This window comes from Halomonas sp. AOP13-D3-9 (genome assembly GCF_052379125.1).
Taxonomy (GTDB): Bacteria; Pseudomonadota; Gammaproteobacteria; order Pseudomonadales; family Halomonadaceae; genus Vreelandella.
In genome coordinates this window covers 171,594-226,972 of sequence record NZ_JBQSYH010000001.1, presented here as the reverse complement: position 1 = coordinate 226,972, position 55,379 = coordinate 171,594, and the positions used below count along the sequence as shown (strand labels likewise).

At 55.9% G+C, this 55,379-nt stretch carries 57 protein-coding genes (2 of these 57 cut by a window edge); 26 read left to right on the top strand and 31 right to left on the bottom strand.

Annotation, left to right across the window (positions count from 1 at the left end):
• Positions 1-652, bottom strand: the 5' portion of a protein-coding gene (locus tag ACT3UM_RS01065) for an SDR family NAD(P)-dependent oxidoreductase (protein WP_498895318.1). Its footprint begins 83 nt before the window's first position; the window shows 652 of its 735 coding nt (coding positions 1-652); its start codon is at positions 650-652; its stop codon lies off the left edge, out of view.
• Between the two features lie 82 nt (positions 653-734).
• Between ACT3UM_RS01065 and ACT3UM_RS01060 the strand changes: the two genes are divergently transcribed.
• Positions 735-1,676 (top strand): LysR family transcriptional regulator, encoded by a 942-nt coding sequence (locus tag ACT3UM_RS01060; RefSeq protein ID WP_498895316.1) that lies wholly within the window; start codon positions 735-737, stop codon positions 1,674-1,676.
• A gap of 338 nt (positions 1,677-2,014) precedes the next feature.
• Here the strand turns inward: ACT3UM_RS01060 and ACT3UM_RS01055 are convergent, their stop codons facing one another.
• The gene (locus tag ACT3UM_RS01055) at positions 2,015-3,448 is read right to left on the bottom strand and encodes an aminotransferase-like domain-containing protein (protein WP_498895314.1); all 1,434 of its coding nucleotides are present in this window, start codon (positions 3,446-3,448) and stop codon (positions 2,015-2,017) included.
• Positions 3,449-3,615: 167 nt separating this feature from the next.
• Here ACT3UM_RS01055 and ACT3UM_RS01050 point away from each other — a divergent pair, with 167 nt between their 5' ends.
• Positions 3,616-3,828 carry a YjiS-like domain-containing protein gene (locus ACT3UM_RS01050; protein WP_498895312.1) on the top strand — a complete coding sequence of 71 codons (213 nt, stop codon included), beginning with the start codon at positions 3,616-3,618 and terminating at the stop codon, positions 3,826-3,828.
• Positions 3,815-4,687, top strand: coding sequence for a PhzF family phenazine biosynthesis protein (locus ACT3UM_RS01045; protein ID WP_498895310.1), 873 nt, complete (start codon positions 3,815-3,817; stop codon positions 4,685-4,687). The genes ACT3UM_RS01050 and ACT3UM_RS01045 overlap by 14 nt, the downstream gene beginning before the upstream one ends.
• A gap of 85 nt (positions 4,688-4,772) precedes the next feature.
• Here the strand turns inward: ACT3UM_RS01045 and ACT3UM_RS01040 are convergent, their stop codons facing one another.
• From ACT3UM_RS01040 to ACT3UM_RS01025, 4 genes are all read right to left on the bottom strand, one after another.
• Positions 4,773-5,171, bottom strand: coding sequence for an Hsp20/alpha crystallin family protein (locus ACT3UM_RS01040; protein WP_498895308.1), 399 nt, complete (start codon positions 5,169-5,171; stop codon positions 4,773-4,775).
• Between the two features lie 37 nt (positions 5,172-5,208).
• On the bottom strand, positions 5,209-5,670 hold the full coding sequence (locus ACT3UM_RS01035; RefSeq protein ID WP_498895306.1) for an Hsp20/alpha crystallin family protein: 462 nt from the start codon (positions 5,668-5,670) through the stop codon (positions 5,209-5,211).
• A gap of 201 nt (positions 5,671-5,871) precedes the next feature.
• Positions 5,872-6,147 carry a PAAR domain-containing protein gene (locus ACT3UM_RS01030; protein ID WP_498895304.1) on the bottom strand — a complete coding sequence of 92 codons (276 nt, stop codon included), beginning with the start codon at positions 6,145-6,147 and terminating at the stop codon, positions 5,872-5,874.
• A gap of 122 nt (positions 6,148-6,269) precedes the next feature.
• Positions 6,270-7,322 carry a class I fructose-bisphosphate aldolase gene (locus tag ACT3UM_RS01025; RefSeq protein WP_498895302.1) on the bottom strand — a complete coding sequence of 351 codons (1,053 nt, stop codon included), beginning with the start codon at positions 7,320-7,322 and terminating at the stop codon, positions 6,270-6,272.
• A 238-nt stretch (positions 7,323-7,560) separates the two neighbouring features.
• Here ACT3UM_RS01025 and ACT3UM_RS01020 point away from each other — a divergent pair, with 238 nt between their 5' ends.
• From ACT3UM_RS01020 to ACT3UM_RS01005, 4 genes are read left to right on the top strand one after another with little or no spacing between them, the layout of a single operon-like run.
• Complete coding sequence (locus ACT3UM_RS01020) at positions 7,561-8,619, top strand: FecCD family ABC transporter permease (RefSeq protein ID WP_498895300.1); 1,059 nt, start codon at positions 7,561-7,563, stop codon at positions 8,617-8,619.
• Positions 8,616-9,413 (top strand): ABC transporter ATP-binding protein, encoded by a 798-nt coding sequence (locus ACT3UM_RS01015; RefSeq protein WP_498895298.1) that lies wholly within the window; start codon positions 8,616-8,618, stop codon positions 9,411-9,413. The genes ACT3UM_RS01020 and ACT3UM_RS01015 overlap by 4 nt, the downstream gene beginning before the upstream one ends.
• Positions 9,414-9,422: 9 nt before the next feature.
• The gene (locus ACT3UM_RS01010; protein ID WP_498895296.1) at positions 9,423-10,553 is read left to right on the top strand and encodes an ABC transporter substrate-binding protein; all 1,131 of its coding nucleotides are present in this window, start codon (positions 9,423-9,425) and stop codon (positions 10,551-10,553) included.
• 47 nt (positions 10,554-10,600) lie between these two features.
• Positions 10,601-12,721, top strand: coding sequence for a TonB-dependent siderophore receptor (locus ACT3UM_RS01005; RefSeq protein WP_498895294.1), 2,121 nt, complete (start codon positions 10,601-10,603; stop codon positions 12,719-12,721).
• 93 nt (positions 12,722-12,814) lie between these two features.
• On the opposite strand, the gene ACT3UM_RS01000 is transcribed toward ACT3UM_RS01005, so the two are convergent.
• A complete protein-coding gene (locus ACT3UM_RS01000) occupies positions 12,815-13,465 on the bottom strand; it encodes a LysE family translocator (protein ID WP_498895292.1) in 651 nt (216 codons plus the stop codon).
• A gap of 87 nt (positions 13,466-13,552) precedes the next feature.
• Here ACT3UM_RS01000 and ACT3UM_RS00995 point away from each other — a divergent pair, with 87 nt between their 5' ends.
• Positions 13,553-14,548 (top strand): LysR family transcriptional regulator, encoded by a 996-nt coding sequence (locus ACT3UM_RS00995; protein WP_498895290.1) that lies wholly within the window; start codon positions 13,553-13,555, stop codon positions 14,546-14,548.
• A 140-nt stretch (positions 14,549-14,688) separates the two neighbouring features.
• Here the strand turns inward: ACT3UM_RS00995 and ACT3UM_RS00990 are convergent, their stop codons facing one another.
• Positions 14,689-15,663, bottom strand: a complete 975-nt coding sequence (locus tag ACT3UM_RS00990; RefSeq protein ID WP_498895288.1) for a LysR family transcriptional regulator — start codon at positions 15,661-15,663, stop codon at positions 14,689-14,691.
• Between the two features lie 160 nt (positions 15,664-15,823).
• Here ACT3UM_RS00990 and ACT3UM_RS00985 point away from each other — a divergent pair, with 160 nt between their 5' ends.
• The 8 genes from ACT3UM_RS00985 to ACT3UM_RS00950 all read left to right on the top strand — a co-directional run bounded on the left by ACT3UM_RS00985 (position 15,824) and on the right by ACT3UM_RS00950 (position 22,674).
• Complete coding sequence (locus ACT3UM_RS00985; RefSeq protein WP_498895286.1) at positions 15,824-16,651, top strand: transporter substrate-binding domain-containing protein; 828 nt, start codon at positions 15,824-15,826, stop codon at positions 16,649-16,651.
• Positions 16,652-16,700: 49 nt separating this feature from the next.
• Entirely contained in the window at positions 16,701-17,357 is a 657-nt protein-coding gene (locus ACT3UM_RS00980; protein WP_498895284.1) for an amino acid ABC transporter permease, read from the top strand.
• Between the two features lie 13 nt (positions 17,358-17,370).
• Complete coding sequence (locus ACT3UM_RS00975; RefSeq protein ID WP_498895282.1) at positions 17,371-18,066, top strand: amino acid ABC transporter permease; 696 nt, start codon at positions 17,371-17,373, stop codon at positions 18,064-18,066.
• On the top strand, positions 18,053-18,871 hold the full coding sequence (locus ACT3UM_RS00970; RefSeq protein ID WP_498895280.1) for an amino acid ABC transporter ATP-binding protein: 819 nt from the start codon (positions 18,053-18,055) through the stop codon (positions 18,869-18,871). The genes ACT3UM_RS00975 and ACT3UM_RS00970 overlap by 14 nt, the downstream gene beginning before the upstream one ends.
• Positions 18,872-18,926: 55 nt before the next feature.
• Positions 18,927-19,646 (top strand): DUF1989 domain-containing protein, encoded by a 720-nt coding sequence (locus tag ACT3UM_RS00965; protein ID WP_498895278.1) that lies wholly within the window; start codon positions 18,927-18,929, stop codon positions 19,644-19,646.
• Positions 19,647-19,667: 21 nt separating this feature from the next.
• The gene (locus ACT3UM_RS00960) at positions 19,668-20,957 is read left to right on the top strand and encodes a M20 family metallo-hydrolase (RefSeq protein ID WP_498895276.1); all 1,290 of its coding nucleotides are present in this window, start codon (positions 19,668-19,670) and stop codon (positions 20,955-20,957) included.
• Positions 20,958-20,967: 10 nt separating this feature from the next.
• Positions 20,968-21,954, top strand: coding sequence for an agmatinase (gene speB, locus ACT3UM_RS00955; RefSeq protein ID WP_498895274.1), 987 nt, complete (start codon positions 20,968-20,970; stop codon positions 21,952-21,954).
• Between the two features lie 93 nt (positions 21,955-22,047).
• Positions 22,048-22,674 carry a LysE family translocator gene (locus tag ACT3UM_RS00950; protein WP_498895272.1) on the top strand — a complete coding sequence of 209 codons (627 nt, stop codon included), beginning with the start codon at positions 22,048-22,050 and terminating at the stop codon, positions 22,672-22,674.
• Here the strand turns inward: ACT3UM_RS00950 and ACT3UM_RS00945 are convergent.
• Positions 22,657-23,619 carry a nucleoside recognition domain-containing protein gene (locus ACT3UM_RS00945; RefSeq protein ID WP_498895270.1) on the bottom strand — a complete coding sequence of 321 codons (963 nt, stop codon included), beginning with the start codon at positions 23,617-23,619 and terminating at the stop codon, positions 22,657-22,659. The two genes, ACT3UM_RS00950 and ACT3UM_RS00945, sit on opposite strands and share 18 nt — an antisense overlap.
• Before the next feature lie 125 nt (positions 23,620-23,744).
• Between ACT3UM_RS00945 and ACT3UM_RS00940 the strand changes: the two genes are divergently transcribed.
• On the top strand, positions 23,745-24,215 hold the full coding sequence (locus tag ACT3UM_RS00940) for an Lrp/AsnC family transcriptional regulator (protein WP_498895268.1): 471 nt from the start codon (positions 23,745-23,747) through the stop codon (positions 24,213-24,215).
• A gap of 6 nt (positions 24,216-24,221) precedes the next feature.
• On the opposite strand, the gene ACT3UM_RS00935 is transcribed toward ACT3UM_RS00940, so the two are convergent.
• The 4 genes from ACT3UM_RS00935 to aptA all read right to left on the bottom strand — a co-directional run bounded on the left by ACT3UM_RS00935 (position 24,222) and on the right by aptA (position 28,320).
• Entirely contained in the window at positions 24,222-24,677 is a 456-nt protein-coding gene (locus ACT3UM_RS00935; protein ID WP_498895266.1) for a nucleotide triphosphate diphosphatase NUDT15, read from the bottom strand.
• A 40-nt stretch (positions 24,678-24,717) separates the two neighbouring features.
• Positions 24,718-25,338: a TetR/AcrR family transcriptional regulator gene (locus ACT3UM_RS00930; protein ID WP_498895264.1), complete on the bottom strand. Its 621-nt coding sequence runs from the start codon at positions 25,336-25,338 to the stop codon at positions 24,718-24,720.
• 92 nt (positions 25,339-25,430) lie between these two features.
• Positions 25,431-26,927, bottom strand: coding sequence for a CoA-acylating methylmalonate-semialdehyde dehydrogenase (locus tag ACT3UM_RS00925; protein ID WP_498895262.1), 1,497 nt, complete (start codon positions 26,925-26,927; stop codon positions 25,431-25,433).
• Between the two features lie 19 nt (positions 26,928-26,946).
• On the bottom strand, positions 26,947-28,320 hold the full coding sequence (gene aptA, locus ACT3UM_RS00920; RefSeq protein ID WP_498895260.1) for an omega-aminotransferase AptA: 1,374 nt from the start codon (positions 28,318-28,320) through the stop codon (positions 26,947-26,949).
• A 324-nt stretch (positions 28,321-28,644) separates the two neighbouring features.
• Here aptA and ACT3UM_RS00915 point away from each other — a divergent pair, with 324 nt between their 5' ends.
• The 5 genes from ACT3UM_RS00915 to ACT3UM_RS00895 are packed head-to-tail and all read left to right on the top strand — an operon-like array spanning position 28,645 to position 33,964.
• Positions 28,645-28,887 (top strand): hypothetical protein, encoded by a 243-nt coding sequence (locus ACT3UM_RS00915; protein ID WP_498895258.1) that lies wholly within the window; start codon positions 28,645-28,647, stop codon positions 28,885-28,887.
• Between the two features lie 15 nt (positions 28,888-28,902).
• Positions 28,903-30,426, top strand: coding sequence for a sodium:solute symporter family protein (locus ACT3UM_RS00910; protein ID WP_498895256.1), 1,524 nt, complete (start codon positions 28,903-28,905; stop codon positions 30,424-30,426).
• A gap of 11 nt (positions 30,427-30,437) precedes the next feature.
• The gene (locus tag ACT3UM_RS00905) at positions 30,438-31,268 is read left to right on the top strand and encodes a FadR/GntR family transcriptional regulator (RefSeq protein ID WP_498895254.1); all 831 of its coding nucleotides are present in this window, start codon (positions 30,438-30,440) and stop codon (positions 31,266-31,268) included.
• 18 nt (positions 31,269-31,286) lie between these two features.
• Positions 31,287-32,561 (top strand): Zn-dependent hydrolase, encoded by a 1,275-nt coding sequence (locus ACT3UM_RS00900; protein ID WP_498895252.1) that lies wholly within the window; start codon positions 31,287-31,289, stop codon positions 32,559-32,561.
• 2 nt (positions 32,562-32,563) lie between these two features.
• Positions 32,564-33,964 (top strand): amidase, encoded by a 1,401-nt coding sequence (locus tag ACT3UM_RS00895; protein ID WP_498895250.1) that lies wholly within the window; start codon positions 32,564-32,566, stop codon positions 33,962-33,964.
• 13 nt (positions 33,965-33,977) lie between these two features.
• Here the strand turns inward: ACT3UM_RS00895 and ACT3UM_RS00890 are convergent, their stop codons facing one another.
• The 11 genes from ACT3UM_RS00890 to frdA form a co-directional block, all read right to left on the bottom strand.
• Entirely contained in the window at positions 33,978-35,372 is a 1,395-nt protein-coding gene (locus tag ACT3UM_RS00890; protein ID WP_498895248.1) for an AMP-binding protein, read from the bottom strand.
• A 481-nt stretch (positions 35,373-35,853) separates the two neighbouring features.
• Complete coding sequence (locus ACT3UM_RS00885; RefSeq protein WP_498895246.1) at positions 35,854-36,162, bottom strand: hypothetical protein; 309 nt, start codon at positions 36,160-36,162, stop codon at positions 35,854-35,856.
• A gap of 116 nt (positions 36,163-36,278) precedes the next feature.
• Positions 36,279-36,878 (bottom strand): hypothetical protein, encoded by a 600-nt coding sequence (locus ACT3UM_RS00880; RefSeq protein WP_498895244.1) that lies wholly within the window; start codon positions 36,876-36,878, stop codon positions 36,279-36,281.
• A 49-nt stretch (positions 36,879-36,927) separates the two neighbouring features.
• Complete coding sequence (locus ACT3UM_RS00875) at positions 36,928-37,758, bottom strand: polymorphic toxin type 44 domain-containing protein (protein ID WP_498895242.1); 831 nt, start codon at positions 37,756-37,758, stop codon at positions 36,928-36,930.
• A 1-nt stretch (position 37,759) separates the two neighbouring features.
• On the bottom strand, positions 37,760-38,245 hold the full coding sequence (locus ACT3UM_RS00870) for a PAAR domain-containing protein (protein WP_498895240.1): 486 nt from the start codon (positions 38,243-38,245) through the stop codon (positions 37,760-37,762).
• 214 nt (positions 38,246-38,459) lie between these two features.
• Positions 38,460-39,401 (bottom strand): o-succinylbenzoate synthase, encoded by a 942-nt coding sequence (menC, locus tag ACT3UM_RS00865; protein ID WP_498895238.1) that lies wholly within the window; start codon positions 39,399-39,401, stop codon positions 38,460-38,462.
• Positions 39,401-40,261, bottom strand: a complete 861-nt coding sequence (gene menB, locus ACT3UM_RS00860; protein WP_498895236.1) for a 1,4-dihydroxy-2-naphthoyl-CoA synthase — start codon at positions 40,259-40,261, stop codon at positions 39,401-39,403. Before menB ends, menC begins: the two co-directional genes overlap by 1 nt.
• A gap of 50 nt (positions 40,262-40,311) precedes the next feature.
• Positions 40,312-40,698 (bottom strand): fumarate reductase subunit FrdD, encoded by a 387-nt coding sequence (frdD, locus tag ACT3UM_RS00855; RefSeq protein ID WP_498895234.1) that lies wholly within the window; start codon positions 40,696-40,698, stop codon positions 40,312-40,314.
• A complete protein-coding gene (locus tag ACT3UM_RS00850; RefSeq protein WP_498895232.1) occupies positions 40,695-41,096 on the bottom strand; it encodes a fumarate reductase subunit C in 402 nt (133 codons plus the stop codon). The genes frdD and ACT3UM_RS00850 overlap by 4 nt, the downstream gene beginning before the upstream one ends.
• A gap of 10 nt (positions 41,097-41,106) precedes the next feature.
• Positions 41,107-41,889, bottom strand: a complete 783-nt coding sequence (locus ACT3UM_RS00845; protein ID WP_498895230.1) for a succinate dehydrogenase/fumarate reductase iron-sulfur subunit — start codon at positions 41,887-41,889, stop codon at positions 41,107-41,109.
• A complete protein-coding gene (frdA, locus tag ACT3UM_RS00840; RefSeq protein ID WP_498895228.1) occupies positions 41,886-43,673 on the bottom strand; it encodes a fumarate reductase (quinol) flavoprotein subunit in 1,788 nt (595 codons plus the stop codon). Before frdA ends, ACT3UM_RS00845 begins: the two co-directional genes overlap by 4 nt.
• 284 nt (positions 43,674-43,957) lie before the next feature.
• Between frdA and ACT3UM_RS00835 the strand changes: the two genes are divergently transcribed.
• Positions 43,958-45,427 carry an anion permease gene (locus ACT3UM_RS00835; RefSeq protein ID WP_498895226.1) on the top strand — a complete coding sequence of 490 codons (1,470 nt, stop codon included), beginning with the start codon at positions 43,958-43,960 and terminating at the stop codon, positions 45,425-45,427.
• 6 nt (positions 45,428-45,433) lie between these two features.
• On the opposite strand, the gene menH is transcribed toward ACT3UM_RS00835, so the two are convergent.
• From menH to ACT3UM_RS00815, 4 genes are read right to left on the bottom strand one after another with little or no spacing between them, the layout of a single operon-like run.
• Positions 45,434-46,183: a 2-succinyl-6-hydroxy-2,4-cyclohexadiene-1-carboxylate synthase gene (gene menH, locus ACT3UM_RS00830; protein WP_498895224.1), complete on the bottom strand. Its 750-nt coding sequence runs from the start codon at positions 46,181-46,183 to the stop codon at positions 45,434-45,436.
• Positions 46,173-47,924 carry a 2-succinyl-5-enolpyruvyl-6-hydroxy-3-cyclohexene-1-carboxylic-acid synthase gene (gene menD, locus ACT3UM_RS00825; protein ID WP_498895222.1) on the bottom strand — a complete coding sequence of 584 codons (1,752 nt, stop codon included), beginning with the start codon at positions 47,922-47,924 and terminating at the stop codon, positions 46,173-46,175. The genes menH and menD overlap by 11 nt, the downstream gene beginning before the upstream one ends.
• A 5-nt stretch (positions 47,925-47,929) precedes the next feature.
• Complete coding sequence (locus tag ACT3UM_RS00820; RefSeq protein ID WP_498895220.1) at positions 47,930-49,252, bottom strand: isochorismate synthase; 1,323 nt, start codon at positions 49,250-49,252, stop codon at positions 47,930-47,932.
• Between the two features lie 28 nt (positions 49,253-49,280).
• Positions 49,281-49,784, bottom strand: coding sequence for a DoxX family protein (locus ACT3UM_RS00815; protein ID WP_498895218.1), 504 nt, complete (start codon positions 49,782-49,784; stop codon positions 49,281-49,283).
• Positions 49,785-49,926: 142 nt separating this feature from the next.
• Here ACT3UM_RS00815 and menA point away from each other — a divergent pair, with 142 nt between their 5' ends.
• Complete coding sequence (menA, locus tag ACT3UM_RS00810; protein ID WP_498895216.1) at positions 49,927-50,853, top strand: 1,4-dihydroxy-2-naphthoate octaprenyltransferase; 927 nt, start codon at positions 49,927-49,929, stop codon at positions 50,851-50,853.
• A 19-nt stretch (positions 50,854-50,872) separates the two neighbouring features.
• Here menA and hmuQ read toward each other — a convergent pair whose 3' ends face one another.
• Complete coding sequence (hmuQ, locus tag ACT3UM_RS00805) at positions 50,873-51,175, bottom strand: heme-degrading protein HmuQ (protein WP_022521683.1); 303 nt, start codon at positions 51,173-51,175, stop codon at positions 50,873-50,875.
• A 99-nt stretch (positions 51,176-51,274) separates the two neighbouring features.
• On the opposite strand from hmuQ, the gene ACT3UM_RS00800 reads away from it, so the two are divergent.
• Both ACT3UM_RS00800 and ACT3UM_RS00795 read left to right on the top strand, forming a co-directional pair.
• Complete coding sequence (locus ACT3UM_RS00800; RefSeq protein WP_498895214.1) at positions 51,275-52,870, top strand: cryptochrome/deoxyribodipyrimidine photo-lyase family protein; 1,596 nt, start codon at positions 51,275-51,277, stop codon at positions 52,868-52,870.
• 582 nt (positions 52,871-53,452) lie between these two features.
• Positions 53,453-53,734 carry a hypothetical protein gene (locus ACT3UM_RS00795; protein ID WP_498895212.1) on the top strand — a complete coding sequence of 94 codons (282 nt, stop codon included), beginning with the start codon at positions 53,453-53,455 and terminating at the stop codon, positions 53,732-53,734.
• A 205-nt stretch (positions 53,735-53,939) separates the two neighbouring features.
• Here ACT3UM_RS00795 and gabT read toward each other — a convergent pair whose 3' ends face one another.
• Both gabT and ACT3UM_RS00785 read right to left on the bottom strand, forming a co-directional pair.
• Positions 53,940-55,211 carry a 4-aminobutyrate--2-oxoglutarate transaminase gene (gabT, locus tag ACT3UM_RS00790; RefSeq protein WP_498895210.1) on the bottom strand — a complete coding sequence of 424 codons (1,272 nt, stop codon included), beginning with the start codon at positions 55,209-55,211 and terminating at the stop codon, positions 53,940-53,942.
• 11 nt (positions 55,212-55,222) lie between these two features.
• Positions 55,223-55,379, bottom strand: the final stretch of a protein-coding gene (locus tag ACT3UM_RS00785) for an NAD-dependent succinate-semialdehyde dehydrogenase (RefSeq protein WP_498895208.1). It continues 1,295 nt past the right edge of the window; the window shows 157 of its 1,452 coding nt (coding positions 1,296-1,452); its start codon lies beyond the right edge, outside the window — the gene reads right to left on this strand; the stop codon is at positions 55,223-55,225.

Genomic DNA, 55,379 nt, shown 5'->3' with positions numbered 1-55,379 from the left:
CGGCTTCAGCAGGCAGGCGATGGCCCGTATGGCCGGTCAGGTCTGTCGCCGTCAGCCCGGGGCAGATGGACTGAACGGAGATACCGCTATCACGCAGCTCCGCCGCAAGTTGTACCGTCAGCATGTTCAGAGCCGTCTTTGAACTGTTGTAACCAATCAGTTTCACATCATAGGCCTCCCAGGAAGGGTCGCCGTTGAGCGTCAGCGAGCCGAGACTGCTCGAAAGATTGACGATGCGGCCGGCCCCGGAGCGGCGCAGCAGCGGCAGCATCGCCTGGGTGACGGCCAGCACACCGAAGACGTTCGTCTCAAACACCTGTCGCACCGCGTCGAGCGAGGCCTTGCTGGGCGGTCCATCGCCGGCGACTCCGGTACCCGCATTGTTCACGAGGATATCGAGACGACCGTGCTCCTCTGTGATCCGGTCTGCCGCGGCTGTGATGCTCTGCGCATCCGTGACGTCCAGCGGTACCCAGGAGGCCGCGATACCCTCCTCAGCGAGCGCGCGAGCAGCCGCCTGACCGCGCTCGGCGTTCCGCGCGCCCATCAGCACGATGGCGCCCGCCTGACCAATCTGACGCGAAATCTCGTAGCCAATGCCCTTATTGGCGCCAGTCACGAGAGCAATCCGGGTTTCCGTTGGGGCGTTCATGATCTTCCTCCTGTCGTTACCGTGTCGAACACGGGTGTCAGAATAGTGATCATACGGGTAATATAAAATGCTATAAATTTGCATGAACTATGCCGTTGAAATGGATAATCCAATGCGCTCAGACCTCATCCGGGACTATGAAGCCTTTCTATGCGTAGCAGAGGCTGGCAGCTTCATCGGCGGAGCCCGTGCCATGGGCGTGAGTGCTTCGGCGATGAGCGCGATGATCCGGCGGCTGGAAACACGCGTCGGTGTTCAGCTACTGCACCGAACCACGCGCAAGGTGTCGCTGACGGATCGAGGTAAGGCGCTTCAGTCCAAGCTCCAGGGCGCCTTCGACCAGATCGACGCTGCTACACAAGATCTTCTGGAACATCGTGAAGCGCCCTCGGGCACCGTGCGCATCGTGATATCGCACGAGGCCTACGACGATGTCATCGCGCCCTGTCTCGCGGAGCTGCACGCGGCTTTCCCGCAGATCCTGCTCGACATCCACCTCGAAGATATCTGTGTCGATATCGTCAGCGAGCGCTACGATATAGGCTTCCGGATGGGGGAATACCTCCACCCCGACACGGTCGCCGTACCGGTCGGGCCACGCCTGCGCCAATTGGCCGTGGCTTCACCTAGCTATGCCGCGTCGCATGGGTTGCCCTCACATCCGCACGAGCTGACGCATCACGCCTGCCTCAATTGGCGCAAGCAGCGAGATGGCGAACCTTATGCCTGGGAGTTCGAAAAGGACGGTGAACCCCTGTCGATTACCGTGCAGGGGCCGATGATCTTCAACGACCGTAGCGCGGCCGTCCGTGCGGCGATTGACGGGATAGGGATCGTCATGTGGCTCGAGCATCGGCTACGGCCAATGATTGACGACGGACAACTGGTGCCAGTTCTGGAGGAGTGGTCTCCCTACATCCAGGGGATCTTCGCCTATTACTACCGAAACCGGCACATGAGCCCCGCCACCCGCGCGGTGATCGAATTTCTGCGGCGGAGGGCTATAGGCGAAACATGGACGTAAAGCCTCAATCTATCGTTAGCCATGAGGAGTCGTCACCACTACGGAATTAGCAGCGTCCCGGCCTGCACGCTGGCGACGCCTACCGAGAAACTCACTGTCGCGACGGCCAACCAACCTAGTGAACGTAACAACATTATCACCTCCCTCTTACGGTTCGCTGAACGCGCCTTATATCTGCGCTTCTCAACTTAAAAATTGTGGCCAGAGTGGGCTCAATTGATACTCTGATTTTAAGCAGACCGCTATACCTCAAGACGTTGTTTGCACAGTCGTTCCTCTTTTGGCGGCTCGCCCTCAATGGCGTCAGTTCAGAGAGATTCAAAAGCGGTTAGTAAACCTCAGCACTCATGCTCCTGCGCCGCTTCCACCATCTCGGTGGCAAACTCCCCCACTGTCCGCACGGCCGCTTCAATGGTAGGCGTGAGCGTAAAAGCGTAGTTCAAGCGCAGGCACTGGCGAAACTTGCCCGAGGCGGAAAACAGCGACCCCGGCGCTACGTGGATAGCGTGCTGCGCCAAGCGCTGGTTAAGGCGTACGCAGTCCACCGCGGCGGGTAGCTCAACCCACAGCAAAAAACTGCCTTGGGGGTAGCTGATACCTGCACCCTTGGGGAAGTAGCGCTGCACCCAGTTGATCATGATATCGCGCTGGCGCTGATATTGGCGGGTGGCGTAACGGACGTGACGTTCGTAGTGGCCTTTGGCGACGAACTCCGCCACTGCCAGCTGCGGCAGCGTGGCCGAGGCGCCGGTGGAGACGTACTTCATATGCAGTGCCTGATCACGGTAACGACCCGGCGCCAGCCAGCCCACCCGCAGCCCTGGCCCGACCGTTTTGGAAAAGCCGCTGCACAGCATCACACGCCCATCGTCATCAAAGGATTTTACGGTGCGCGGTCTAGGTAGAGTAAACGACAAATCGCCGTAGATATCGTCTTCAATAATCGCCACGTCGAAGCGTTGAGCAAGCTGAAACAGCGCCCGCTTGCGTGCTTCAGGCATGGTGTAACCCAGCGGGTTGTTGTAAGTGGGCGTGACCTGTATCGCGCGAATCGGCCACTGCTCCAACGCCAGTTCAAGGGCTTCCAGGCTGATGCCGGTTTGTGGATCGGTGGGGATTTCCAGGGCTTTTAAGCCGTTGGCCTTGAGGATCTGCATGGTGCCGTAAAAGCTGGGCGAATCGACAGCCACCACATCACCCGGCTGGGTGAGCGTGCGCAGCGCAATCGAAAGAGCCTCCTGACACCCGGTGGTCACCATAATATCGTCTGGGTGTAGCAAGCAGCCGGAGGCAATCGCCAGACGCGCCACCTGTTGGCGAAGTTCAGGGCTCCCGCTCAACTTGTCGTAGTTGAATCCGTGCAGGTCATTGCTGCGATGCAGGCCAGCAAGGATTTTAGACAGCGGTCGCAGCGTCTCATATTCAAAATTCGGTATACCGCGCCCCAGAAGCAGCCGTACGTCATCTCGCTGAGTGGCGACGAGCTCCAGCACTTGATCCCATTGAGAAATATCCAGCGGGCGCTGTGCGGGTCGTGAGACCGATGGCAACACCGATGGTACGCGGCTAGGCAGCACGAAGTAGCCTGATTTAGGCCGCGACTCGATCAACGCCACATCTATCAGTTGCCGGTAGGCTTCCTGCGCGGTTGAAATACTAACGTCCAGCTCCTGGCACACCGCACGGATAGAGGGCAGGCGATCGCCCACACGGTAAATACCGTGCTCAATACGCTCGCGCAAAATGCTGGCGACTTCCTCGTAGCGTGTCATGACACCCTCCTGCCTATAGCCCGATAACAATACAGATGCCCTGTCTAGCAACCATACAGAGGTATAACACGCCCTTCTGTATCCTGAAAATAATAAATCCTATATCTGTATTCAAACAGTAGCACTGAGTAATCTGGTTAGGCACCTAGCACTCAAGGAGAGCCGCCATGCCACGCTTCAACCTTACTCAGCTTCGTTATCAGCTAAGATCTCAACTGCGTCAGTACCGTCACTATCGTCGTAGTCGCCGTCAGTTACTGGCGCTTGATGACAGACTACTTGACGATATCGGCATTGACCGTACACAGGCGCTCAAAGAGGGTCATAAAGCGTTTTGGAAGCATACACCACTAGATGAGAGGCCTTATGAAAACCGCTGAGTATTACCTACTCGACGTCTTTACCGACCAGCCGTTTACCGGCAACCCATTGGCGGTGTTTCTGGATGCCGATGGGTTGGCAGCCAGTACCATGCAGGCCTTGGCCAATGAGCTTAACCTGGCCGAAACGGTGTTTTTAAGTTCTGCCACTGAACCGAATCACTACCCGATGCGGATCTTTACGCCGACTCGTGAACTCCCTTTTGCGGGGCACCCCACGGTAGGCACCGCGCATTTGCTAAGGGAACTGGATTTAGTGAACCGCGGGCAAGGCGTTGTGTTACAGCCCCCCGTCGGCGAGCTGGCGGTGAGCTATGAACAAGATAGAGCAACCTTTACTACCGCCCAGCCCGCCACGGTCACAGACAGTACAATTGATCACCCCACCGCCGTTGAGCTACTGGGATTGGACATCCACCAGGTGATTGGTGATCCCGTGATTGCCTCTTCCGGGCTGCCCTATCATTTAATTGAGCTAACGGATGTGGCAACACTAGAGAGCGTCCATATCTCTACGACGACCTGGGCGAATGCCGTTATGTCCAGCAGTGCAGAGCAGATATATCTGTATGTGATGGAGCAGACAAACGAAGCAGAAACCGTCGTTAAAAGCCGCATGTTCTGTATGCACGCCAGTATCTGCGAAGACCCCGCTACCGGTAGCGCCGCCGCAGCGTTGACGGGCTACCTGGCGTCACTGCAGCCAGACGCCTTGCACTGCAAGATTCATCAGGGTGTTGAAATGGGGCGGCCCAGCGTTATCTATACCGCCGCCAATGGCGAGATCAAGCCCGGCCTTGTGACGGTGGGCGGTAACGCAAAAGTGGTGGGAAAAGGCGAGTTTTACCTGGAAAGATAGCTAATCGACTCGCAAAAAAAGAGTGCCCGCCATTTAGCGGACACTCGGCTTTTCAATCAGTTTTTACTCGGAGGCCAGGCCTCACTCAGGCCGCCTGCACTTCGATACGGCGTGTGCGGTGGCTATCTTTCTTGGGCAGCGTTAGCGTCAGTACGCCGTTAACGATAGTGGCGGTAATAGCCTCACTGTCCACTTCGTGACTGAGGTTAAAACGCCGCGCAAAACGCTGGCCGCGAACCTCGGCGTGCAGCGCGCTCAGCCCTTCGGGCATATTTAGCGCTATCTCACCTTCCAAGCTCAGCACGTTGTTGTCGAGCTCTATTTTCAGCGTTTCATTAGTCACGCCGGGCATATCCGCCACCAGTTTGAGCGCGTTAGACTCCTCAATAATATCCACCGCTGGCAGCAGGGTTTCTTGAGAATGTTGCTCCTCACCACGCTGTAAAAGCGGGGAGTGGTTGGATGAACGAACAACGTTATTCATGATTTATCCCTCCTTTTACAAGGTTAAAAAACATGATTTACGCCGCCTGAACATCAATACGCCGCGGCTTGAGCTCTTCCCGTTTAGGCAGCACGATCTCAAACACCCCATGGGCATGGCGGGCCTCTGCCCGCTCGGCATCTAAACCGTCGGGGAGCGCAATCGCCCTTACGAACTCACCGCTGGCGCGCTCACGGCGAAATATCGGGCGCGAGCTGCCATCCTCATTGCTTCCCGTTACAGCATCACGCTTGCCACGCAGCGTCAGCACATTATCTTGAACATCAATAGTGAGATCCGAAGGTGCCAGCCCTGCCGCAAACACGTAGACACGCACAGCGTCATCGCTACGCGCCACGTTGATCATGGGGAAACTACCTCGCGGCACCGCGCGAATATCCATCGCATTGCCGTCGGGGAAGAAGCCGTCCAGCAGTTGACTAAACCAGTCAAACTGTCGATGCGAACCGGTTTCAAAACGCTTGAGATCATCGAACATATCGAACACCTCCTACGTTAAGCAGACTGTGAGAATTGCGATAAGAGGCAGCCTCTTATCCACTCCACCGAAGCAGCCTCTACAGTTTGCAAAATAGGAGCGGTCAATCAATTTTCAAGGGTCTGGATGGCAATTTTTTGGGCTATTGAATCGCCGTTAACGCCACAGAAATAGTGACTGAAGAAATAGTGACAGAAATCACTACTTACCGATAATGACTGTTCCCGACCCACTGATTACGGTATTACCGTGGGCTCCCACACTGCCAAGAATAGCGGCAGGTTTGCCATTGACGAGCACCGTGGGCGACACTTCATTAGTAATCGGACTGCCACAAGCCGACTTATCGTCTAACCTTGCGGCAGACAGCCCATCATAAAAAACATCAGGCGAGCCACTTACCAACGGGTTTGTGCCGTGCCCTGGTTTAGGGCACGCAGTAGGGTCAGTAACACGTGCTGCTGGCTTTCCACTCATCGTACAGCTCCTTAAGCGTATGCCGTTGTAAACCTTTCAATATGACGATTATTCAATATTAAGTAATATTCAGCAAGGTTACAGATCCTCACTTAAGTCCGTCAGTTAACACTTACCAACCATCAGGCGACCGTCACGTCGGTAGAGAGATAGACATCCTGGATCGCATGCAGCAGCTCAACGCCTTCCTGCATCGGTTTTTGAAACGCCTTACGCCCAGAAATCAGACCCATCCCACCCGCGCGTTTGTTGATCACTGCCGTGCGCACCGCTTCGCCGAGATCGGAGTGCCCCTTGGAACCACCGCCGGAATTAATCAAACCTGCGCGACCCATAAAACAGTTGGCGACCTGGTAACGGGCTAGATCAATGGGGTGATCCGTGGTCAGCTCGTTATAAACCTTATCGTGGGTATGACCAAAGCCCACAGCACGATAGCCACCGTTGTTCTCAGGCAGTTTCTGTTTGACGATATCCGCTTTAAGGGTTGCAGCCATGTGGTTGGCTTGGCTGGTGAGGTCGGCGGAGGCATGATAATCGGTACCGTCCTGTTTGAAGGCCGGGTTGCGCAGATAGGCCCACAGCACTGTGACCATACCCAACTGGTGGGCCCGCTCAAAGGCCTCGCTGATCTCCATGATTTGCCGACGACTTTCATGGGAGCCAAAGTAAATCGTCGCCCCCACCGCCACGCAGCCCATATCGTGGGCTTGCTCCACATCGGCAAATAGCGTCTGGTCGTATATCGCCGGGTAACTCAGGGTCTCGTTATGATTCAGCTTCAACATCATCGGGATTTTGTGTGCGTAGCGTCGCGCCACGGAAGAGAGAACCCCAAGCGTCGAGGCGACGCCGTTGCAACCCCCTTCGAGGGCCAGTTCAACGATATTAGCTGGGTCGAAGTAGCGCGGGTTAGGCGCGAACGAGGCGCCCGCCGAGTGCTCAATCCCCTGATCCACCGGCAACAGGCTGAGATAGCCAGTGCCCGCTAAGCGACCATGGTTAAAAAAGCTCTGCATATTGCGTAATACCGCTGGACTGCGGTCACTATCAGCCATGACACGGTCGATAAAATCCGGGCCCGGCAGATGCAAGTCCTCACGACGAATACCCTGACAAGTATGATTAAGCAGACTATCGGCGTCACTGCCTAGCAGAGCGGTTATATCGGTCATGGTGAACTCCTTATACTTGTCCATAACAAAAGGTAAGTGTAGGCCATATGCCGCTTCAATAAAGCCTGACCCTTAAATAGAACATAGTGGAAGCAGCACGGCAATTAGGCAACGCCAGGTTGCCCAGCGGTTGACAAAGCTACGACTAAAGAATGAAAATATAATCACGAATGAGTTTTAGTCGCAAATAAGACTAAGCCTGCTAACTTTGTATTCTCACCTGGAAACAACTTTTACAATGCCCGCCTCTTCGCCACTTGCAGCTCCGTTGGCATCCTCCTATCGGCGTTTTATCGTTACCCGCTTGCTGATTGTCGCAGGGTTAGCCATCGCCTTGGTCATTTCTCTGCTAGCTGATATCGCCAGTGGCCCTGCACATATCCCAATGGCTGATTTAATCGCGCTGGTGTTTGATGCCCATGCTCAAGGCCCGATTCAGCAGGCCATTGTCTGGGAAATCCGTATGCCGGCAGCACTCATGGCCGTACTGGTAGGCGCTACCCTAGGCTTGGCGGGGGCAGAGATGCAAACGGTGCTGAATAACCCGCTGGCCAGCCCGTTTACCCTGGGCGTGGGCGCGGCGGCGACCCTGGGCGTTTCGCTGGTGATTGTCTTTAACCTCACCCTGCTGGGTTTAAATGCCCACTACGCCACCGCCTTGATGGCGTTTGTATTTGCGGCGGCGTCGATTTTGACCATCAATGCGCTGTCGCGCCTCTACGGCGCCAGCCGTGAAATCATCGTGCTGTTTGGTATTGCGCTGGTGTTTGTACTCAACGCGCTGGTCGCGCTTTTGCAGTTGATTGCCAGCCCCGATGCGTTACAGCAACTCGTTTTCTGGACGATGGGCAGCCTATCGCGAGCTTCCTGGGAAACGGTCGCCATTGTGGCGGCGGTCTTGGCCGTTTGCCTGCCCTTCTCGCTGCGCAGCGCCTGGGCAATGACGGCACTGCGTTCGGGCGATGAACACGCGCGCAGTTTCGGCATTGCGGTTGAGCGTTTGCGACTTATCTCACTGCTTAGAGTGAGCCTACTCGCTGCCGCCGCGGTGGCGTTTGTGGGCACCATTGGCTTTATTGGGCTGGTGGGCCCGCATATGGCACGTCTGGCGCTGGGTGAAGATCACCGTTTCTACCTACCGGGCAGCGCTCTGGCCGGGGCGCTGGTGCTGTCGCTTGCTTCCATCGCCAGTAAAACGCTGGTCGATGGGTTGGTGTTGCCGGTAGGGCTGGTGACCTCGCTGGTGGGCATCCCCTTCTTTATGGCCTTGATCATGCTGCAGGGGCGGGCACGATGAAGGCCGGTTTTACGCTCAGCAACGTTACGACGGGCTACCGCAAACGACGAGTCTTTGAGCAGCTAAACCTACCCACACTGCCACCCGGTTCGCTGGTCGCGGTGCTGGGGCCCAATGCGGTGGGCAAATCAACCCTGTTAAAGGCCATCGCGGGCTTGCAGCCTTCTTGCGGGCAAATGCAGCTTAACGATATCGATCTCGCCACCCTCAGCGGTGCAGCGCGAATGCGCCATGTGGGCTATTTACCGCAAACACTCCCTCAGGCCACCACCCTGGTCGCTTATGAAGCGGTGCTTAGCGCCTGCCGTGCCGTCCGCCCCGATCTCAGCCGTGTAGAAATAGACACGTTGATCGAGCGCGTTTTTGATGCCCTGGCCATTCGCCCGCTCGCCCTGCGCCCGTTGAGCGAGCTCTCCGGCGGTCAGCGTCAGATGGTGGGCCTGGCACAGGCGATTGCCCGCCAGCCCGCGCTATTACTGTTGGATGAGCCCACCAGCGCGCTGGATCTGCGCTGGCAGCTGGCACTGATCGATACCGTGCGCGCAGTGATTGCGGAGCGTCAGGCGGTCTGCCTGATGGCGATCCACGATATCAATCTGGCACTGCGCTTCTGCGACCAGGTGCTGCTGTTTGGCAACGGCGGTCTGCTGGCTGCCGGCGACCCTCACACGGTGATTACCCCCGACGTACTGCACGCCGCCTATGGCGTAGAGGCCCGGGTCGAACGCTGCTCGCTGGGGCGTCCGGTGGTGTTAAGCGATCGCGTTAGTCATCTCTCTGCGAACACCCCCTAGGAGACCGACATGCGCCGCTTGGCTATTAATTTGCTGTGTTGGATGAGTTTGTTAAGCACTGCCGCATGCCTGGCAGGTGAGCCTGCGGAGGGTTTCCCTAAACAAATCACCGATTTAGCAGGCCGCCAGGTGACACTCTCAGCGCCGCCGACTCGGCTGTTCCTTACCCAGCCGCGCCAGCTGTATGCCTTGGCATCGCTACTGGATGACCCAACCCCGCACTTGGCGGGCTGGGCTTATCCGCTGGCCGTGTTTGACCCCGCTATGGCCCAGCGCTTTAGTACCCAGTGGCCTGCACTTGCCCAACTGCCCACGCTGTCCAGCGCGCCGACACCTCAACTCGATAGCGAAGCCCTGCTAAACCTGGCGCCGGATCTAGTGCTGTTCGATCTCTCCCGTGCGGGCAGTGTGGAAGGTTCCCCGTTGGCACGGCTGTTCGACGAACTGGGCATTGCCTATCTGTTTATCGACTTTAACCGTCACCCGCTGGAGAACACGCCCAAAAGCCTTGCCCTTTTAGGCCAGGCATTAAACGCAACGCCCAGGGCCAGCGCGATGATTGCCTTGATTGAGCAGCGCTTGGCGCGTATCGACCGGCGCTTGGCAGACCTTCCTGCATCCCCACCCACCGTCCTCATCAATGTCGCTCCTGGGGTGAAAGTTGACTGCTGCCGCACCAATCTACGCAACGGGCTTGCCGACTTAGTGGCCCGGGCAGGCGGCGATAATATTGCCGGTGCCTTAGCCCCTGGCGCATCAGCAACGCTAAGCAACGAGTGGGTGCTGAGCCACCCGCCCGAGGTCGTTATCAATACCGCGGGGCAGTGGGCAGCAGGCGATGGCATCAGCGTGGGGCTTGGGATTAGCGATGCAGAGATTGCCCAAGACCTGCGCTCGCTTAGCCTCGAACTGCCCGGCTGGCAGCATCTCGGCGCCGTTCAGCAAGGGCAGTTCTACGCGCTTTGGCACGGTTTCCACCAAGGCCCCTTCGCCATTGTGGCGCTGGAGCGTATTGCCCAGTGGCTGCACCCCGCGCTGTTTAGCGATCTCGACCCGGCCGCCACCTTCGACGCCCTGCTACCCACCCCGGCAGCGCTAAGCCGCGAGGGCCGCTTCTGGGGAGCCCTCATCGCTCAATAACACCTCCTCCCTCAACCCACTGACGACAAAAAGTATCGATACCACCCATGCTTCGCTCCCGAACCATTGCGCTGTTTTCGCCGCTGCTACTGCTCAATCCTCTGCCCTATGCCTTCGCGCAACAAGCCAACGAGACCGCTTCAGAAACGGTCTCAGAAACAGTGATCGTCACCTCAGATCGCCTCACTGACGTGCCCCCGCAGAGCTATCGCGCCCAGCGCTCCAGTTTGGCCAGCAAACAGCCGGTGTCGTTTCTGGAAGAGGCCCGCACGGTGGAAACCGTCACCGCCCAGGTGATGGCCGATCATAATATCGACAGCCTCACTGAGGCGATGGCGATGGTCGCGGGGGTCACCGAAGGCAACAATATGGGGGGCACCGAAGACGGTTTTATCAAACGCGGTTTCGGCAGCAACAGCGATGGCTCGATTCTGATCGACGGCATCCGCCAGCCCCGCGGTACCTTCTCCATGGCAACGGTGGATCATGTCGAAGTACTCAAGGGGCCAGCGTCGCTCTTTCAAGGCCAGCAGGATCCTGGCGGGGTGATCAACCTGGTCACCAAACGCCCGGAGTACCAGTGGCAACGCGAGATCAGCGCCGCAACCACCTCCTTGGGCGGCGGCAATGCCAGCGTGGATATCACCGGCCCGCTTGCCGATAGCGGCCTGGCGTTCCGGTTTATCGTCCATCATGAAGATGAAGACTCCTTTCGCGCCTTCGGTAATGACCGACGCACAATTGTTGCCCCTTCGCTGCGCTGGGAAGGCAGCGACAGCCGTGCGCAGATCTCTTATGAGTATCGCGACTACGACTTGGATCTGGATCGCGGCACGGTGATTGTCGGAGGCGAACCTGCCGAAGTAACCCGCAAGCGGCGGTTTGACGAACCTTGGTCGCGCGTTTATGGCCACGACGAAGCCGTCACCGCCTGGTGGGAACAGGATCTTAGCGCCAACTGGTCAACACGCTTGACCTACGGCTGGAACCGTCGCCAGTACAGCGATGGCCAGCCACGGGTACTGCGTGTAGATGAAGAAACCGGTGCACTAACCCGCCGCGCCGATGCCAACTACGGCTTTGACCGGCGCGTACAGTATACCGCCTGGGACACCTCGGGTAGCGCCACCCTGGCAGGCATGCGCCACGATCTCACTATCGGTGTGGATCATGAACGCCAGCGGGATTATCTGGCCGAGGTGTATCGCGGTACAGCGGTCACCGACCAAAATGTATACGACATGAGCTACGGCGGTCTAAATCTGGATAGCGATAGCCTTAACACCTCGCGAAGCAACCGCCTTGATGAGATTAATACGACCGGCGTTTATCTCAATGACCGTTGGCACTTCAACGACCGCTGGACGCTGGGGCTAGGCGGGCGCTATGCCCACTACGAGCAGTTTGGTGGCCGTGGCCGCCCCTTCGTGACCGCCACCGATATCAGCGACGATATTTTCCTGCCGTCGGTCAGCCTGCTGCATCGCTTGAGCCCGGAGACATCCGTTTACGCTAGCTACAGTGAAGCTTTTGTGCCCAATGGCGCCGATAGCGATACCGGCAAAGCGCTGGATCCTGAACAAAGTATGGGCAGCGAAATCGGCGTCAAACACCTCTGGAATGACCAGTTCTCGTTGGCCGTTGCGCTGTTCGATATCCGCAAGGAGAATGTTGCCGTCTCCGACAACGGCGTGACCCGCACGGTAGGCGAAGCGGGCTCCCAGGGTGTAGAGCTAACGGTTTCCGGCCGGTTGACCGATCAGCTCTCACTGCTAGGCGCGTACGCCTATACCGACACCGAAGTACTCAAAGACACCGAAGGCACCCAAGGCAACGCGCTAACTAACGCCGCACGCCACACCGCCAGCCTCTACTTGGCGCACGACTTAACCACCGCACCTGGATTGGGTGACTGGCGCCTGGGCGGTGGAGTACGCTACGTGGGCGAGCGCGAAGGCGACGCCGACAATAGTTTCCAGCTAGACGCCTACACCGTCGCCGATGCCTTTATCGGCTGGGATACCCCTTGGCTGGGCGACAACCTGCACCTGCAGCTCAACGCCAAGAACCTGTTCGACACCACTTACTACCCCTCCAGCGGCGGCAGCACCCGGGTAGTGGTCGGTGACCCGCTGGAAGTTAGCCTGCAGGCGTCGGTTAAGTTTTGAACAACTCATCGCCTTTGTAGCTTCATCCAAATGTGACTGCTGCCAAAGCCGGAAGAATAGTGCTTGAATACGCCCGATACAGTACGTCTGGCGTTACATCACTCCTCCAATCCCCCACACCAAACGCATCGAAAAGGCGATGAGCAGCACTCCCATCAACCGCTCGAACCAGTGACCGATACGCAGAAATCGCTCGCGAACAGGTGGGCTGGTAAACACAAGGCTGACCAACACGAACCAACCGGCATTGACCAGGCACATCCAACCGCCATAAAGCATTTGAATGCGCAATGGCGTCGAATCACTGACCACAGTCGTGAACACGGCCAGGAAAAACAGCGTCGCCTTGGGGTTGGTCGCATTGGTCAGAAACCCCAGCGCGAACGACTGGTGAAAACTCCTTGCCCCTGTCTCGGCTGCGGCATCCAGCGCCAGCCCGGCTGTGTGCTTGCCTGCCTGCCGGATGAACATGATGCCGAGATATAACAGGTAAGCTCCGCCCACCAACTCGGCCGCACTCAGTAGCCAGGGGGTTGTGTGCATCAACGCGCCGACCCCCAGCAAGGTATAGATCACATGTACCGAGATACCGGCACCAATGCCGACCGCCGTAGCGATGCCTAGACGCCTCCCATAGAGTACGCTCTGGCGAATCGTGACGGCGAAGTCCGGCCCCGGCGCCACGACTGCAAGAAAGTGTATGGCGGCCAGGGCAAGAAATTCCGCCAGATAATCCGGTGTCATATATCCGCTCCTCTCTCATCGACTATCAATTGTATTGATAAAGAACGGCTGCGATAATCCAACGTAAATTCAAATGTTCTTTGCCTCATGAGCACAAATCAGATGGTCGCCCTGTTGGGCGAAATGGCGGTCTTCGTCAAGGTCGTCGAAACCGGCAGCTTTTCAGAAACGGCACGCCAGTTGGGCGCAACGCCCTCGGCAATCAGCCGCTCGGTTGCCCGCCTGGAGAAGGCGCTGGGTACCCGGTTGCTCCAGCGCACGACCCGCAAACTGCGACTAAGCGAAAGCGGGTATGAGGTTCATAGACGTTGCGTGGACATGGTGAGCGCAGCGCAAGCCGTGATGGCCGTTTCCGGGCAGTTCGACCCAGAACCACAAGGTCTAATACGAGTCAGTGTGCCGAAGGCGGTAGGACGTTTCGTCATTCACCCCCACATTCCTGACTTCCTGACGCGTTATCCCAGAATCAACGTTCAGTTACAGCTCAATGACAGCTATGTGGACTTGATTGATGATCAGGTGGATCTGGCAATCCGCATTACTGATCGCCCTTCACCAGGTCTTATGGGGCGAAAGCTCATTGACATCGACCACATGCTTTGCGCGACGCCGGACTATCTCAAGCGTCACGGCACACCAGCGCACCCGCACGATTTGAAAGTGCACAATTGCATTTTTCTGGGCGAGGAGCCCGGTGATTCCCGCTGGAAATTCCAGCGCAACGGCAAGAACGTGAGCGTCAATGTGCACGGTCGCTATGCGGTCAATCACACTGGTGCAAGGCTGGATACGGTCTTGCAACACCTTGGTATTGGCAGCTTGCCGTACTTCACTGCTCGCCATGCGTTGCAGCAGGGACATATCGTCCAAGTACTTCCGGAATGGGAATTCAAGACCCATTATTATTGCGGCGAGGCCTGGGTGCTTTATCCACCAACTCGGTATCTGCCACCAAAACTGAGTGCTTTTATCAGCTTCATGGCCGAGCGACTGGGCCAGGAACCCACTTTGTATAAAAAGCCACCCCAGGAACTACTAGAGCTATCGTCCCCTCCCTACGAATCGCCTGAGGCGTCCTTTTAGTACCCTGCAGTGCGAGTCAAGTTAGGTGGCCGTAGTCAGTCCTTTGTTACCGAGACTGACATTAACGACGATATATTTTCCTGCCACTTACCCCTCAAGCGGCGGCAGCACGCGAGTAGTGGTCGGTGACCCGCTGGAAGTTAGTCTGCAGGCGTCGGTGGGGTTTTAAGCGAGGTTTTGAACAGCTCATCCCCTTTATAGGCTTCAACCAAATGCGACTGCTGCCAAAGCCGGGCGACTAACTCTTGGATAAAGCTGCGCACGATAAGCGAGGGGCGTCGACCCGCCCGAGTAACGACACAAAACGGCGAGGCAATCTCGACTTGATCCGGCAGTAGCGCTTTGAGTTCGCCCCGTTCCACCCAGTGGCTAGCGTAGTAGTGGGGCAAGTTACCGATAAAGTGGCCGCTTAAAATCAGTAGCGCCTGTGCCTCCATATTGGAGGCATGGGCGCCGACTTGCGCATTGGGAAAGCTTTTAAGTTCCTGAAGATTGGCATAGGGGCGCACGACAAAGGGGTATTTGATAACTTCTTCTACCGTTAATTGGGCACTGTCGCGGGCAAACAGCGGATGCTGTTTCGCGCAATAAATGCCGTGCACCTCCGTGTAAACTTGGCGGTGTTGCAAGCCTTCCATCTGGGCCGTTTCTGGCAGTATACCTAGCTGCACTTCGCCACTGGCGATCTCGCCGATCAAGCGGTCAGGACTGCCCACGGTGATATTAAGCCGCGCCTTCGGGTTCTTGCGCAGGAACTCACCAATCACGCCTTTCAGATCAAGATCCACATCCATAATGGTGTTATCGACAACACCTAAACGCAGCGTGCCGTAAACGGAGCTGCGCAGCTCGCTCATCTCGCTATCAAAATCATCAACGGAGGCAAGCAACACCTTGGCACGCTCATACACCATTGTGCCCCGCTCAGTGAGCTCAAACCCCTGCCGCCCCCGGCGACATACAGTGAAGCCTACCCGCTCTTCAAGTGCCCGGATATGAAAGCTCACAGCGGACTGGCTCATATGCAGCGCCGTTTGCGCACCCGCAAAACCGCGATGCTCAGTCACGGCAAGGAATACAGAGAGGCTTTTAAGATCGGCAGCTGAGAGTTTCATTAGAGTGCTCTACGTTAGTGCAATTCACATCAATAAAACGGGTACAAACATCGAAAGATAGCAGTTTTATTGTTGCATAACGCCTGCTTTACTCAAGGGGTTGTTGTTCAACGGGCCTTCGCCTTTTGATTCGAGTATCACCACCCCGAGGAGCATCCCCATGCAACGCATCCCGACGATTACCGCAGGCCTCTTACTTGGCGTTAGCTTCGCCTCTACTGCGCACAGTGATTTGCTTGACGATATTCGCTCAGACGGCACTTTTACTGTCGGCACTGAAGCGCGCTTCGCCCCGTTTGAATACATTGAAGAGGGTGAGATTGTCGGCTACTCCGCCGACATTATGGAACACATCATGGAAGAGCTTGAGGGTGTTGAGCTGATCCGTATGGATCTGCCCTGGCAGGGTATTCTGCCGGGCCTGGAGCGCGAGCGTTTTGACTACGTGATCACATCGGTCACCGCTACCCCCGAGCGCATGGAGCGTTACCACTTAAGCGCCCCCATTGCCGATGCCACCATGGCGATTCTCAAACGCGCTGGCGAGGATGACATCAGCTCACCTGAAGATATCGCTGGCAAAGTAGCCGCCGCTCAAGCGGGTTCCGCTCAACTGGAAGCACTGGAATCCTTGGCCGCCGAGCTTGAGGAAGCGGGCACCCCTGTTGAAGATATCCGCACCTACACAGGCGTTGACGAAGCCTACGCCGAGCTGGGTACCGGCCGCGTTGATGTGGTGATTAACAGCCTGCCCAATTTGCTCGAAGCCGAGCGCACCCGCCCCGAGGTATTTGAAGTGGTCGGCACCTTTGGTGACCCGGTTTACTTTAGTTGGGCAGGGCGTAATGACGAAGAGAGCGCCTCGCTAAATGCCTTTATGGATGAGCAAATTCAACGCCTCAATGAAGACGGCACTCTGGAAGAGCTACAAGAGAAATGGTTCGGCGGCCCGATGGATCTGCCTTTAGAACTGCCAGCGGCCGAGTAACACGCCGCGCAGTTCGCTAAGCCGATTCTCTTTTTTCTAAGGGTGCACCATGTTTGAGATATTACTCAACCACTACCCTGTGCTGCTTAAGGGCTTGACCACCACCTTGGTGGTCTCGCTTTGCGCCATCGCACTGGGCTTGGTATTAGGCGTGTTGCTGGCCTTTGGCTTAACCAGTCGCTACCGCCTGGTGCGCTGGCCCTGTGGGCTTTACCGCAGCTTTTGGCGTGGCACCCCCATCTTGCTGCAACTACTGCTGGTCTATTACCTACTGCCCGAAATCGGCATTGAGATAGCGCCTATTTCAGCGGCTATTTTGACCCTAACACTGAACACAACGGCCTTTCAGGCGGAAATTTTCCGAAGCGGTATCGGCCATATCCCCGCTGGACAAATAGAAGCGGCGCGCATGGCGGGCATCTCGGCTTGGCAAACCCGCAGGCGCATCATCATGCCCCAGGTATTTCGCCTGACGCTGCCGCCGTTAACCAACGAGATCATCACCATTCTCAAAAACTCCTCTTTGATCTCAGTAATTGCGGTCACCGAACTCATGCGCGTCAGCGAACAAATTGCTTCGCGCACCTTTCAGCCGCTGGAAACGTATTTGGCTGCCGCGCTGCTTTATCTCGCGGTCAATTTGGTGCTGGCACGCATCAGTGCTTACTTAGAACGCCGCATGGTCGGCGGCCTGGCCACAGAATAAGGGAGTGTCCGCTATGTTAGATATTGCCCTGCTCTGGGAAGCGCGAGGCCTGATTTTTCAAGGGTTATGGAACACCCTGTGGATCTGCTTGTTAGGCTGCCTAGTGGCGCTTTCATTGGGGTTGGTGCTGGCAGCGCTGCGGCTGGTCAATCCACGTTTGTTCAGCTACCCGGTGGCCTGCTACGTTGAGATATGCCGCGGCACGCCGCTACTGATCCTGCTGTTTTTACTCTATTACGGCGGCCCCAGCATCGGTTTGACGTTGAGCGCTAGCATCGCTGGCGTTGTTGGAATAGGTCTCTATGGCGCGGGTTACTTTGCGGAAATTTATCGTGGCGGCTTCAAGTCGATTCCGAAAGGGCAGCTTGAAGCGGCACGGATGCTCGGCATCTCCCCCTGGCACGCGCTAATACGCATTCAAATTCCTCAAATGGCGCGCTTGATCGTACCGCCCAGCACCAACCAACTCATCATTTTGGTGAAAGAGTCCGCGCTGATTTCAATTATCTCGGTAGACGATCTGACTAAAAATGCGACCACGATCGTTAACCAGACCTTTCAGGTCATTGAGCCCTACCTGGCAGTTGCGCTGCTCTATTGGCTAATGATTGAACTGGTTGCGCGGGGCGGCTATGCACTGGAAAAACACTTAGCTAATCGTCAACCGCGCCAAGTCGCTCAAAAGGATAACGCCCATGCCAACGGCTGACACGCTCTCACCGCCTACTTCTACCCGACAAAAAGCCATTGTTGAGGCACATGGTATTAGTAAGCAGTTTGGCGAGCTGGAAGTGTTGACCAACATCGACTTCAGCCTCGCCCCTTCCGAGGTGGTCTGTGTGATTGGCCCCTCCGGCTCGGGTAAATCCACCCTGCTGCGCTGTTTGGCGTTTTTAGAGCCCTACGATCACGGCAGCGTCTATATCGACGGCCAACTATTGGGCTATGAAGACCGCAGCGGCAAGCGTGTGCGCACTAGCGAAAAGCGCGTGGATGAAGTGCGCGCCCCAGTGGGCATGGTGTTCCAGCACTTTCATCTCTGGCCCCACCGCACTGCGCTTGAGAACGTAACCGAGGCGCTGCGCTTGGTTAACGGTCTATCTCACCGTGATGCCGATGTAGAAGGCATGGCGATGCTCGAACAGGTTGGCCTTGCCGACCGTGCGGGCCATTTCCCCGAGAGCCTTTCCGGTGGCCAGAAACAGCGCGTGGCCATTGCCCGGGCGCTCGCCATGAAGCCCAGGGTGATGTTCTTCGATGAGCCTACCTCAGCGCTTGATCCGGAATTGGTCGGCGAAGTGCTGGATGTCATGAAAAAGCTGGCCGCCGAAGGCATGACCATGGTGATCGTCACCCACGAAATGGGCTTCGCCGCCAAAGTCGCCGACCGGGTGATCTTTATGGATCAAGGCCAGGTGGTGGAGAGCGGCCCGCCCGCTACGCTGTTTCGACAGCCGAAAAGCGAGCGCCTACAACAGTTTCTGAATACCTGGCGCGAGCGCCATATCGACTGATTCGAAAGACAAGTACCGATTAGCTAACACCACGACGACACACCTGGAGATTCAAATGAGTACTGACACACGCTTTGACCACGCGCGCATTGACCAACTGCCCCACAGTAACAGTGAGCCCTGTGGTCACAATCATACCCTGGACAACCCCATTTCTCCCGATGGCACACCAGTGCTAGGCGAGCGTTACGAAGTCGCCGCCCGTGGCGGCAAGGCAGTACGCCTTAAGGCCGGTCAAACAATCCGTATTATCAATACTCATGGCACTCAGGTGTGCGATACCTGGGCGTTCAGCACCGCTAACCCCAATGAGTTTATGTCCTGGGAGCATGGCCGCGCCTGGTTGAGTGGGTTGATTCCTCAGGTAGGCGACCCACTGATGAGTAACCGCCGTCGCCCGATTATGACCCTCACCGCCGACACCTCGCCGGGCATTCACGATACGTTGATGGCCGCCTGCGACCTGTTCCGATATATGACGCTGGGCGTCGAGAGCTATCATGATAGCTGTGCCGACAACCTGCGCTTAGCCATGCAAGCCATTGGCACAGAGGCCCCCGAGGTCCCACAGCCGTTCAACTTATGGATGAATATCCCGGTTAACGCCCAGATGAAAGTCGACTGGTGCCCTCCGGTGTCTAACGCTGGCGACTATGTTGAACTACGCGCCGAGATGGACTGTATTGTGGTCATGTCCGCCTGCCCACAGGACATAATCCCTATCAACGGAGCGGACTGTGTGCCTGTCGAGTTGCATTTCGAAGTTTACGAATAACAAACACCTGTGGAGAGCCTGATGCAGAACCACACCGATCACCCTACCGATGGATCCCCCACAGATCTGGCGACAATCGCCGCTGCGGTAAAACCGGCGCGTTTAGCTAATGACTTGGCAACGGCAGCCCAATTTGGCGCTCGCTCGGATGGTGGTGTGGCGCGCCTTGCGCTTGACGAAAACGATACCCGGGCGCGGCTGTGGCTGATTGAACAGGCCAGTGCGCTGGGGGCAACGGCAAGCGTAGACGCCATCGGTAATGTGTTTCTTGATATTCCCGGCAGCGACCCTGAGCTTGCCCCCGTGGTTACTGGCAGTCACTTGGATAGCCAACCGGCAGGTGGTAAGTACGATGGCGCACTCGGCGTGCTTGCTGGCCTTGAAGCACTACGCGCACTTAAACAGGCTGGTTTTATACCGCGCCGCCCTCTATCACTGGTAAGTTGGACCAATGAAGAAGGCGCGCGCTTCTCACCCGGCACCTCAGGCTCAGCGGTCTTTTGCGGCGTGCGCGAGCTTGATGAAACGCGCCAGGTTGAAGACAGCGACGGCGTCAGCCTGGGAAGTGCATTAGACACTTGCTTGGCTGCACTGGACGCCGCCGGTGTGCCGCGACGTTCATTGGCAACGCCCATGCACGCCTTCCTGGAACTGCATATTGAGCAAGGCCCAATATTGGAGCGTGCCGGTGCTGCAGTGGGCGTGGTTGACGGTATTCAGGGCGTTAGCTGGTTTGAAGTCACGATAACGGGCAGCGCCAACCACGCAGGCACTACCCCGCGTGCCATGCGTCGCGATGCATTTGAAGGCGCCTGCGCGTTAGCAACAGCGCTCAGGGAAGCCGCGAGAGATGACGAAGACCGGGTGCGCTTTACCATCGGCAAGTTCACCGTTAGTCCTTGCTCGGTGAACACCATTCCTGACCACGTCTCCTTCAGCATTGATTTACGCCACCCAGAAGCGCTAACGCTCAAAGCGCTGGAAGCCGAATTCAATAAGCTCGCTCAGCAGAACTGGGCAGGTTGCCGTGCAACGCTGACACCGCTCTCGCGGGTTGAGCCGGTCGCGTTTCCCGAAACACTTACCGCCCTACTAGATGACGCCGCCCAGGAGTTAGATATTAGCGCACCGCACTTGGTATCCGGTGCCTTTCACGACGCTATTCACCTTGCCAACCACTGCCCAACGGCGATGCTGTTTGTGCCCTGCCGCGACGGTCTTAGCCACCATCCAGATGAGCATACCGAGCTCGCCGATGCCGTGGCAGGTACGCAACTGTTAGCCGCCAGTTTGGCGAGCCTAACTCGATAAGGAGAGCAACATGACCAAGGGCACCGACGGCACTCGCCACAACGCCGCCACTGGCGAAAGCTACCTACCGCACCAAGAACCACGCTATCGCGAAATAGCCAGCTTTATGCGTGCGCCGCTCGCCGACTCCTTGGCGGAACTTGATATTGCCCTGGTCGGCATTCCGTTTGATGGCGGCGTGAGTAACCGCCCCGGTACCCGCCACGGCCCGCGGGAGATTCGCAACCAGTCAAGCATGATGCGCAGCCTGCATCATGTTACCCGGCTTGATCCCTTTGCCCAGGCACGTATTGCTGACATCGGCGATGTGCGCTTTTCGTCGATCTACGACCTTGAGCAGGTCTCCAATGATATTGCCGCTTATTACAGTGCCATTCGCCGGGCAGGCGTTATCCCGCTAAGTGTCGGTGGCGACCACTCGATTACCTATCCGATTCTGCGTGGTTTAGCGTCTGATGGCCCAGTGGGCCTCATCCATATCGATGCCCACACCGACACGTGGGATGAGTTTCAGGGCTCAAAATTTCACCACGGCGGCCCCTTCCGGCTCGCCTGCGAACATGGCCTGATTGATCCTAAACGCACGGTGCAGATTGGTATTCGCGGAGCCCAAAACACCACCCAAGGCTGGGATTATTCTGACGCTAGCGGCATGCGGGTGATGTTTATGGAGGAAGTAGATACGCTGGGCATTGAAGCGGTCATCGCCGAGGCTAAGCGCGTAGTGGGAGATGGTCCGGTCTACCTCTCGTTCGATATCGATAGCATCGACCCCGCCTTTTCCCCGGGCACCGGCACCCCAGAAGTAGGGGGTCTCACCAGCCTGCAAGCACTCAAGCTAGTGCGCGGCTTTCGAGGTTTACCGCTTATCGGCGCCGATGTAGTGGAAGTCTCCCCACCCTTCGACCCCAGCGGTAACACGGCCCTGCTTGGCGCTACTGTTATGTACGAGCTTTTGTGTTTGATGACAGAGCAGGTAGGCAGTGAGAGGCAATAAACTTACCAATGGTTGATAAGGAGTCGTCTACACGGGTGTTATCCATTAGGATTAATGCGATGAGTCATTTCAACCCCGTCAGGAGATGCGCCCATGCAGCTTTCCACCTGGTTGCTTTTTGTTGCCGTGGCACTAGTCAGCATTGCCAGCCCCGGGCCCGCTTTTCTAGTCGCGGTGCGCAATGGCATGGCAGGAGGAGCCAAACGCGTGGCGCTTTCGTCGCTGGGCAATATCACTGGCCTACTCATACTGGCCAGTGCAGCAGTCTTGGGGCTGGGGGTGGTGTTGAATGCTTCGGAAGTGCTGTTCAACCTGCTGAAACTGGGCGGCGCAGCCTACTTGATCTACCTGGGCATTCGTCAGTGGCGCAGCAACACCTCCCTTGCGGTCTCAACCAGCCCGGCGAAATCCACTCCCAGATGGCGCACGGTCAGTGAAGGTGTACTGGTCGCCATGAGCAACCCTAAGGCGATCCTGTTCTTCACTGCCCTGTTTCCACAGTTTCTGGATACGCAGCGCGCCTTGCTTCCTCAGTTCTCCATCATGGTAGGTACCTTCATGGCACTCTCCTTTGTCACCTTGATGACCTACGGCACCCTTGCCAAGCATCTCGTCCGCTGGCTGAGCAGTCGCTCGCGGGTGGCATGGGTCAATCGCCTGATGGGTAGTGCTTTTATCGGATTGGGCCTATCCATTTTACGCTTACGGCAGCCGGTGTAGCGCCCTATTGATTGTGGTTGCGGGCCAACGGGCAATCATAGCAGTGACAATAACGGCAAAGAGTAGCCGTGCCCATAAAATGCCCGCTATATCGGCCCCGAGCATTAAGATCAGCAGCGTGTCTTCTATAACGCTATGGCAGAGGCCGAGAAAGCATAATGCAAGCGTACTGTCGCGCTTGCTGAGGACGCCGTTTTGCACATCCCGAATCAGCAGCCCCGCGCCGTAGCTTAATCCCAACGTAAAACCAATCACCGTTACATTCGCTGCCGAACGGCCAATGCCTAATAGCTTGAGTAGCGGTAGCAAACCAAGATGAATCCAGCGCTCCAGGCCGAGCTTTTTCAGAAGTTTTAGGAGCACAATCAGCGCTAAAATAATCACAAAGATAAGCGCTAGCGTTTCAAGCTGTGCAATAGCCCAACTGCTTAGCGTTGGCGCTGTCGACAAGCTTGGTTGCCATACCAATGCTACTGGCGCTTGCAACAAACCAAAATACGAATAGAAACAGTGCAAGAGCCAAGCAAGCAGCAAAGCCCCACCTACGCGCAGGACTAACGTAGCCCACCACGGTACGCCAGCGCGCTTGGCGACGGCCCCTTCAACAGGAATCGAGTGCCCTACCAGCATCAACGCACCCAGCACCGTTACTTGCTCGGTACTCAAGTGCATATCACCGGCTACTTGAAGAAATACCACAATGGCGGTGTACAAGTTGGTAAAGAGCGCCGCCGCCCACACAACGCCCAACTGCTCGGGCAAACCGAGTATGCTCATTAAGGGAGCTAATACCGTTCCCAGCCAGCCGATAACCCCAAAGAGCTCTAATCCTTTGACGATAAGCAACGCTGGAATCAGGATTTTGAGCAGTGTCAGGTACACGCGCAGCGCGTCTTGTAATAGGTGAGTTACCCAAGCCCATAGATGATGAATTGTTATCTGCATCAAGCCCCCGTTGCCATCATTTGAACAACGGTTATGATAATGGGGCTCACGCAGAATCTTCTTTTCAATTCTGCACTAACAATCACTATTCGTTCTTTATGAGCTCAGAAAGGACATTTTATTTCATGGACGCCATTGATCGACGAATCCTTGACCAGCTTCAGCGTAACTCCAGCCTGACCAACCAAGCATTAGCGGATGCGATAGGGCTTTCACCCTCCGCCTGTTTAAAGCGCGTTAATCGATTACGCGACGCTGGAATCATTGAGCAGGAGGTAGCACTACTCAATCCTGACGCCTTGGGGCAGTGCTTGCACATGGTGGTAGAAGTCACCATGGAGAGGGATAACAAATCACTCTACCAGCGTTTTTTAACAGCAGCGCTGAGCGCCCCTGAAGTGAAGCAGTGCTATCAGGTAACCGGCGAGTGTGATTTTGTGTTGATAGTGACAGTCGCTGATTTAGATGAGTACGACAGCTTTTGTGATCGCGTGCTCTATGGCGACGACAACCTGCGCAAGTTCCGCACGTTACTGTCGCGTAAGCGGCATAAGTTTGATACGTCGGTACCGATGGGAAGCTTACTCTCTACATAACGAGATTTACTCTGCTGGGGCGATGGGGTACGTCTGCCAGCCAGTTGGCGGCTCATCTCCCAGCCAGTGCGCAAGTACCGCCTGGCTTGCCGGAAATAACGGAGCAGGCAGAGCGTCGGGACTGAACCAACGCCATTCAGTAAATACGTCAGGCTCAAGCACGAATGCTTCAGCTTCCTGCTTCACCTTGGCGAGCACTGCTCCTGTCACGACAGAGACTGCGCTATTCAAGTGCTGAGTTATCGCCAGCAATTTTGGACACTGCAGCTCGGAAATCCCCGTTTCTTCTGCAATTTCGCGAACAGCTGCCATCTCAAATGACTCACCCGCATCAACATGTCCACCCGGCAAACACCAGCTTGGCGATTCACCGGGTTTATCGCGGTAGCCAAGCAGCACTGCTCCGTCAGGCCGGACAAGAATAGCGCCAACACCGATAATAGGCTGTCCGATACTGTCCATCATTAACCCTTTTACAGATCAGCTAGAGCACATAGGTAACTTAAGCCGTCAGCCCAATCCCGCGCAATATCACCGAGGTGACCGACTGTACAGCTTTTTCGAACTGCAAGTCATCCAGCGGTTGATCGTCGTTGAGCAGATAGATTTGGTAGTCAAAGTCAGCGTAGTGCTGGGTGGAGGCCCAGATCATATAGAGCAGGTAAGACGGCTCGACGGGGTTGATTTGGCCTGTTTCGACCCACTCGCGAATTTTCGACTCTTTCAGCTTGGCCCATTCGTAAAGGTTGTCGCGCAGGCGCTCTTTAAGAATTGGCGCGCCCTGCATCACCTCGGCTGCCCATATTTTTGATCCATGAGCGCGATTGCGAGAGTGGTTCATCTTGGCGCGGATATAAGTGGAGAGCACCACGCGGGGGTCATCGTAGAGCTCGAAGCAAAGCGCATCCTGCTTCCATACTTCTAAAAGCTCCAGTAACACATCCTGGTACAAGGCTTTTTTGGTGGAGAAGTAGTAGTGCACGTTGGACTTGGGAATATCGGCCAACTGGGCGATTTCACCCATAGAGGCACCGGCGTAGCCTTTTTCGGCAAATAGCTGCTCCGCGGCTAAGAGAATCTTCTTAACGTTGGTCTGGCGAATTTCGTCCTGGGTTCTTGCCACGCTGCACTCGTTCCTTACGTCGAAGATAGGCACTAAAAAAGCACCGTCGCAGGACGACGGTGCTGAGAAGATGTCCTATTTACCCTAGAACGTCAACTTTGATTGGCGGGAAACGAGAACTCCGCTCGCGTCGCTTCGCTAACCGATGGCCAGCGCTGGGAAACCGCTTTGCGGCGGGTATAGAAACGCACTGAATCCGGGCCGTAGGCGTGAAGGTCACCGAACAGCGAGCGCTTCCAGCCACCAAAGCTGTGGTAGGCCACCGGTACTGGCAGCGGCACGTTCACTCCGACCATGCCCACTTCGACGCCATCGGTAAAGCGGCGGGCAGCTTCGCCATCGCGAGTGAACAAACAGGTGCCATTGCCGTATTCGTGGTCGTTAATCAGTTGCATGGCATCATCCAGGCTGCCTACGCGCACCACGCAAAGCACCGGGCCAAAGATCTCTTCCTGGTAGATGCGCATCTCGGCGGTGACGTTATCGAACAGACAGCCGCCCACAAAGTAGCCTTCCTCGTAGCCAGCGACTTGCAGATCACGACCATCAGCGACCAGCGTTGCTCCAGCGCTTACACCATCTTCGATAAAACCGAGCACTTTAGCGCGGTGCTCAGCGGTCACCAGCGGGCCCATATCCAGATCTTTTTTGGTGCCGGGGCCAACTTTCAGTTGGGCGATTTTAGGCAGCATGGTTTCGACGAGGCGATTGGCCGTTTCATCACCGACGCACACCGCGACCGAGATCGCCATGCAGCGCTCGCCGCAACTGCCAAACGCTGCGCCCATTAAGGTATTGGCGGCGTTTTCCAGGTCGGCATCGGGCAGCACCACGGCGTGGTTTTTCGCCCCGCCCAAGGCCTGAACCCGTTTGCCAGCAGCGGAGCCACGGCTATAGATCGCTTCCGCTACCGGCGTAGAGCCAACAAAGGAAATGGCTTTAACGGCCTTGGCGTCCAGCAGCGTTTCCACTGCTTCTCGCCCGCCGTGAATCACATTCATCACGCCTTTGGGTAGCCCGGCTTCTTGCAGCAGTTCAGCCACCGCCATTGCCGCTGAAGGGTCTTTCTCTGAAGGCTTGAGGATAAAGGTGTTGCCGCAGGCAATTGCCATGGGGTACATCCACAGCGGTACCATGGCGGGGAAGTTAAACGGGGTAATGCCCGCCACAACGCCCAACGGTTGAAAGTTAGACCAGGCATCAATACCTGGCCCTACATTGTGGGAGTACTCGCCTTTGAGCAGTTCCGGCACGCCGCAGGCATACTCGACGTTCTCAATACCCCGTTTGAGCTCGCCCATGGCGTCTTCGGGGGTTTTGCCATGCTCTTCGCTAACTAGCTGAACTAAACGGTCAGCGTGATCTTCCAGCAGTTGCTTAAAACGGTACATCACCTGGGCACGCTTGGCGGGCGGCGTATCGCGCCAAGCCGGAAAGGCGGCCTGGGCAGCGGCAATGGCACGCTCTACATCGGCGGCATCAGCGTCAGCGACTTGTCGAATCACCTTGCCCGTTGAGGGGTTGGTGACATCCAGCGTGCGCTTACTTTCGACTAATTCACCGTTAATCAGGTGGGAAACATTACTCATATTTAAACTCCGGAACAGATTATGCTAACGAATCCAAGGTGGTCGCCACCGCGTCGAACAGGCGCTCAAGTTCGGCTTCGGTGGTGCCAAACGGAGGGCCAAACTGCAGCGTGTCGCCGCCGTAGCGCACGTAGAAGCCCGCCTTCCAGAGCGCCATATGGGCATCCCGTGGGCGGATAATGGGATCGCCGTCCCGGGGCGTTAGCTGAATCGCCCCTGCCAAACCATAGTTACGAATATCAACCACGTGGTTGCGACCTTGCAGGGCGTGCAGCTTGCGCTCAAAGGCGGGCGCAATGGCGCTCACCTGGGCGGGGAAGTTTTCACGCTCCATCATCTCAAGTGCCGCCAATCCCGCCGCACAAGCCACCGGGTGGGCGCTGTAGGTATAGCCGTGGGTAAACTCAACCGCGTGCTGGGGGCCACCGGCGTGCATAAAGGTGTCGAAAATTTCGCTTGAGGCGATCACCGCGCCCATGGGGATGGCGCCATTGGTGATCTGCTTGGCCACGTTCATGATATCCGGTGTGACGCCAAAGGCTTCGGCACCGGTGGTCGCGCCGCTGCGCCCAAAGGCGGTAATCACTTCGTCAAAAATCAGCAGGATATCGTGGGCAGTACAGATCTCGCGCAGGCGATCCAGATAGCCCTTTGGCGGCACAATCACCCCCGCCGAGCCGGACATCGGCTCAACAATCACCGCCGCAATGGTGGAGGCATCGTGAAGGGCGATGTGATCCAGCAGCGCATCGGCTAGTTCGGCGCCGGTTTCCGCTTGACCACGGGTGTAGGCGTGATCCGCTTGAAGGGTATGGGGAAGGTGCGTCACATCCATCAGTTGGCCATAGTGTTTACGGTTGCCGCCGATCCCACCCAGGCTGGTGCCACCGATATTCACCCCGTGATAGCCCTTGGCGCGGCCGATCATACGGGTCTTCTCAGGTTTACCTTTTAACCGCCAGTAAGCCTTGGCCATTTTGACCGAGGTGTCGGCGGCTTCTGAACCTGAGTTGGTGAAGAACACATGATCCAGCCCAGTAGGGGTAAGGCTGGCGACCTTTTCCGCCAGCTTAAACGCCAGCGGATGGCCAAGCTGAAAACCTGGGGCAAAGTCGAGAGTGCCTAGCTGCGCCGAAACAGCCTTTTGGATCTCTTCGCGGTTATGGCCCGCGCCGCAAGTCCATAGGCCTGACAGCGAATCGAACAGCTTATGGCCCTGGTCATCAATGTAATAGCGCCCTTCCGCCCCGGCGATAACACGCGGGTTAGCGTGGAAGTCGCGGTTGGAACTAAACGGCATCCAGTAGTGCTGATTGAGCGCCGTTTTCTCTGGCGTATCGGCCAGTGAGGTACGCGCGGTTTCAGCAGGTGTTTTGCTTTTTATTCCAAACATGGTGTCCGGCTCCATCGTATAAGGCATTGCCTCAGCATGCGCCACCGGACACGTTTATAAAATTACGCTTTTCTTTTGTTCACGTTAGGAAATCTATACGCAACAAGGCATCTCGACATGCCTCTTGACCTTGACGCCGGTTGAGAAAACACCTAATTATTATATTTATACGAATAAATACAACAAATATATGGAGCACGCCCAACCAGTCATTGGCACCTATCACGTTGCTTCCAAGAAGCACGCTGTTGGTAGCTGCGTACTGAAAATACCGCTCACAAACTCAACATAAACAATTCACTATGCACATAGGGCAAACTCGCTATGAAGTATTTAACTCCCCTCAAACTGTCGATTTACAGCGTCATGCTTTTCAGTTTCTTTATGCTGGAAAGTCCCATCATTATGTTGGCTAACCGTATAGAGCCCATGTTGATGGGCATCCCCTTCCTGCTGGTATGGAACTTGTTTTGGTGGTTTGTGCTAACGGCGCTTTTTTTGGTGGCCTATTTCACCAACTGGGGCAGCCCAACATCCACACCTGAAGGCGCCACTAAACAACACTAAGAGGGGGGATTAAGCATGACCGGCAGTCTATTAATTATTGCGGCGTTTATGATTATTCCCTTGTTGGTGGGGATTCTATCAGCACGTCAATCGCAAGAAACCAGTGAAGACTTTTTCGTTCAGGGTCGCGCCATGGGCAGTATTGCGGTGTTTTTCACCGTGGCAGCAACCTGGTGGAGTGCCTTTGCCTTCCTCGGCTCTAATGCCACCTTCTATACCAATGGGCCAGTATTTCTTACCGCGCTCGCCTGGAACCTGCTGTTCGGTTTTATGTATTACTGGATCGGTAAGCGGGTTTGGTTTTTAGGCAAGCGATTCAATTATTTAACACCTTCGGATTTAATTGGCGACTTTTATAACAGCGAGGCACTGCGCATTACCGTTGCCGCTATTACGCTGATTTTCACCGTGCCTTATTTGCAGATCCAGCTCACTGGCGGCGCCTATTTAATCGAAGTCGCCTCCGGTGGGTTGATTCCGTTCTGGCTCGCCGCGTTGCTGTTTTACTTCATTATTATTATCTACGTATGGATTGGCGGTATCCGCGCCATCGCCTGGACAGATGTTATCTACGGCGCTCTGCTGTTCTTCGGCATGCTGTACGCGGGTTACTACATTTCCACCCAGGTAGGAGGGCCAACCGCTCTGTTTAGTCAGTTGCAGCAAAGCTCACCCGAGCACCTCACCATGCCTGGGCCTAACGGCACGATGGGCTACCCCATGTGGTTCTCGCTATTTGCCATCACCGCGATTGGCGCCTTTATGGGCCCGCAAATCTGGCTGCGTATGTACTCGGTCAAACACGGCAAGCTGTTTAACTTAATGCCCTTTTTACTGGGCTTGGCCGCCTTTGCCTATGTAGGTTCGGTGCTCTCTGGCTACTCCGGCGTGCTGCTTGAGCCCGATGTGGAAAACCCCGATCAAATCCTGCCCATCATGTTGATGGATTACGCCCCCTACCTGCTTGCCTCGCTGATTATGGCGGCAGGCGCGTCTGCGGCCATGTCCACCGCTAACTCGCAGATTCACGCGGTGTCCACAGTGGTAACAATGGATATCTATAAGCGTTATGTGAACCGTGAAGCAAGCCAAGCGCGAATCGTTTATATCGGTCGTTTATCGTTAGTAGGCTTCTCTCTGGCAGCTTATATCATGGCGCTTACCGTTCCCGGCGTATTGGTGACTATCGGCATTGCTGCGCTAGCAGGTACCGCACAGCTGGTTATTCCTACCATTGGCGCTATCACCTGGAAAAAAGCCCACCCCACTGCGGCGCTCGCGGGGCTTTGGGCCGGTGTTGCCTGTGTACTACTGATGACCTTCGGCCCGCTAAGTGCCCCCTTTGGTTACCACGCGGGTATTTGGGGACTATTGTTGAATGCGGTGCTGTTCGTTGGCCTAAGCCATGCGCTGCACCGTCGCGATACAGCAGTAGTGGAGCGGTTCATCCAGGCACGCTACGACTATGATGCCGAGTACCACCCCGAACGCTTGCCTGCTTACACCCAAGAAACGACCAACGCCGCTAACTACAAATAAGGAGTGAGTTGATGACTCAAGCCCCCAGTTCAGCCTCTCGGCGCCGACCCAAACTTGCCGAGCTGATTAGCGATGATATCAAGCGCTGGATTGCCGCCGAGTCTTTGGGAGAAGGCGACCGACTGCCGAACGAAAAAGCGCTGATGGAGCTTTACGGTAGTGCCAAGGCGACGGTGCGTGAAGCGCTCAAGATTCTTGAGGTTGAGGGGCTAGTCACTTTAAAAACCGGGCCTAAAGGCGGCGCGGTAATTAATCAGCCAGGCATGGAGCCCGCCAGCCGCATGCTACGTAACTTTCTGCATTTCCAACAACTGGATGGCAAGCAGGTTTACCAGTTGCGCAAGCTGTTGGAAGTAGAGCTGGCGGCATCAGTGGTGGGAAGGCTCACCGAGCACGACTTCCAGCAGTTGGAAGCCAATATGTCGGCCTGCGCTTGCTGTGCGAGCGATGAAGAAGATCACCGACACCAGCGCTTTTTAGAGCTGGAGTTTCACCAACTGCTGGCGCGTGTCTGCCCTAACCCTCTGCTCGCCTTTATGTGCCAGTTTTTAAACGACATGCTGCGCGATTTGGTAGTGATAAAGAAAGCTTACGTGCCCGAACGCAAGCAGTTCGATCACGCCAATCAGGACTACCACCGCCAGCTGGTGGACGCCTACCGGGCCGAAGATACCCAGCGTGTGCGCCAGGTAATGGCTGAGCATATGGCCGATGCCGAGCACCATATGAGCGCGCTGGAAGCGGAAATGGCCGCGCAGATGCTGATCAGCAACGATTCTCCCAACCTTCAGAATCACCGTTCCAAGCTACACGACCTAGCGACGGAAAATGCATCCGTTTAATCTTGCGAGGAGAGTGAAATGAACACCTACGTTACGCCCAGCAAAGATAGCACCGACCTACGTACTGATAGCGACCGCCTATGGGAATCGCTAATGGAGATGGCCAAACTAGGCGCCACACCCAAAGGCGGGGTGAACCGTCAAGCGCTTACCGATTTAGAACGCCAGGGGCGCGACCTGTTTATCCAGTGGTGTCGCGCCGAAGGCTGCACAATTCGCATTGATAATATCGGCAATATCTTTGCCCGCCGCGAAGGCAGCGACCCCAACGCCAAAACGGTAATGGCGGGCAGCCACCTGGATAGCCAACCCACTGGCGGTAAGTATGATGGCTGCTTTGGCGTACTCTCCGGTCTGGAAGTAATTCGCACCCTTAACCAGCACAACATCACTACGCAATCCCCTATCGAAGTCGTCGCCTGGACGAACGAAGAGGGTTGCCGCTTCCCACCCTGCATGATGGGGTCTGGCGTATTCACCGGCGAGCTGGCGTTTGACGCCATGATGGCGCGCACCGACGCCGATGGCGTCACGGTAAGCGATGCACTGGACGCCATTCACTACCGCGGCAGCGACAGCGTTTCGCCAGATGAGATAAAAGCTTACTTTGAACCCCATATTGAGCAGGGGCCGATCCTGGAAGATACCGACACGACCATTGGCGTGGTTATCGGTGGGCTTGGTCAGAAGTGGTTTGATTTAACCCTGACCGGACTTGAAGCCCACGCAGGCCCTACACCGATGAACCTACGTCGGGATGCCATGATGGGCGCAGCCGAAGTCACCCAAGCGCTCAACCGTATCGCTTTTGAACATCAACCCCACGGTCGCGGCACGGTCGGCTGTATGACGCTTCACCCAGGTTCGCGCAATGTGATTCCCGGCCAGGTCAAAATGACCCTGGATATGCGTCACTGGGAGCCTGAAGCGCTTATCGAAATGGGACATTCCGTTGCCGCAGCCGTTGAGGAAATTTGCCAACGTCACGGGCTGGCGTACGAGCTAACCCCCACCGCAGACTTTGAACCTGAACACTTCAATAAAGCGTGTGTTGATACCGTACGCCAGGCAGCCGAAAAGCTCCAGCTGTCGCATATGGATATCATCAGCGGTGCTGGGCACGATGCCATGTTTGTTGGCCGCGTTGCCCCTGCTGCGATGATCTTTATTCCCTGCAAGGATGGTATTAGTCATAACGAAATCGAAAGCGCGACACCTGAGCACGTGCATGCAGGCTGTAACGTGCTACTGCACGCGATGCTTGAAGCGGCCGGCGTTGAGAAGGGTGAGTAATCATGGCCGATACCTTTGAAACACTAACGGCCGTACAGGCATTGGTTCGTTTCGGCGAAGAATCGCTCTCGCCGGAGGCACTGGTAGATGACTGCTTAGCGCGTATTGAACGGGATAACCCCAAGGTCAATGCCTTCACCTGTATTAACGGCAAAGAGGCCCGCCGATTAGCAGCAGAATCCGCTCGACGCTGGCAAACAGGCATACCCTGCGGCCCGCTGGACGGCATCCCCGTTACCATTAAGGATTTAACCTTAACCAAAGGGCTGCCCACCCGCCTGGGTTCAACGACCACCACCCCAGATGGCCCTTGGGAGGTGGATTCGCCAATTAGCCGTCATCTGCGTAATGCCGGGGCTATCGTGATTGGCAAGACCACTTCGCCGGAGTTTGGCTGGAAAGGGGTCACCGACAATCCGCTGCACGGTATTACCCGCAACCCCTGGAACACTGATCTCACACCAGGGGGGTCATCCGGCGGCGCGGGGGCTGCCGCTGCGCTCAATCTGGGCCTGCTTCACCAGGGCAGCGACGCGGGTGGTTCAATCCGCATACCGTGCAGCTTCACCGGCACCTTTGGCATTAAACCCACCTTTGGCTGGGTGCCCCAGTGGCCCGCCAGCGCCATGAGTACGCTCTCTCACCTGGGGCCAATGACCCGCTCGGCAGCCGATAGCGCGCTGATGCTTAGCGTGATGGCGCAGCCCGATACTCGGGATGGCTATTCCGGTAATCCACTCGGGCCAGACTGGCTTACGCCGCCCCCTGCTGACCTACGCGGCTGGCGCATCGCCTTTAGCGCCAACCTTGGCTATGTAGAAGTAGCCCCGGATATTGCCCAGCGGGTTGAGGAAGCCGTGGCCCATTTAGAAGCATTGGGCGCGACGGTAGAGCGAATTGACCCTGGCTTTAGTGATCCGCTTAAGACGTTTAATACGCTGTGGTTTGCGGGCGCCACCCAAGCACTCGAAAAACTCAACGAACAACAGCAGGCAGCACTCGACCCTGGGTTTCTGGATATCGCACGACGCGGGCAGGATGTATCGCTTTCCGCCTACCTCGCCGCCCGGCGTGAGCGCAGCGAATTAACGGCGCAGATGGTGGCGTTTCATAAACGCTATGATTTGCTGGTCACGCCTACAATGCCCATTGCGCCCTTTGCCGCGGGCCACAACGTGCCACCGGGCGAGCGCTATAAAGACTGGATGGACTGGACGCCGTTTAGCTACCCCTTCAACCTTACCCAACAGCCTGCCGCCTCCATGCCTTGCGGGCTGGATAACCAGGGGCTGCCGGTAGGCTTGCACCTTGTAGCAGACAAATATCAAGACCTTAAGGTATTACATGCTGCCCAACTGCTGGAGCGCTACTTGCCGCCACTGACACCATCAGGAATAGCATAACCACACTAGCTGGCTACTTATTAACCAACTGCTTTCGCGCCAGCTCAGCAAACTGCTTGCGGGAGGGCTTAAAGCCCACCCCCGGCGGCCAGGCCAGCCAGGCATCGGGCACCATAAAGCCGGGCAGCGCCTCCCGCACCCAGGCGTTTAGTGCTTGTTCTGTTACCGCCTCCCCATGCCAATCGACAAACGCCACCGGGCGCTCGCCCCACTCGGGGTGGGGCACCGCTACCACCAGTGCCTGGGCGATGCTGGGGTGGTCGACCAAGCGCTGCTCGATGCTTTCCGGCTGGATATTCTCGCCACCGGAGATAAAGCCGTTATCGAGTCGCCCTTCCACCACGAGCGCCCCGTCCGCATTGAAGTGGCCCTTGTCGCGGGTAGCAAACCAGCCTTCTGCGTTGAGGGCTGGATCAACCACGTCATCATTCAAATAGCCGCAGAACAGGGTCTCGCCGCGTAGCTGGATTTCCCCACCGATGACCCTAACCTCACGGCCCGGCAACGGCCTACCGACGACGCCCGGTGCGGTAGGAGTGCCGGTGCAGACTTGGCTAGCCATCTCGGATAGCCCATAACTAACTTTCGGCGTTAGCCCTAGCGATGTCATCTGCGCCACCAGCGGCGCAGGAATCGCCGCACCACCAAGCAGCAGCTCACGCAGCGGGGTGCGCTTAGGCGTAAAGCCCGCCTGCAGCAGCCGCCACAGTTGTGTAGGCACCAGGGAAAGATGGCTAATCGCCTGCTGCTCCAGGCGCTCCGCCAGCGTATCGGGAGCATCGTTGAGGATCACCCGCCCACCAGCAAGAAAGACCCGGAACGAGATCGCGTAGCCACCGATATGAAACAGCGGCAGCGACAGTAGCCAGCCACTGTTTTGATCAACGGGAATCAACGACGCCGAACCACGGGCAGATGCCAAATGATTCCCCACGCGGTGCAGCACCGCCTTGGGCGTACCGCTGGAGCCGGAGGTAAAAATCGTGTTGCACAGCTGGTTGCTATCCAGCACCGGAGGCTCCCTCACATCGGCTTCCGCCAAAAAATCGAAGCTAACCGGTGTAAGCTCGGCAGGGTAATGATGGTCGCTTTCCGTTTGGCAAACCCGCCCAGCCTGCAGGCGTTTGGCTAGAGTGAGCTGCTGGGAAATAGGGAACACAGGGTTAAACGGACAAAAAATAACCCCTGCCCGTAGGCAGGCCCACGCCAACAGCAAGGATTTAAGAGCCCCTTTAGCGGGCACAACTAAGCGATCACCGGGCACAAAACCTGCGCGCTTCAGTTGCTGCGCTAAAGACGCCACCCGGCGATTGAGGGTTCGGTAACTAAGACGCACGGAGCCAGCCTCTACCGCAATATGCTCAGGGGTCTCTTTGGCCCAGTAGTGGATGGGGCAGGTATCTATCATGCAGAGTTGTCCTTGCTACCTATATTCATTTTGCAAGCAAGCTGGTTTAACACAACGTTAACTTGCATGAAGTCCTGTGTACAGGTATTAGTGCTTCAGCTCTGAGGGTTCGCACCCCATTCTGTAGGTTATTAGAATCTCTTTTCTCTTTAATGGTTTCTTCTATAGAAGGTGCTACTCAATCAGGGGGTGACATCGGCTATACCATTAGAGATATTTACCTGTACAGAGATACCAGTGCCTTAACTCTGTAGCCTCACAGAATAAATAACCATCTTTTAAGGGACTGGTTTCTTGGGGGTTCTCGAGAGCATCTGCTAGAGAAGGAACTACCCCCTCCTCAAAATATGCCCCACTAGGAGAATACCTTAGATACCACCAAGGTGTGTATAATGGAAAACCTTTGACTTCAAAAGGTCTGCTTATTCTCAAAAAAGCTTCAAAATAGCACTCTGGAAAGTGTCCGCAAATCTTTGTAAAACTAGCGCTTTTTTATATTAATACTTGATGCTTCTATGCTCTTTATGGCCGAGCTAGGAATATGGTTCTCTAGTGCAATCGGTTTGGCATGAAACCTGCCATCACGTACATAGGTCTCGGCTTTTCCATTTTCTACTATAATTTTCAATATGTCGTTTTCATCTATAAAATCGAAAAGCACTTCAGCACTCTCAGTGAGCTTCGGGTCAGGTCGATAATCCATTACACTATAAATATATCTTTTCCAGATAAGAAAGCTGACGATGACAATTAGTGGGACTATGATAAATTTACGGTGATAAATTGACATTAACCTTTCCTACTCGCCGCTATTTGATATAAATCTTTAATTAAAAAACCCTACTACGTTGACAAATAGTCACCTCAAAGCAACGCAACGCAACGCAACGCAACAATAAAAAAACATCAAAGGTACTCACCACGACAAAAATGCCAGTGCTCTTGCTCTAAAGGTTCACAAAAAAAATACACTTTGCCAACGTCTTCTTTTCGCGCTTCAGATATAGAATGAACAAACTCTTCATTCCATCCGTATTGATTATACTGCTGAAATTCGGTTAATTTATTTTGACGATACTCTGGGTGCACTACACGTTTCAAATGACCATCAGGATTATACTGAAGATAGCGGTAAGGCCCATCAATAACTCTAGGAGGGGGTATATCAATATAAAAATTAGCGGTGAAATAGCACTTATCTCTGCATTGGTATGAGAATGTTGCTTCATTGATTTTATCATTGACACTTTCTATATTTTTTATAATCGCATTAAAGATATCTTTTTGTAACGACTCTGTATCTACCCCCCCATTTTTTATTGCCACCCAATCTAAATCGTTGTTAAGCATAATAGCGTAGACTTGATCTGCGATTTCAGTTAGAGCTTGTGTTTCTTTCAGGCTTGGCCGATGGTTTTCAACAATCTTTAAATAGCTCTGCCAAGCAAGAAAGCTGACAACTATCAATAACGGCAAGATCACACTTTTACGACGATAAAGATGCATTAGTATTTTTCTCCATATTTATATAACTCCTCGTTATCTGTACATTTCTTCATCTACTTCCCGCTGCACGTCGCCTAGCTATTTGGCAGCTGTGTTGTTCTTTGGAGCCGACTTCAATTGGATAATCTACTTGAGCAATTTCATCCATTAACAGAGAACCAGTTAACTGTTGCGGGGTAAAACGCTCGGACAGTGATATGCCCAAGCTAACCGAAAGATGGTCGGTGACATCATCAAAGCGCCGATACCCATTGACTTCGCCGCGGTCAGTGGGTGATACATCAGATTTCATACGATCAACTAGATACTGCGCCAAGCCAGCACCGTCTAGTAAAATATCCTCAGAAAAGCCGATGTAACGACCAACGTAACCATAGTGAATATTGGACCAGATATCATAAAAATACTCATAGCCCTGGTATTTATGGTGCCACGGATATGCTGAGACTCCCCTGGAGTCGAACTCATCGCCCTTCTTTCCACCTTTGTGGAAATCTGGTTTGTGGTCCCAAACTCCTCCTTCCCTCACCAGCAAAGCCCAACTGGCCAGTGCCGCTCTGCGGGCGTGCCGTTCGATTTGCATAAAATTCGGCCTTGCCATACCACGTGCGAGACGCTGAACGCTATTTAGTGACTCACCTTCCCTCCGCCAACGCTCCATTGCCTCCTGAGCGCTGTAAGCATTCTGCTGCTTTATGCGCTGAGCAGCAGCGGATTCTACATTGATCTGAATTTCCTCGACGATCCAGGTAGCGACTTCCAGCGCTTGATCTCTATGCGGGCAGGGAACCGTAACCGGGCAGGGAACCGTAACAATGAAGGGATCATCCAGCGTGGCTGGGGTGGTGACGGTTTGCGCTATACGTTGCCACTCGGCCATATCAATTCCCTCTGATCAGAATATCGACCACCTTGGCGGCAAGATCTGAATCCATTAGTTCTGCTTCACCTTGGGCATTGGTTTGCCCCTCTTTTGTATCACCACCTTCTAGCACCAGTCGGTAAGATTCATGAGCAAGAGGAGCGCCGAATTCATCACGAAACACCACTCGCCGGTTGTAACGCGGCGGCTGAACGGTAGGGAGTGATGTGGTGCTTGCACCACCTCTTGGTTGACCAGTGATCGCACTAGCAGCCGCAATCACCACCCCTCCGCATGAGGTCTCGCTGCCGTGAATAGCGGCTGCGGCACCTTCAATGGGATACCAGTCGAGGCCGCTGACGATGCTGGCACCGCAGGAGCTACGGTCACCCACGCGGGCAGCGGGTAACCCATCAACAAAGGTGGTAGAGGCTGCACTAACAATGCGGTGAGGGCCTCCATTACAGCGGCAGGCAACCTGATCGCCCAACTTGGCTTGTTCCATGGCAGTATAATTTCCCTGATAACCCATAGAAGGAAGCTGGCTTAACGAATAGTCAACTTCATCCGTCTCGGCTCATTTGAGCAAGACTTAACTGATTATCATTAAACATATCAGGTTAACCTTGTGCAGTAAATACTAATACTAATAAAACTGAGGATCTGTAGTGCGAATAAACTGTTAATGCTATCGGGAGAGGAGTTAATGGCGGAAACGCTCAGCAGTTAAGGTAAAGACATTTCAGACTATCTGTAATCACCTCGCCACTGGCAGTTATCATTCGCTCGGTGAGCCAATGGCCCGTATCCAGCCCCGGCGGCTCATTCGGCGCCCACTCGCTTGCTAGACGGGCAAGCTGCCCAAGGCCTAGATCAGACTCAAAGCTGGAAGAGATAACTACACGCAGATTATCCGCTCGCGCCCGTTTAACGAGCGCTTCGCAGGCACTTAGCGAGCCAATCAAGGTGGGTTTGATCACCAGAGCTTTAAGCTGCGGGTGATAGTGCCATGCTTCCCCGCAGGATAGAGTTTCGTCCAGAGCGATGGAGACTCCCGTTGCCTCAGCCACGGCGATGCTGTCCGCAAAAGCGGCGCAGGGCTCTTCCAGGTAATCGATCTGTTTAAGGGGTAGGCGCTCACACAAACGCTGAGCTTCTTCCCGCGTCCAACCGCCGTTGGCATCCAGAATCAGTTGGGTGGTGGGTAGCCGAGTAGCCAGCTGGTTAATCAGCGCCAGCTCCTCTGCCATGGCGTAGCGCGCCACTTTTAGTTTGAGCCGAGTCGGCGGTAAATCCCCCCAACCGGCTACGATATTATCAAGATTGGCTAACAGCGCCGCAGGCGCCCCTTGAAGCAGCGGATAAGGCGGCAAAGGCACGGGAAGATTTGCAGGCCATTGGCGCTGAGCACAGTCGAACCCAAACTGCACTGAGGGTAACGTTGGTGTGGCTTTATCACCGCGCGTGATGGCGGCAAGGCAAGCCAAGCTTTCAGCTTCTGCTTCGGCGAGGGTTTCTGTGGAGAAGCCAGGCAGCGGGGCTATCTCGCCCCACTGGCCATTGATGGAAACGAGTAGCCCTTCTCTGCTGGCCAGCCGCTGGCCTTTAAACATCAGCGGCTGGCGAAACGGTAGCGAGTAGCGGTAAAGCGCCAGCTGCATTATGGGTTGCGCGGGTAGCGGGAGAAGTCCGGGCGGCGCTTTTCATTAAAGGCATTGCGCCCCTCCTGCCCCTCTTCGGTCATATAGAAGAGCATGGTGGCGTTACCCGCCAGCTCCTGCAGCCCGGCTTGCCCATCGCAGTCGGCATTGAGGGCGGCTTTCAGGCAGCGCAGTGCCATCGGGCTGTTCTGCAGCATCTCGCGGCACCAGCGTACGCTCTCTTTTTCCAACTCTGCCAGGGGCACCACATGGTTGACCAGCCCCATTTCCAGCGCTTGGGCAGCATCATACTGACGGCATAGGAACCAGATTTCCCGGGCCTTTTTCTGGCCCACAATGCGCGCCATATAAGAGGCGCCGTAGCCACCATCAAAAGAGCCGACTTTAGGGCCAGTCTGGCCAAAAATGGCGTTATCGGCGGCAATGGTCAGATCGCACATCATATGCAGCACATGGCCACCGCCAATGGCGTAACCGGCCACCATGGCGATAATCGGCTTAGGACAGGTGCGAATATCGCGCTGGAAGTCCAGCACGTTAAGGTGATGGGCGCCCTCTTCGTCCTGGTAACCGCCGTAGTCGCCACGAATACGTTGATCGCCACCAGAGCAGAACGCTTTGTCACCTGCACCGGTAATAATAATCGCGCCAATGGCGCTGTCGTAGCGCGCCCGGCTTAGCGCCTGGATCATCTCGCTCACCGTTAGCGGGCGAAAGGCGTTGCGCACCTCGGGGCGGTTGATGGTGATGCGGGCAATGCCCTCTTGCGAGGTGTGATACAGAATATCCTGATAGTCGCTTGAGTGATCCTGCCACTCAATCGCCGCGTAGAGTTCCGCTTCAGTGAGTCCTTTAATCATGCCAGTCTCTTTTTTTATCTGTCAGGGTTAAGGTGATGACAAGGCGCCGTTTAGCGAAGGAAACCCGCCACAACGATGCCCAACGCCAAAACACTCAACAGCGCCGCCCCACCGTACATCAGCTTCTTATTGAGTGCGTCACTGCCCACGCTGATATCAAACATCCCATGGCGCAGGCGGTGGGCAGCATGAAATAGTGGCAGACACACCACCGCCCCAACAAACAGAAAGCCTGGCACACTAAACAGCAGCGATGATGCTCGCTCATAGCTCAGCGCCTCAGCGGGCAGCAGGCCCAGGGGCAGTAGAACGGCGATAAACAGAATGACGGCGGGCAGTAAAACTGCGAAACAGACGCCGCCCGCGCTAAATAGCCCCCACCAAAGCGGCTCATCAAAGGCTTGTTTATGCTGAACATCATGTTTGTTCATGTTCATGCCCCACTCCTCCCCAATAGCCAGAAAAATAGCAGCGCGACCACGACTACGCCCGCCCACTGCCCAGCAACAATGGCCTGATCGGGCAGGCTATGCCCAGCAATGCGGATCGGCATCACCCGTGGGAACAGCGCAAAGAAAGTAGCGGCGTGGAACAGGCTGGCAGCCAATGCGATAAGGTTCAGTAGCAGTACGATGGGGGAGCCCATAAAGGCGATCCACCCCTGCCAACTCTCCGCCCCTTGCAACAGAGCAACCATACCGGCGAGTAAACAGAGGGTAAAAAACAGCAGCGGTAGCACCGTGGCTTCGCGCAGCATATAGAGCTTGAAAAAGCGGTGTTTCAGCCACCAGTTGCGTTTTAGCGGCGGCAGGCGTTGCGATGTCGACTTATCCATATTCGTTCTCCTACCCTTTAAACAACGCAATAAGCGTGTGTTTGGCGGCCTCGACTTTGCCCTGATTTACCGCGGCTGCGGGGTCAACGTGTTTGGGGCACACCTTCGAGCAGAAGCCCACAAAGGTGCAGCTCCATACGCCGTCGTGGCGGTTAAGCTCGGCCATACGCTCCTTTTTGCCATGGTCGCGGCTGTCCAGGTTGTAACGGTGAGCTAGCGTTAGCGCTGCCGGGCCGAGGAACTCTTGATTAAGCCCAAACTGCGGGCAGGCGGAGTAGCAAAGCCCACAGTTGATGCAGTTAGCGAACTGCTTGTAGCGCTCCAGCTGCTCTGGTGTCTGCTGATAGGTTTCCGGCGCCTTGGGGTCGTAGGGTTTTACCGGATTATTGTCAATCAGATAGGGCTTAACCGCCGCCAGGTGTTCCAGGAAGATCGCCATATCCACCACCAGATCCCGCTGCACGGGGAAGTGGGCCAGCGGCTCGATACGAATATCACCCTCGTAATCGCGCAGGAAGGTTTTACAGCCCAGCTTGGGAATGCCGTTCACCATCACCCCGCAGGAGCCACAGATCGCCATACGGCAAGACCAGCGGTAGCTCAGCGTGCTATCGAGCTGCTCCTTGATGTGGTTAAGGGCATCCAGCAGCGAGGTGCTGTCATCCACCGGCAGGTCGTACTCCTGCCAGTACGTTTCAGTCGAGGTGTCCGGCAGGTAGCGTTTGACGCTGATATGCTTGGTGCTGGTGTTATCAGCGCTAACACGCTTGGCAGTAATCTGATCGGTACTCATACCTTCTCCCCCTTGCCCGCATCGCCATAGGCCCGCTCCGCCGGGGCAGAGAATTGCACATCGACGTCCTGCCAGCGCAGCTCGGCATGGGCATCGCCTTGGTAGAACACCTGGCTATGCTTAAGGTAGTTAACGTCATCGCGTTTCTGCATGCCTTCATCCAAGCGCTGGTGGGCACCGCGGGACTCACGGCGCTCAAGCGCGCCCAAACAGGAGGCTTCGGCAATATCCAGGCCACACTCCAGTTCAAGACATTCCAGTAACTCGGTATTAAAAATCTTGCTGGTATCGTTAACGCGGATCTCGTTGAAGCGCGCACGCAGTTGGCGCATGGTATCCAGCGAATGGCGCATGCCCTCTTCGGTGCGGTAAATCCCACAGCCGCTCTCCATGGCCTGCACCATGGCGTGCTTGAGTTCTACCCAGTTCTCGCCGCTCCCCGTTCCGTCACATAGCCGCAGCAGCTTGGCTTGCTGGCGGTCGCCCTGGGCTTCCAGCAGGCGCTCATCGGCCCACTCTGTTTGCGCCGCACGCTGACTGGCCTGCTCACCGGCCAGGCGGCCAAACACCAATAGCTCAGTTAGCGAGTTAGAGCCCAAACGGTTGGCGCCGTGCAAGCCCACCGAAGCACACTCCCCGGCGGCGTACAGCCCGGCAATGGAAGTTTCACACTGGGGGTTGGTTTCAATACCGCCCATGGTGTAGTGAACCGCTGGGCGAATGGGGATGGGCTCTTTCACCGGGTCGACGTTGATATAGGATTTGGCCAGCTCGCAGATAAACGGCAGGCGCTCCAGAATGGTCTTTTCACCCAAGTGGCGCAGATCAAGATAGACCACATCGCTGTCGCCAAACTTGCCGGTGCGGCCTGCCTGCTGCTCCTGCCAGAAAGCCTGGGAGAGTTTGTCCCGAGGGCCTAGCTCCATGTACTTGTTTTCCGGTTTGCCAAGCGGTGTTTCCGGGCCAAGGCCATAATCCTGCAGATAGCGATAGCCATCTTTGTTTAGCAGAATCCCCCCTTCACCCCGGCACGCTTCGGTAATCAAAATGCCGGAGCCGGGCAGGCCGGTGGGGTGATACTGAACAAACTCCATATCCCGCAGTGCCACACCGTGGCGATAAGCCATCGCCATACCGTCGCCGGTAACAATGCCCGCATTGGTGTTGAAACGGAATAAACGCCCCGCGCCGCCGGTGGCCAGAATCACCGCTTTGGCGCGCAGCACGGTTAATTCGCCAGTGGCGATTTGTAGCGCAATCACACCAATCACTGCGCCTTCGTGAACCGCCAGGTCGAGCACGAAGTACTCGTCGAAACGCTCGATCTCGGGATATTTCAGCGAGGTTTGAAATAGGGTGTGGAGCATATGGAAGCCGGTTTTGTCGGCGGCGAACCAAGTGCGGGCGGTTTTCATGCCCCCAAAGCGGCGTACTTGCACTTGGCCATCGTCTTTACGGCTCCAGGGACAGCCCCAGCGCTCCATCTGCACCAGCTCTTGGTAAGCGTGGTGAACAAAGTAGTCGACGACACCCTGTTCAACCAGCCAGTCACCGCCGGAAACGGTGTCATCAAAATGCGCCTGATGGGAGTCTTCTTCACTGGTAACCGCCGCCGCTCCGCCTTCCGCGGCAACGGTATGGGAGCGCATGGGGTACACCTTGGAGAGCAGCGCAATACGCTGAGGGGCGCCCTGGGTTTTAGCCTGCTCGGCAGCTCCAATAGCAGCACGTAAGCCTGCGCCGCCCCCACCGACAATGACGATATCGAAATCTCGCTGCTGCATGACAACCCCTTCCATTAGCCAAGTCAAAGGTGGTACTGGCGGCACTCTTCGGTGCCCTTTCATTATTCGAACTTACCACGCCCTTGGCAGGCCCTGCTCATTAGTCCAAAGAACTATTGACGTGCGTCAAGCAAGTGGGAGATCGAGCGGGTATTGCTGTTCCCCGCGTGCCGCAGCCCCTACTCTTCAAGCCACTCACTGCAAGGCAGATAGCTATCCGCCAAGCAATACCAGGCAATAAAAGAAGCCCAGACAGGCTCAAGAAAACTAAAGAGAGGTGCCGCATGACGACGAATGCTCAACCCTCACCGCGATGGAAACTGTTAGCACCGCTAGCAGTCACTATCATCGTCGCGCTGATCCCCATTCCCCCGGGGCTTGCGCCTCATGCGTGGTATTTTTTAGCCATTTTCCTGGGCTGCGTGGTGGGTTTGATTCTTGAACCACTACCGGGCGCGGTGGTGGGTCTGATCGGCGTTACCCTAGTGGCGCTACTTTCAAGGTGGGTGTTGTTCTCTCCCGAACAGCTCGCCGTTAACGGTTTCAACCCCGCTGGCCAAGCCTTTTCCTGGGCGGTGTCGGGCTTTACCAACTCTACCGTATGGCTGATTTTTGGTGCCTTTATGTTTGCCCTGGGCTACGAAAAAACCGGCCTAGGTCGACGAATTTCCCTCTGGCTGGTCAAGGCAATGGGTAAGAGAACCTTGACCCTTGGCTACGCGGTGATGATTGCCGATGGCATTCTCGCGCCCTTTACGCCCTCTAATACGGCGCGCAGTGCGGGCACGATCTACCCGGTGATTCGTAACTTGCCACCGCTTTACGATTCGCACCCTAATGACCCCAGCATGAAGCGCATGGGTAGCTTTTTGATGTGGACAGCACTGGCCTCTACCTGCGTGACCAGCTCGCTATTTTTGACCGCCCTGGCCCCCAACTTATTGGCTATCGCGCTAACCGAAAGTACCACCGGCATCCAAATCAACTGGGGGCAGTGGTTTATGGCGGTCGTGCCAGCGGGCATTCTGCTGTTACTGCTGGTGCCGCTGCTAAGCTATTGGCTATGTTCCCCCGAAGTGAAGGCGGGCGATGAAATTTCCGACTGGGCCGGCAAGGAGTTAACCAAGCTGGGCGCACTGACCCGCCATGAAATCATGCTGGTCGTTATGGTGGTCACTGCGCTGCTGCTGTGGATTTTTGCTGGCAGCATCATCTCCGGCTCACTGGTAGGCCTAGTGGTCATCTGCGGCATGCTGTTAACAAGCATCATTAGCTGGGACGATATTCTTAACAATCGTGCGGCTTGGAATACCTTTGTGTGGTTTGCCACCCTGGTGGCGCTAGCAGGCGGACTCAGTCAAGTAGGATTCGTTAACTGGTTTGGCGGTGTGGTGGGTGGGCAGATAAGCCACTTCGACCCAGTGATGGCCATGGTGGCGCTAGTGGTTATTTTTTACCTACTGCACTACTTCTTTGCCAGCGTGACGGCCCACGTGACCGCCCTACTGCCGGTGATTCTGGCGGCGGCATCGGGTATTGCCGGGCTGGATATGCAGATGTTTATCCTGCTGCTACTCCCCACCCTCGGCTTTATGGGCATTCTCACCCCCTACGGCACTGGGCCTAGCCCGGTTTACTACGGCAGCGGCTACTTACCCAGCGCACTGTTTTGGCGGCTAGGGGCGATTTTCGGGCTGCTTTTCCTGGTGGTTTGGCTGGTGATCGGCCTGCCCTGGCTTATGCTGATCAGTTGATAAACACTAGCCTAGGTACCAAGTGTTGAGCTGCTGAGCAATCATCTCTGGTTGCTCAGCATGAAGATTATGGCCCCCCTCCAGCGTGATATGGCGCAGGCGCGGGGCCATCGTTGTTAGTTGCGTTGCCAGAGTGTGGAACTTGGCGTCCCGTTGGCCCGAAAAGTAGCTAACCGGCAGAAGGGTGCTCTCCAACCACGACCATAGCGAGGGCTGGTGACCCAAGGAAGTAGACCGCAGCATGTTGGCGACGGCTGGCCCGTGATTCGCGAGACGGCGTTGCATTTGCCGACTGCGCTGAACGTCGGTGAGATCGGCAAACACCGGCTGCTGATACCAATCGATAAGTACGTCTTCCAACGGCTCCTTCTCAAAGCGAAGCGCCCAGCGTTCATCATGAGCAATACGGCCAGGACGCTCACAGGCGGGTAGCCCAGGGTGAGCGCTCTCCAACCAAAGTGCTTTCAGACCCGGCGGTTGGCGGCTGGCGTGGTACAGCGCCAAACGCCCGCCCAGGGAGTAACCCAGCAGGCAGTAACGGCTTACACCGTGGGTTATCAGCGTATCGCTCAGCCAGTGATGAAACGCTTCAAAAGAGGCTACCTGTACCTGATGATTCTGGCCGTGGCCGGGCAAATCCAGCGCGAGGCAGTTAATGCCTTCCAAGCCAGCGATGACCTCAACCCAATCCTGATCATCGCCCAGCAGGCCATGGAGCAGTACCAGAGTCGGCGCCTGCTGAGGTTTACTGCTCACGCGGTGCCCCTCGAATCGCTGCGCCAAGGGCCTTAAGATCATCGGCGACCTGCCGATGGGGCACGTTAACCTCAATCAACGTAACGCCCGACTCTAACGCCTGGGTATAAGCCGCCGCGAAGGCCTCCAATGAGCTGGGCGCTGAATAACCAAGCCCAAACATCTTGGCCGCATACTCAAAATTCAGCCCGTGGGGCTGGCGATAATAGCGCTCCAGCAGTTCCCCCTCTTTGGGCACCGGCAGCATATGAAAAATACTGCCGCCATCATTGTTAAGTATCACCACCACCAGGGGCTGCGCTGCCTGCTTTAACAGTGCGAGGCTATTGAGATCATGCAGTGCGCTGGTATCTCCCAGCACAATGGTAGTGGGTGCTGAGCATGTGCAGCTGACGCCATAGGCCGTGGCGATTAAGCCATCAATGCCAGACGCGCCGCGATTGGCCAATACCCGCAGCGGCATTTGGCGGTGTGTTCCCAGCATATTCATGAGCCTTGCAGGCAGACTGTTACCGATAAACAGCTGCCCTTCCGCCAGTTGCGCCAGCTGGTGACAAATACCCAGCTCTGAGAATGTCACGCACTGCTCTTCTACAAACTGGCTGGTACGGCGCTGAAGGCTATCCAACTGATGCCAAGGCGTTTGTTCGGAAATGTTCGGCAAGCCAGCTATAAAATCCGCGGGCGAGCTTATCAAACGGCGTTTAACGCAGTAATCAGGATCAAGCCGTAGGGGCAGCGGATCAACCAGCCAGACATCCTGCCAGGGCTGTTGGGCAATAAACTGCGTGAGTCGCTTGGAAATTAACCGTCCACCAAACTGCAGCACCACCTCTGCCTTAGCCAGTTCCGCGCTAAAGCGTTCGTCATGGAGCGCCAAATCAAAATGGATCAGGTTATGAGGATCAAAACGCACCTGGCTCTGCACATCCGCCAGTAGCGGCCAGCCCAGTTGCTTGGAGAGCGCTACCACTTGCTGCGCCTGTTGCGGGTCATCAATGCTACCCGCGACGATAATTCCGCGCTGCTGGGCAAATGCTTCCCATACATCACTAAGCGCTGGAATGGTGGCGCTTGCCGGTCCATCACCCCATGACCAATCACTCCAAGGCGTGGAGTCCGTCAGCCAGCGCCCCAGCGGGGCGAGATAGTCACTGGCATCCACCAAGGCGTCGCCTGGGTAAAGGGGCTCGCGGTAACGGCAGTTGATATGGATGGGGCCAGGGGTGCGGCGCTGCTGATCAACCGCTTGGTCAATAGTGCTAAGTACAAATGCTGCTTTTATCTCGGCATCGGGCGGCGGCAAGTCGTGGTGAACAATCGTGTGGCGGGAGAAGATATCCCGCTGGTCGATTGCCTGATTGCTGCCGTTATCCAGCAGCTCAATGGGGCGGTCAGCGGAGAGCACAATCAGCGGCACGCCGAGCAGGTTGGCTTCCACCACCGCCGGATAGAGGTTGGCCACGGCGGTGCCTGAGGTAGTAATCACCACCACGGGCCGGTGACTGCTCCGGGCAATACCCAGCGCCATAAAGCCCAGCCCACGCTCGTCAAAATGGCAGTGGCAGCGCAACCCAACATGCTCGCTGGCGGCCATGGTCAGCGGAGATGAGCGCGAGCCGGGCGCCAGCACCACATCGCGCACGCCTAAGCGATAAAGCTCCTCCAACATTAGCGCCGCCCAAACATGATTAAAGGTAGCGTGCGCTTGCGCAAAACCGCTCGATGTAGAAGCTGTCATACGTGTTATCCCATCCCTAGCAGCGACATGATATCGGCGATTTTAGTATCCAGCTCCCGCCACTCTTCGTCCGGCTGGGAGCCCGCCACAATGCCGGCACCGGCATAGAGCCGGATCATTTCTGAATCGATATGGGCGCAGCGAATAGTCACGGCGAGGTCGCTACTGGCGTGGCTGATTCTCCCAAACACCCCTGAGTACCAACCACGTTGATGACGTTCATGCTGACGAATAAACGCTAGCGCCGACTCGCGAGGAACGCCGCCCACCGCCGGAGTCGGTGGCAGTAAGGAGAGCAAAGACTGGTCGGTGACGCTATGGTGTAATTCGGCGTGGATCAGTCGGCGAATATGCTGCACCGAGCGCAGCTTAACAATATGCGCCTCACCCATTTGGACTTGTGAAGAAAGCGGCTCCAGTTGGGTCAGGAGTTGCTGATAAACGCACTGGTTTTCCAGCGTGTTTTTCTTATCACCCAGTAGCTCAGCGGCAAGCGCTTGGTCTTGTGCGGCATCACGACCGCGGCGTGTTGTACCGGCTAGCGCCTCGGTGGTTAAGTGCCTGCCTTCACGCTTATATAGCTGCTCGGGAGGGCAGCCAATGAATGCCTCGCTCGGTGTCAATTGGACGCCAAAGTGAAAACAGTCGGCAGCTCCCGACTGCCAGCGTGACAACAGCGCCCAGGGATTGGGGGGTTGCGGTGTTGTCAGCCGTGTTTCACGAGAAAGCACCACCTTGGGCGTATGCAGTAGGTGGTCGGGGTTCGTCACCAGCCCCACCCAAGTCGCCCACTCTTGTTGGCTGGGGCGGTCTTCACGCTGGTAAACCAAAGGCTGCAGGCGAGGCAGCGGCTGCTCTGCTACCAACGCGTCTAAACAGGCATGAGCCTGGGCGATTTCGGCACTGGGGCAGCGGTCATCGAAACGTAGATTCAGTGATAGCGTCGCGCCTCCTTTGTGACGTTTCAGCTCGATACGCGGCAGCACAAAGTGGCAGGCTGGAAAGTGAGCCCATCCTGGCGTGCCAGGGTCGAAGGCCATGCCACCAAAAAAGTCGGGCTGCTGGCCGCCAATATCGTTCAGCGCAGCAAGACCAGCCTCCAGCGCAGCTAGTGAATCAAAGGCGTTAACAGCCCCCAGCGTCGCATACTCAACGGCACCCACATCACGTGATTGCCAGTAGAGACGGGGATAGACGCTCTGCAAGTTTAGCCACCCCATCATGTCGTTCACCTGACACGGGGTACTTAAGCGGATAACCCCTTTCTGAGCGGCATCACAAAGCGTAGCAAGCTGATGCCTGAGGGCTTCAATAGGGTTAGATTGCATAGTTCGCCTGTTAGGCCAGCGTTTTCAATTACCTGCTGGCGACCGCTTGGTACCTTAAGCCTAGCTTCTTCTTGATATAGGGTAGTACCCAGCGATCGCCGCCAAGCCGACCGGCATTAGCACCCGCCACCAGCAAGAAGAAGGTCAGCGCAATCATCCATGGGTTAGTAGACACGGTGCCCGCCATCAAAAAGGACATGTTCATCACAATGGCGAAAAACGCAGCGAAGGAGGTCAACACACCAACGATTAATCCCAGGCCAACCAACACTTCCCCAAGCGGTATCATAATATTGATCAAATCTGCGTTGGGCAGCGCAAAGTTCTCAAGGAAAGCGACATAATTAGGGTAAACCGCGCTGCCTTCTCGCATCACGGGATTGGCCACGGCATTGCGCAGAAAGCCTTCGGCATTAAAGCCACCGGTTATCTTACCAATACCAAGCGTCAGCCAAGTGATGCCTAAATAGAGCCTTAGCAGCAACCAAACTACCGCCATATATTTGTTATGTCTAAATAAGTCGCCAATCATCGCGTAAACTCCTACTCAAGGGGTGCTTGCAGTGTGGGACAAGATGACGCGGCATATTTTGACGTAGATCTACTTTTTAGCAGTTAATCATACATTTCCGAATGTTTATTAAATGAAAACGGTCAACAGGAATATCGACGTAATGGAACAGAACAGTAAGCGCCGCTACTACCAAGCATGGCTGTTAGCCGCACGCCCTCGCACGCTACCGCTGGCGTGTGCCTCTATTCTATTGGGTACTGGGCTAGCGGCTAGCGTGGATGCCTTTAATGGCGCGGTGCTGTTGCTAGCCCTACTAACCGCTATTGCGCTACAGGTACTCTCTAATCTAGCCAATGACTATGGCGACGCGGCTTCTGGCGCCGACGACCAATCACGCATTGGGCCGGTTAGAGCGGTCTCTTCTGGCTTGCTAACGCCGCAGGCAATGCGCGTAGGGATGGTTATTACGGCAATCGTAGCAGCGCTGTTAGGGCTGTTATTGCTGGTGACCGCCTTTGGCAACCAGTGGGGGCAGATTGTCACCTTTATGCTGTTAGGAGCGGCTGCGCTATTGGCAGCGGTCACCTATACCGTTGGGCTAGGCGGTACTCCCTATGGCTACCGGGGATTTGGCGATATTGCCGTCTTCATATTTTTCGGCCTGTTAGGCGTTCTAGGCACCTACTACCTGCACACCCACCAGCTAAACTGGCTGCCGTTGCTACCCGCCGCCGCTTGCGGGCTGCTGGCAACTGCCGTGCTCAATGTAAATAACGTGCGCGATATCGAAAGCGATGCACGCAACGGCAAAATCACCCTGGCGGTACGGCTGGGTCGCGCCAATGCGATCACCTACCACTGGGCGCTACTGGGTGTTGCGCTACTGCTGACGCTAACTTACCTAGTCGTGCTGCCTGTACCGCTGGTGGGGTGGAGTTGCCTGCTGGTGGCCAAGCCACTAACGGATGCCGCCAGAACACTACGCCATATTCATGATGGCGAGATCCTGACCGGCATGTTGAAGAAAACCGCTATTTCGACGCTGCTCTACAGTGTGCTGCTGTCGATTGGCTTGGCCTTTGTCTGATTAGGCTACAAAAAGGCTATTAAAGCACCACCTCATAACCTTCAAACTTAGGCGGGCCGAGATAAATCCCCTCGGGCGACTTGGCATTGGCGTGAGCCTTACGGAACGCGTCTGACTTGGTCCAGGCGCGGAAAGCCTCTTCCGATTCCCAAACGCTGTGGGAAATAAACACGGTGTGATCTTCCTGGCTTTCACCTTGCAGCATCTTAAATTGCTTGAAGCCCGGCACTTCGTCCAGGTGAGAATCACGATTGCGCCACACCTCCAAAAAGTCCTCTTCGCGGCCTGGAGCAATCCTAAAACGGTTCATGGCGATATACACAGTTACTCTCTCCTAATGATTGGATACTGCTGGGTTGATTACGCAAACGGTGGCTTGATGGTAACGTCATGGTTTGGTGACGAATAGGCTTCACGGCTAATGGCTAAGGCACCCATTCAGGTCATTTGGTTCAAACGCGATTTACGTATTCATGATCATGCGCCGCTTGCCAACGCCGCCATGGCAGGCCCCGTGCTGCCCATATTTGCGATTGAACCCGGCCAGTGGCATGCGCCGGATAGTGCCCTGCGCCACTGGCAGTTTGCCGCTGATTCACTTATCGACCTTTCTAACGCACTGGCTACACTGGGCCTGCCGCTGTGTATTTGGCAAGGCGATATTGTCGATTTGCTGGACGCCCTGAAAACCCATTACGGCGAGTTTGCTCTTCACTCCCATGAAGAAACCGGCAACGCCTGGAGCTTTGAGCGCGATCTTAGCGTCAAGGCATGGTGCCAACAGCAAGGCGCGCCATGGCATGAAGCACGCCAGCACGGCGTAATACGCGGCCTGAAATCCCGGGTAGTAGAGCACGATGCATGGGAAAAGCAGTGGGAAACGTTCATGACCGCTCCTACCTTCCCAGCCCCGCAAAACGCTCAAGTGACCGAGGGGTGGCAAGACTTTCACCACATTGACGTTGATCAGCTTCAAAGCCTGACACTAGGGTTTGATACCACGCCCTGCCCCGAGCGACAGCCTGGCGGGCGTAGCGAAGGCCGCGCTCTGTGGCGCAGCTTTATTGCCCAGCGCGGGCGGCGTTATCGCGGCTCTATTTCTAAACCGCTGCTGGCCTGGGAATTTGGCTCCCGGCTGTCGCCCCACTTAGCCTGGGGCACGCTCTCCATGCGAGAAGTAGTGCAGTCACTGCGCCGCCAACGAAAAAAGCATGCGGAAGACACCGCTTGGTCGCGCTCGCTGCGCGCCTTCGCCTCCCGGCTTCACTGGCACTGCCACTTTATTCAAAAGCTGGAAAGCGAGCCAAGCATCGAGTCACAAACCCTACACCCGGCGTTGCGCGGCCTGCGGGAGCGCGACCCGGAACACCCCAACCTGATTGCCTGGAAGCGCGGGCAAACCGGCGTGCCGTTAGCAGATGCCTGTATGCGCAGCCTGATCGCCACCGGTTGGATCAACTTCCGTATGCGCGCCATGCTGATCTCCCACGCCACCTTCGGCCTGGGGCTGCACTGGTACGAGCCAGCATTACACTTGGCGCGGCTGTTTACCGACTTCGAGCCGGGCATTCATTACCCTCAAGTACAGATGCAGGCAGGCGCCACGGGCACCAACGCGCTGCGGGTGTATAACCCCATCAAACAGGCGGAGGATAACGATCCCACCGGTGAGTTTGTCGCCCGCTGGGTGCCGGAATTAACGCCACTGCCCCAGGAGTGGCGTGCCAAACCCTGGGCACTGCCGGAAAGCCTGCAAAAGCGGTTCGACTTTCAGCCTGGCGTAAACTACCCAATCCCCAACGATTTTGAGGTCGAAGCACGCCACTGGAAGAAAGTGCTCTATGAGCTTCGCCGCACTCCAGAAGCAAGGGAAGCCAGCCAAGCGATTGTGGATAAACTCGCCAGCCAGCGCCGACCGCCTGCTCGGCGCGCTAAAAAAGCAACACCCGCTAATCGCCAGCAGCTTTCGCTGTTTGATGAGGGCGGGTTAGAACCAACAGCCGACACGCACGATTAGAGAAATCGATGTGCTCTGCGATTTTCCAAGCCCCACATAGGCCATTCTGGATACCTTTGAATGCTGAGCAACGCCTGGTTAATTTTTGACCTGTTTCATGATTTTGAAAGCTGCTACAATATTATTGGCAACCACTTATAGGAGGTGCCAACTAGTGGCTACTGCATCTTTTGATAAAACCTTTGTAGTCAACGATAAGCAATCCATTGACCGGATTCACCAGGATTTGGCGACCCCCCGCCATATCAAGGTTCAGAAGCGTGACTATGAGGCCGAAAACAAACGGGGAATTCAGCTATTAAAACAACGATTGTCCAACTCGGAGACCTGCTGAAGGAGCTTGATGAGACATCCACCATCGAGCTTCTCAGTACATTTTCCTGTCACCGCAACGCTGATGTCGAAAGCTTCCTCACCCAGCCTGCTAAAGCCATCCGCTTTGAGCAGACAGGCAACGCTAGAACCTACCTGATCATCAACGACGATACTGCCGATATCCTCGCGTACTTTTCCTTATCGTTTAAAGAATTAACACTTGAAGGAGCCAACGTCAGCAAGACCAAGGTTCGGCAGCTGGATGGTATGTCTAAGCGCGCTGAACGTATCCGCGCCTTTCTGATTGGCCAAATTGGTAAAAATACGGCTGTCATTGACAACCCGATATCGCTTGATGCCATTCTGGGAGAGATTTATGCGGTTATTTCACAAGCCAAGGCCCTTATTGGTGGTCGTGTCATCATCCTTGAGTGTGAAGACTGCCAGAAACTGATACAGCTTTATGAGCAACACGGTTTCACACTTATTGAGACACTAGGCGACGAACAGCCTCGGTTACGTACAATGTATATTCACGTCACCGAATGAGCCTGCTTAGGAAGTATAAACAGATGACGTGTTCATTCTGTACCTTGCTGATTACCAACGCATCACTCCAGATTGGCGCGCCACTGGAAGAAAATACTGTGTTAGTTTCGCCGCACTCCAGACGCCAGAAAAACAAACCCCATCCATCGTCAAACAGCTGTCGCTGTTTGACGATGGATGGGGTTGACGGCGTTTACCGTCAGGGTTAGCTAAGCGCTTCCAAAGACTGCTCAATAATACTCAAACCCTCTTCCAACACCGCAGAAGACACCGTTAGCGGCACCAGAATGCGGATGCTGTTGCCGTAGAAGCCGCAGGAGAGCAGGATCAAACCTTTCTCGCGGGCTTTTGCACAGAGCGCACCGGTCATCTTAGTATCTGGCTTGCCATCACTGTCGAGCAGTTCAAACGCCGCCATGGCGCCTAGCTGGCGGCCGTGGGCCACGGCGGGGAAACGCTCTTCCCAAACCGCGAAGCGCTCGGCGAGCATTTTGCCCATCTGTTCGCTGCGGGCCAGGATATTTTCCTCTTCAATCACCTCAATCACTGCCAGCGCCGCTGCACAAGAGAGCGGGTTGCCGCTGTAGGTGCCGCCCAAAGAGTTGGGGCCGGAGGCGTCCATTACCTTGGCGCTACCTACTACTGCAGAAAGCGGCATGCCGTTGGCTAGGCTCTTGGCGGTGGTGAGAATGTCTGCCTCAATGCCGCTGTGTTCCAGCGCAAACAGCTTGCCGGTGCGGGCAAAGCCGGACTGCACTTCGTCGGCGATTAGCAGAATGCCGTGCTCGTCGCACAGGGCGCGCAGCGCTTTCAGGTAGTCCGGTGAGGCGATGTAGAAACCACCTTCGCCCTGTACCGGCTCAATCACGATGGCTGCCGTGCGGTGGGGGGCGATATCGGTTTTGAACAGCGTGCGAATAGCGTTCAACGACGCTTCTTCGCTAATGCCGTGCAGCGGGTTGGGGAACGGTGCGCGGAACACATCGCCCGGCATCGGGCCGAAGTCGTTCTTGTAGGGCAGCACCTTGCCGGTCATCGCCAGGGTCATCATGGTGCGGCCGTGGAAGGCGCCGTCGAAAGTGATGATGCCGGTGCGACCGGTGGCGGCACGGGCAATTTTTACGGCGTTTTCCAACGCTTCGGCACCGGTATTGACCAGCATCGCCTTACGCTCGGGGCCGCGCACCGGGCTCAATTCACACAGCTTTTGGCACAGCTGCACGTAGGGCGCGTAAGAGATTACTGCAGCGCTGGTGTGCATGACTTTCTTGAGCTGCACTTCTACCGCGGCAACGATTTTCGGGTGGCGATGCCCCAGGTTCAGCACGCCAATGCCGCCCGCAAAGTCGATCCAGCGGTTGCCGTCGGCGTCCCACAGTTCGGCATTTTCAGCGCGCTCGGCAAACTGGGTGGTCGGCGTCGCGGCACCGTTGGCCACGTAACGGTTTTTCAGCTCGTTCAATTCTTGGTTAGTCATCATTTTTCTCTTTAAAGGCCGCCAACGCAGACGTATTTCAGTTCGGTAAATTCATCGAGACCGTGATGGGAACCTTCCCGGCCCAGCCCGGACTCTTTCACACCGCCAAACGGCGCCAGCTCGGTGGAGATCAGCCCCTCATTTACGCCAACCATGCCGTACTCCAAC

What these genes read in the sequence shown, in the direction of transcription:
- ACT3UM_RS00910 (WP_498895256.1), top strand. Translation starts at nt 28,903, where the DNA reads ATGACCGGCAGTCTATTAATTATTGCGGCGTTTATGATTATTCCCTTG.
- ACT3UM_RS01045 (WP_498895310.1), top strand. Translation starts at nt 3,815, where the DNA reads ATGAAAACCGCTGAGTATTACCTACTCGACGTCTTTACCGACCAGCCG.
- ACT3UM_RS00850 (WP_498895232.1), bottom strand. Translation starts at nt 41,096, where the DNA reads ATGGATAAGTCGACATCGCAACGCCTGCCGCCGCTAAAACGCAACTGG.
- speB (WP_498895274.1), top strand. Translation starts at nt 20,968, where the DNA reads ATGACCAAGGGCACCGACGGCACTCGCCACAACGCCGCCACTGGCGAA.
- ACT3UM_RS00965 (WP_498895278.1), top strand. Translation starts at nt 18,927, where the DNA reads ATGAGTACTGACACACGCTTTGACCACGCGCGCATTGACCAACTGCCC.
- ACT3UM_RS01015 (WP_498895298.1), top strand. Translation starts at nt 8,616, where the DNA reads ATGAAGGCCGGTTTTACGCTCAGCAACGTTACGACGGGCTACCGCAAA.
- ACT3UM_RS00990 (WP_498895288.1), bottom strand. Translation starts at nt 15,663, where the DNA reads ATGAAACTCTCAGCTGCCGATCTTAAAAGCCTCTCTGTATTCCTTGCC.
- ACT3UM_RS00905 (WP_498895254.1), top strand. Translation starts at nt 30,438, where the DNA reads ATGACTCAAGCCCCCAGTTCAGCCTCTCGGCGCCGACCCAAACTTGCC.
- ACT3UM_RS01035 (WP_498895306.1), bottom strand. Translation starts at nt 5,670, where the DNA reads ATGTTCGATGATCTCAAGCGTTTTGAAACCGGTTCGCATCGACAGTTT.
- ACT3UM_RS00935 (WP_498895266.1), bottom strand. Translation starts at nt 24,677, where the DNA reads ATGGACAGTATCGGACAGCCTATTATCGGTGTTGGCGCTATTCTTGTC.
- ACT3UM_RS00940 (WP_498895268.1), top strand. Translation starts at nt 23,745, where the DNA reads ATGGACGCCATTGATCGACGAATCCTTGACCAGCTTCAGCGTAACTCC.
- ACT3UM_RS01005 (WP_498895294.1), top strand. Translation starts at nt 10,601, where the DNA reads ATGCTTCGCTCCCGAACCATTGCGCTGTTTTCGCCGCTGCTACTGCTC.
- ACT3UM_RS01060 (WP_498895316.1), top strand. Translation starts at nt 735, where the DNA reads ATGAACTATGCCGTTGAAATGGATAATCCAATGCGCTCAGACCTCATC.
- menB (WP_498895236.1), bottom strand. Translation starts at nt 40,261, where the DNA reads ATGATTAAAGGACTCACTGAAGCGGAACTCTACGCGGCGATTGAGTGG.
- ACT3UM_RS00895 (WP_498895250.1), top strand. Translation starts at nt 32,564, where the DNA reads ATGGCCGATACCTTTGAAACACTAACGGCCGTACAGGCATTGGTTCGT.
- ACT3UM_RS00900 (WP_498895252.1), top strand. Translation starts at nt 31,287, where the DNA reads ATGAACACCTACGTTACGCCCAGCAAAGATAGCACCGACCTACGTACT.
- ACT3UM_RS00820 (WP_498895220.1), bottom strand. Translation starts at nt 49,252, where the DNA reads ATGCAATCTAACCCTATTGAAGCCCTCAGGCATCAGCTTGCTACGCTT.
- frdA (WP_498895228.1), bottom strand. Translation starts at nt 43,673, where the DNA reads ATGCAGCAGCGAGATTTCGATATCGTCATTGTCGGTGGGGGCGGCGCA.
- ACT3UM_RS01030 (WP_498895304.1), bottom strand. Translation starts at nt 6,147, where the DNA reads ATGAGTGGAAAGCCAGCAGCACGTGTTACTGACCCTACTGCGTGCCCT.
- ACT3UM_RS00875 (WP_498895242.1), bottom strand. Translation starts at nt 37,758, where the DNA reads ATGGCCGAGTGGCAACGTATAGCGCAAACCGTCACCACCCCAGCCACG.
- ACT3UM_RS00800 (WP_498895214.1), top strand. Translation starts at nt 51,275, where the DNA reads ATGGCTAAGGCACCCATTCAGGTCATTTGGTTCAAACGCGATTTACGT.
- ACT3UM_RS01050 (WP_498895312.1), top strand. Translation starts at nt 3,616, where the DNA reads ATGCCACGCTTCAACCTTACTCAGCTTCGTTATCAGCTAAGATCTCAA.
- menD (WP_498895222.1), bottom strand. Translation starts at nt 47,924, where the DNA reads ATGACAGCTTCTACATCGAGCGGTTTTGCGCAAGCGCACGCTACCTTT.
- ACT3UM_RS00845 (WP_498895230.1), bottom strand. Translation starts at nt 41,889, where the DNA reads ATGAGTACCGATCAGATTACTGCCAAGCGTGTTAGCGCTGATAACACC.
- menA (WP_498895216.1), top strand. Translation starts at nt 49,927, where the DNA reads ATGGAACAGAACAGTAAGCGCCGCTACTACCAAGCATGGCTGTTAGCC.
- ACT3UM_RS01025 (WP_498895302.1), bottom strand. Translation starts at nt 7,322, where the DNA reads ATGACCGATATAACCGCTCTGCTAGGCAGTGACGCCGATAGTCTGCTT.
- ACT3UM_RS00970 (WP_498895280.1), top strand. Translation starts at nt 18,053, where the DNA reads ATGCCAACGGCTGACACGCTCTCACCGCCTACTTCTACCCGACAAAAA.
- ACT3UM_RS00835 (WP_498895226.1), top strand. Translation starts at nt 43,958, where the DNA reads ATGACGACGAATGCTCAACCCTCACCGCGATGGAAACTGTTAGCACCG.
- ACT3UM_RS00950 (WP_498895272.1), top strand. Translation starts at nt 22,048, where the DNA reads ATGCAGCTTTCCACCTGGTTGCTTTTTGTTGCCGTGGCACTAGTCAGC.
- gabT (WP_498895210.1), bottom strand. Translation starts at nt 55,211, where the DNA reads ATGACTAACCAAGAATTGAACGAGCTGAAAAACCGTTACGTGGCCAAC.
- ACT3UM_RS01010 (WP_498895296.1), top strand. Translation starts at nt 9,423, where the DNA reads ATGCGCCGCTTGGCTATTAATTTGCTGTGTTGGATGAGTTTGTTAAGC.
- menC (WP_498895238.1), bottom strand. Translation starts at nt 39,401, where the DNA reads ATGCAGCTGGCGCTTTACCGCTACTCGCTACCGTTTCGCCAGCCGCTG.
- ACT3UM_RS00985 (WP_498895286.1), top strand. Translation starts at nt 15,824, where the DNA reads ATGCAACGCATCCCGACGATTACCGCAGGCCTCTTACTTGGCGTTAGC.
- ACT3UM_RS01055 (WP_498895314.1), bottom strand. Translation starts at nt 3,448, where the DNA reads ATGACACGCTACGAGGAAGTCGCCAGCATTTTGCGCGAGCGTATTGAG.
- ACT3UM_RS00995 (WP_498895290.1), top strand. Translation starts at nt 13,553, where the DNA reads ATGAGCACAAATCAGATGGTCGCCCTGTTGGGCGAAATGGCGGTCTTC.
- ACT3UM_RS00960 (WP_498895276.1), top strand. Translation starts at nt 19,668, where the DNA reads ATGCAGAACCACACCGATCACCCTACCGATGGATCCCCCACAGATCTG.
- ACT3UM_RS00915 (WP_498895258.1), top strand. Translation starts at nt 28,645, where the DNA reads ATGAAGTATTTAACTCCCCTCAAACTGTCGATTTACAGCGTCATGCTT.
- frdD (WP_498895234.1), bottom strand. Translation starts at nt 40,698, where the DNA reads ATGAACATGAACAAACATGATGTTCAGCATAAACAAGCCTTTGATGAG.
- ACT3UM_RS00980 (WP_498895284.1), top strand. Translation starts at nt 16,701, where the DNA reads ATGTTTGAGATATTACTCAACCACTACCCTGTGCTGCTTAAGGGCTTG.
- ACT3UM_RS00870 (WP_498895240.1), bottom strand. Translation starts at nt 38,245, where the DNA reads ATGGAACAAGCCAAGTTGGGCGATCAGGTTGCCTGCCGCTGTAATGGA.
- ACT3UM_RS00795 (WP_498895212.1), top strand. Translation starts at nt 53,453, where the DNA reads ATGTCTAAGCGCGCTGAACGTATCCGCGCCTTTCTGATTGGCCAAATT.
- ACT3UM_RS00975 (WP_498895282.1), top strand. Translation starts at nt 17,371, where the DNA reads ATGTTAGATATTGCCCTGCTCTGGGAAGCGCGAGGCCTGATTTTTCAA.
- ACT3UM_RS00945 (WP_498895270.1), bottom strand. Translation starts at nt 23,619, where the DNA reads ATGCAGATAACAATTCATCATCTATGGGCTTGGGTAACTCACCTATTA.
- ACT3UM_RS01000 (WP_498895292.1), bottom strand. Translation starts at nt 13,465, where the DNA reads ATGACACCGGATTATCTGGCGGAATTTCTTGCCCTGGCCGCCATACAC.
- ACT3UM_RS00815 (WP_498895218.1), bottom strand. Translation starts at nt 49,784, where the DNA reads ATGATTGGCGACTTATTTAGACATAACAAATATATGGCGGTAGTTTGG.
- ACT3UM_RS00925 (WP_498895262.1), bottom strand. Translation starts at nt 26,927, where the DNA reads ATGAGTAATGTTTCCCACCTGATTAACGGTGAATTAGTCGAAAGTAAG.
- ACT3UM_RS01020 (WP_498895300.1), top strand. Translation starts at nt 7,561, where the DNA reads ATGCCCGCCTCTTCGCCACTTGCAGCTCCGTTGGCATCCTCCTATCGG.
- ACT3UM_RS01040 (WP_498895308.1), bottom strand. Translation starts at nt 5,171, where the DNA reads ATGAATAACGTTGTTCGTTCATCCAACCACTCCCCGCTTTTACAGCGT.
- ACT3UM_RS00880 (WP_498895244.1), bottom strand. Translation starts at nt 36,878, where the DNA reads ATGCATCTTTATCGTCGTAAAAGTGTGATCTTGCCGTTATTGATAGTT.
- ACT3UM_RS00885 (WP_498895246.1), bottom strand. Translation starts at nt 36,162, where the DNA reads ATGTCAATTTATCACCGTAAATTTATCATAGTCCCACTAATTGTCATC.
- aptA (WP_498895260.1), bottom strand. Translation starts at nt 28,320, where the DNA reads ATGTTTGGAATAAAAAGCAAAACACCTGCTGAAACCGCGCGTACCTCA.
- ACT3UM_RS00890 (WP_498895248.1), bottom strand. Translation starts at nt 35,372, where the DNA reads ATGATAGATACCTGCCCCATCCACTACTGGGCCAAAGAGACCCCTGAG.